The organism is Micromonospora sp. NPDC047521 (assembly GCF_055587305.1).
The window spans coordinates 163,220-208,605 of sequence record NZ_JBVJGN010000011.1; the positions used below are offsets into that span (position 1 = coordinate 163,220).

At 71.2% G+C, this 45,386-nt stretch carries 36 protein-coding genes (1 of these 36 cut by a window edge); 21 read left to right on the forward strand and 15 right to left on the reverse strand.

Annotated elements, in window-relative coordinates:
* The 5 genes from ACZ6N8_RS23565 to ACZ6N8_RS23585 form a co-directional block, all read left to right on the forward strand.
* Positions 1 to 198: the 3' portion of a nucleotidyltransferase family protein gene (locus tag ACZ6N8_RS23565; protein ID WP_466012751.1), read on the forward strand. 495 nt of this gene lie to the left of the window's left edge; 198 of the gene's 693 nt are visible here — the last part of the coding sequence; the start codon falls outside the window, past its left edge; the stop codon is at positions 196 to 198.
* The gene (locus ACZ6N8_RS23570; protein ID WP_466012720.1) at positions 195 to 470 is read left to right on the forward strand and encodes a hypothetical protein; all 276 of its coding nucleotides are present in this window, start codon (positions 195 to 197) and stop codon (positions 468 to 470) included. Before ACZ6N8_RS23565 ends, ACZ6N8_RS23570 begins: the two co-directional genes overlap by 4 nt.
* A 10-nt stretch (positions 471 to 480) precedes the next feature.
* Positions 481 to 1,257, forward strand: coding sequence for a metallophosphoesterase family protein (locus ACZ6N8_RS23575; protein WP_466012721.1), 777 nt, complete (start codon positions 481 to 483; stop codon positions 1,255 to 1,257).
* Positions 1,248 to 1,391: a GPGG-motif small membrane protein gene (locus ACZ6N8_RS23580; protein ID WP_007464364.1), complete on the forward strand. Its 144-nt coding sequence runs from the start codon at positions 1,248 to 1,250 to the stop codon at positions 1,389 to 1,391. The genes ACZ6N8_RS23575 and ACZ6N8_RS23580 overlap by 10 nt, the downstream gene beginning before the upstream one ends.
* A gap of 145 nt (positions 1,392 to 1,536) precedes the next feature.
* Positions 1,537 to 2,031, forward strand: coding sequence for a TspO/MBR family protein (locus ACZ6N8_RS23585; RefSeq protein WP_466012722.1), 495 nt, complete (start codon positions 1,537 to 1,539; stop codon positions 2,029 to 2,031).
* 54 nt (positions 2,032 to 2,085) lie between these two features.
* Here ACZ6N8_RS23585 and ACZ6N8_RS23590 read toward each other — a convergent pair whose 3' ends face one another.
* The gene (locus ACZ6N8_RS23590) at positions 2,086 to 2,859 is read right to left on the reverse strand and encodes a M23 family metallopeptidase (protein WP_387120818.1); all 774 of its coding nucleotides are present in this window, start codon (positions 2,857 to 2,859) and stop codon (positions 2,086 to 2,088) included.
* Between the two features lie 251 nt (positions 2,860 to 3,110).
* On the opposite strand from ACZ6N8_RS23590, the gene ACZ6N8_RS23595 reads away from it, so the two are divergent.
* From ACZ6N8_RS23595 to ACZ6N8_RS23615, 5 genes are all read left to right on the forward strand, one after another.
* Positions 3,111 to 4,457 carry an ABC transporter substrate-binding protein gene (locus tag ACZ6N8_RS23595; RefSeq protein WP_466012723.1) on the forward strand — a complete coding sequence of 449 codons (1,347 nt, stop codon included), beginning with the start codon at positions 3,111 to 3,113 and terminating at the stop codon, positions 4,455 to 4,457.
* 70 nt (positions 4,458 to 4,527) lie between these two features.
* Positions 4,528 to 5,574 (forward strand): carbohydrate ABC transporter permease, encoded by a 1,047-nt coding sequence (locus ACZ6N8_RS23600; RefSeq protein WP_364373718.1) that lies wholly within the window; start codon positions 4,528 to 4,530, stop codon positions 5,572 to 5,574.
* Between the two features lies 1 nt (position 5,575).
* Entirely contained in the window at positions 5,576 to 6,544 is a 969-nt protein-coding gene (locus ACZ6N8_RS23605; RefSeq protein ID WP_466012724.1) for a carbohydrate ABC transporter permease, read from the forward strand.
* Between the two features lie 64 nt (positions 6,545 to 6,608).
* Positions 6,609 to 7,658 carry a LacI family DNA-binding transcriptional regulator gene (locus ACZ6N8_RS23610; protein ID WP_364373724.1) on the forward strand — a complete coding sequence of 350 codons (1,050 nt, stop codon included), beginning with the start codon at positions 6,609 to 6,611 and terminating at the stop codon, positions 7,656 to 7,658.
* A 33-nt stretch (positions 7,659 to 7,691) separates the two neighbouring features.
* A complete protein-coding gene (locus ACZ6N8_RS23615; RefSeq protein ID WP_466012752.1) occupies positions 7,692 to 9,371 on the forward strand; it encodes a glycoside hydrolase family 13 protein in 1,680 nt (559 codons plus the stop codon).
* 126 nt (positions 9,372 to 9,497) lie between these two features.
* On the opposite strand, the gene ACZ6N8_RS23620 is transcribed toward ACZ6N8_RS23615, so the two are convergent.
* The 3 genes from ACZ6N8_RS23620 to xylA form a co-directional block, all read right to left on the reverse strand.
* Complete coding sequence (locus ACZ6N8_RS23620) at positions 9,498 to 10,937, reverse strand: MFS transporter (RefSeq protein ID WP_466012725.1); 1,440 nt, start codon at positions 10,935 to 10,937, stop codon at positions 9,498 to 9,500.
* Positions 10,938 to 11,021: 84 nt separating this feature from the next.
* Entirely contained in the window at positions 11,022 to 12,449 is a 1,428-nt protein-coding gene (gene xylB / locus ACZ6N8_RS23625) for a xylulokinase (RefSeq protein ID WP_466012726.1), read from the reverse strand.
* 9 nt (positions 12,450 to 12,458) lie between these two features.
* Positions 12,459 to 13,646 (reverse strand): xylose isomerase, encoded by a 1,188-nt coding sequence (gene xylA / locus ACZ6N8_RS23630; RefSeq protein ID WP_466012727.1) that lies wholly within the window; start codon positions 13,644 to 13,646, stop codon positions 12,459 to 12,461.
* Positions 13,647 to 13,724: 78 nt separating this feature from the next.
* On the opposite strand from xylA, the gene ACZ6N8_RS23635 reads away from it, so the two are divergent.
* Both ACZ6N8_RS23635 and ACZ6N8_RS23640 read left to right on the forward strand, forming a co-directional pair.
* Positions 13,725 to 14,963, forward strand: a complete 1,239-nt coding sequence (locus ACZ6N8_RS23635) for an ROK family transcriptional regulator (RefSeq protein ID WP_466012728.1) — start codon at positions 13,725 to 13,727, stop codon at positions 14,961 to 14,963.
* A gap of 125 nt (positions 14,964 to 15,088) precedes the next feature.
* On the forward strand, positions 15,089 to 16,750 hold the full coding sequence (locus tag ACZ6N8_RS23640) for a PP2C family protein-serine/threonine phosphatase (protein ID WP_466012729.1): 1,662 nt from the start codon (positions 15,089 to 15,091) through the stop codon (positions 16,748 to 16,750).
* A gap of 13 nt (positions 16,751 to 16,763) precedes the next feature.
* On the opposite strand, the gene ACZ6N8_RS23645 is transcribed toward ACZ6N8_RS23640, so the two are convergent.
* Positions 16,764 to 17,480 (reverse strand): MarR family winged helix-turn-helix transcriptional regulator, encoded by a 717-nt coding sequence (locus tag ACZ6N8_RS23645; RefSeq protein WP_466012730.1) that lies wholly within the window; start codon positions 17,478 to 17,480, stop codon positions 16,764 to 16,766.
* A 57-nt stretch (positions 17,481 to 17,537) separates the two neighbouring features.
* Here ACZ6N8_RS23645 and ACZ6N8_RS23650 point away from each other — a divergent pair, with 57 nt between their 5' ends.
* The gene (locus ACZ6N8_RS23650) at positions 17,538 to 18,668 is read left to right on the forward strand and encodes a PP2C family protein-serine/threonine phosphatase (RefSeq protein ID WP_466012731.1); all 1,131 of its coding nucleotides are present in this window, start codon (positions 17,538 to 17,540) and stop codon (positions 18,666 to 18,668) included.
* Between the two features lie 9 nt (positions 18,669 to 18,677).
* Here the strand turns inward: ACZ6N8_RS23650 and ACZ6N8_RS23655 are convergent, their stop codons facing one another.
* The 8 genes from ACZ6N8_RS23655 to ACZ6N8_RS23690 form a co-directional block, all read right to left on the reverse strand.
* Positions 18,678 to 20,162: a sugar transferase gene (locus ACZ6N8_RS23655; RefSeq protein WP_466012732.1), complete on the reverse strand. Its 1,485-nt coding sequence runs from the start codon at positions 20,160 to 20,162 to the stop codon at positions 18,678 to 18,680.
* A gap of 234 nt (positions 20,163 to 20,396) precedes the next feature.
* Positions 20,397 to 22,154: a substrate-binding domain-containing protein gene (locus ACZ6N8_RS23660; protein ID WP_466012733.1), complete on the reverse strand. Its 1,758-nt coding sequence runs from the start codon at positions 22,152 to 22,154 to the stop codon at positions 20,397 to 20,399.
* A gap of 137 nt (positions 22,155 to 22,291) precedes the next feature.
* Positions 22,292 to 23,329 carry a lactonase family protein gene (locus tag ACZ6N8_RS23665; RefSeq protein ID WP_466012734.1) on the reverse strand — a complete coding sequence of 346 codons (1,038 nt, stop codon included), beginning with the start codon at positions 23,327 to 23,329 and terminating at the stop codon, positions 22,292 to 22,294.
* 133 nt (positions 23,330 to 23,462) lie between these two features.
* The gene (locus tag ACZ6N8_RS23670; RefSeq protein WP_466012735.1) at positions 23,463 to 24,065 is read right to left on the reverse strand and encodes a GTP-binding protein; all 603 of its coding nucleotides are present in this window, start codon (positions 24,063 to 24,065) and stop codon (positions 23,463 to 23,465) included.
* Complete coding sequence (locus tag ACZ6N8_RS23675; RefSeq protein WP_466012753.1) at positions 24,046 to 24,438, reverse strand: DUF742 domain-containing protein; 393 nt, start codon at positions 24,436 to 24,438, stop codon at positions 24,046 to 24,048. The genes ACZ6N8_RS23670 and ACZ6N8_RS23675 overlap by 20 nt, the downstream gene beginning before the upstream one ends.
* Positions 24,425 to 24,847: a roadblock/LC7 domain-containing protein gene (locus ACZ6N8_RS23680; RefSeq protein WP_387120777.1), complete on the reverse strand. Its 423-nt coding sequence runs from the start codon at positions 24,845 to 24,847 to the stop codon at positions 24,425 to 24,427. The genes ACZ6N8_RS23675 and ACZ6N8_RS23680 overlap by 14 nt, the downstream gene beginning before the upstream one ends.
* Positions 24,847 to 27,348 (reverse strand): sensor histidine kinase, encoded by a 2,502-nt coding sequence (locus tag ACZ6N8_RS23685; RefSeq protein WP_466012736.1) that lies wholly within the window; start codon positions 27,346 to 27,348, stop codon positions 24,847 to 24,849. The genes ACZ6N8_RS23680 and ACZ6N8_RS23685 overlap by 1 nt, the downstream gene beginning before the upstream one ends.
* Positions 27,349 to 27,587: 239 nt before the next feature.
* Positions 27,588 to 29,078: a catalase gene (locus ACZ6N8_RS23690; RefSeq protein WP_466012737.1), complete on the reverse strand. Its 1,491-nt coding sequence runs from the start codon at positions 29,076 to 29,078 to the stop codon at positions 27,588 to 27,590.
* 187 nt (positions 29,079 to 29,265) lie between these two features.
* On the opposite strand from ACZ6N8_RS23690, the gene ACZ6N8_RS23695 reads away from it, so the two are divergent.
* The 5 genes from ACZ6N8_RS23695 to ACZ6N8_RS23715 all read left to right on the forward strand — a co-directional run bounded on the left by ACZ6N8_RS23695 (position 29,266) and on the right by ACZ6N8_RS23715 (position 33,563).
* The gene (locus ACZ6N8_RS23695; protein ID WP_364373765.1) at positions 29,266 to 29,862 is read left to right on the forward strand and encodes a hypothetical protein; all 597 of its coding nucleotides are present in this window, start codon (positions 29,266 to 29,268) and stop codon (positions 29,860 to 29,862) included.
* Positions 29,863 to 29,873: 11 nt separating this feature from the next.
* The gene (locus ACZ6N8_RS23700) at positions 29,874 to 30,926 is read left to right on the forward strand and encodes a hypothetical protein (protein ID WP_466012738.1); all 1,053 of its coding nucleotides are present in this window, start codon (positions 29,874 to 29,876) and stop codon (positions 30,924 to 30,926) included.
* Positions 30,927 to 31,110: 184 nt separating this feature from the next.
* On the forward strand, positions 31,111 to 32,769 hold the full coding sequence (locus tag ACZ6N8_RS23705; protein ID WP_364373768.1) for a sodium:solute symporter family protein: 1,659 nt from the start codon (positions 31,111 to 31,113) through the stop codon (positions 32,767 to 32,769).
* A gap of 15 nt (positions 32,770 to 32,784) precedes the next feature.
* On the forward strand, positions 32,785 to 33,093 hold the full coding sequence (locus tag ACZ6N8_RS23710) for a hypothetical protein (protein ID WP_354822689.1): 309 nt from the start codon (positions 32,785 to 32,787) through the stop codon (positions 33,091 to 33,093).
* Between the two features lie 83 nt (positions 33,094 to 33,176).
* Positions 33,177 to 33,563 (forward strand): hypothetical protein, encoded by a 387-nt coding sequence (locus ACZ6N8_RS23715; RefSeq protein ID WP_364373771.1) that lies wholly within the window; start codon positions 33,177 to 33,179, stop codon positions 33,561 to 33,563.
* Between the two features lie 123 nt (positions 33,564 to 33,686).
* Here the strand turns inward: ACZ6N8_RS23715 and ACZ6N8_RS23720 are convergent, their stop codons facing one another.
* On the reverse strand, positions 33,687 to 35,477 hold the full coding sequence (locus ACZ6N8_RS23720; protein ID WP_466012739.1) for a glycoside hydrolase family 6 protein: 1,791 nt from the start codon (positions 35,475 to 35,477) through the stop codon (positions 33,687 to 33,689).
* Positions 35,478 to 36,009: 532 nt separating this feature from the next.
* On the opposite strand from ACZ6N8_RS23720, the gene ACZ6N8_RS23725 reads away from it, so the two are divergent.
* Positions 36,010 to 37,146, forward strand: a complete 1,137-nt coding sequence (locus tag ACZ6N8_RS23725; RefSeq protein WP_466012740.1) for a hypothetical protein — start codon at positions 36,010 to 36,012, stop codon at positions 37,144 to 37,146.
* A 1-nt stretch (position 37,147) separates the two neighbouring features.
* Complete coding sequence (locus ACZ6N8_RS23730; protein WP_466012741.1) at positions 37,148 to 37,852, forward strand: class F sortase; 705 nt, start codon at positions 37,148 to 37,150, stop codon at positions 37,850 to 37,852.
* A gap of 70 nt (positions 37,853 to 37,922) precedes the next feature.
* On the opposite strand, the gene ACZ6N8_RS23735 is transcribed toward ACZ6N8_RS23730, so the two are convergent.
* Positions 37,923 to 43,004: an NAD-glutamate dehydrogenase gene (locus tag ACZ6N8_RS23735; RefSeq protein ID WP_466012742.1), complete on the reverse strand. Its 5,082-nt coding sequence runs from the start codon at positions 43,002 to 43,004 to the stop codon at positions 37,923 to 37,925.
* Between the two features lie 289 nt (positions 43,005 to 43,293).
* Here ACZ6N8_RS23735 and ACZ6N8_RS23740 point away from each other — a divergent pair, with 289 nt between their 5' ends.
* On the forward strand, positions 43,294 to 45,261 hold the full coding sequence (locus ACZ6N8_RS23740; RefSeq protein WP_466012743.1) for a penicillin-binding transpeptidase domain-containing protein: 1,968 nt from the start codon (positions 43,294 to 43,296) through the stop codon (positions 45,259 to 45,261).
* Positions 45,262 to 45,386: the final 125 nt, after the last annotated feature.

Sequence of the window (45,386 nt, forward strand, 5' to 3'; positions counted from 1 at the left end):
CTGCTCAGCTTCTCCCAGCACTACTGCGACTTCGCCCGCGGCCTGCCGCTGGCCCGGTCGCTGCGGGAGCAGATCGACTGGGAACGGGTACGCAAGGAGACGCAGCACTCGCCGTACGCCGAGGCGTTCCTGGTGCTGCTGGACAGGCTGGAGGTGGTGCCGACGGCCGGCACCCAGGCAGGAGAGGGGACATCGTGACCCACCAGAGCGACAGCGGCGCCGGGCCGCCGGACGAGTACGTCGAGGCGGAGATCCAGCGGCTGCTGGCCGAGGACCCCGCCGTCGCCGAACAGGGGATCACCGTGGTCCGGCGGGAACGCGCCCTCGTGCTCTCCGGCGAGGTCGAGAGCCCGCACCGACGCGACGAGATCCTGCGCCGCGTGTCCGAGCGCTTCCCGGACGTGCCGATCACCACCGACATCGGAGTGATCCGCGCCCAGGCGCCCACGGAGATCGAGCAACTGCCCTGAGGGAGGTTCCATGGTGATCCGGATCGCCGCCGTGGGCGACGTGCATCTGGACGAGGACGTGGTCGGCCGGTTCCGCCCGGCGCTGGAGGAGCTGCCGGACTGCGCCGACGTGCTGCTGCTGGCCGGAGACCTGACCCGGCACGGCACCGAGGCCGAGGCGCGCTGCGTGGCGCAGGAGTTCGGCGGGTTGGCCGTGCCGGTGGTGACCGTGCTGGGCAACCACGACCACCAGTGCGACCAGGTGCCGCAGGTGGTCAAGGTGCTCGAGGACGCGGGCATCACGGTGCTGGAGGGCAACGGCGTGGTGCTGGACTGCGCGGGCGGCCGGCTGGGCATCGCCGGCGTCAAGGGCTTCGGCGGCGGGTTCGCCGGCCGCTGCGCCAGCGACTTCGGCGAACCGGAGATGAAGTCGTTCGTCCGGACCACCACCGACAGCGCCGACCGCCTCGGCGCTGCGCTGCGCTCATTGGACTGCGACATGCTGGTCGCGCTCACCCACTACTCACCGGTACCGGACACCCTCGCCGGGGAGCCGCTCGAGATCTACCCGTTCCTCGGGTCGTACCAGCTGGGGCAGGCGATCGACTCCGCGCCCACGGCGCTGGCCCTGCACGGGCACGCGCACGCCGGCAGCGAGCGCGGCACCACCCCCGGTGGCGTACGCGTGCGCAACGTCGCCCACCCTGTGATCAAGCAGGCGTACAGCGTCTTCCACGTCGGCGATCAACTTGATACGGACCAGGTTTCCCCGATCGGCCAGTCGGGTAGTCAGAGGTCATGGAGCTGATTCTCTGGATTCTCGCAGTCGTACTCGTGGTCGCCGGCATCCTCGCGCTGTTCCGCCGGCAGATCCTGTGGGGCATCGTCCTCATCGTTGTCGGGCTGTTGGTCGGCCCGGGTGGTGTCAGCATCTTCAATTGACGTCCGCACGACCTGAAAAAACCGGGACCCGTCGGGGTCGCCGCGACCGGAGCTTCGTCCTCCCGACAGAGGCAACGGCCGCGGCGGCCCCGGCGCTTTTTCGTGCGCCGGGTTTGACCTGACCCCGGGAGGAAATATCTCGACCATGGAGACATCTCAGGACGCGCCTGTCGCCTCCGGCCGACGCTCGTGGTGGGCCCTCGCCGGCTTCGCGGCGGCGGTCTTCGTGGCGGCCGCGATCGGCGGCCTGGGGGTCCAGGGCACCACAGGCGAGTACGCGAGCCTGCGCCAGCCTGGCTGGGCCCCGCCCTCCTGGCTCTTCGGCCCGGTCTGGACGCTGCTCTACGCGCTGATCGCGGTGGCCGGGTGGCTGGTCTGGCGGCGGGTCGGCTTCTCCCCCGCCCTCTGGGCCTGGACGGCCCAGCTGGTGCTCAACGCGATCTGGACACCGCTGTTCTTCGGCGCGGGGCAGTACGGGCTGGCGTTCGCCGAGATCGTGGTGATGTGGCTGGCGATCGCCCTGACCGTCGTGCTGTTCGCCCGGGTCTCCCGCGTGGCGACGGCGCTGCTGCTGCCGTACTGGGCGTGGGTCACCTTCGCGGCCGCGTTGAACTTCTCGATCTGGCGGCTGAACGCCTGAGACCGGGCTGGTCCCCGGCGGGCGGTACCCGCCGGGGACGCTGTCGTTCGCCGGTCAGCAGCGAGGTATGCCGGGGATGTAGCCGTCGTACCCGGTGTAGACGTACGCGTCGGCGATGAAGCGGCCGGCGCCGATGCGGTCCCAGATCGTGCTGGTGCCGTAGGTGCCGGTGACACTGGTGCCGCTGGTCTGGCACGCGATGGTCACCCGGGTGCCGTCGGCCACGGTGCCCACCGAGGCGTACCCGGTGCCGGGGCCGGAGCGGACGGTCAACGGGGTGCCACTGGTGTCGACGGTGGCGTTGCCGGTGCCCGAGGAGCAGCCGTTGTTGCTCGTGTAGCTCTTGGTGCCCCAGTACAGCGCGAGGTTGCCGTTGAACCTCACCTGGATGTCGCTGCCGTTGAGGCGCTGCTCGTAGTGCAGGTGCGGGCCGGTCGACCCGCCGGTGCTGCCCACCCAGCCGAGCACCTTGCCGTAGCCCACCGTCTGCCCGACGGAGACGTTGAAGCCGTTGAGGTGCGCGTAGTAGGTGCTGTAACCACCGCCGTGGTTGATCCGGACGTACTTCCCGTAGCTCGTGTTGCCGAGGTCGGTCACCCGGTCGACCGTGCCGGGGGCGCTGGCGACCACCGGGTCGCCGACGTCGTCGGTGCGGTTGAAGTCGACGGCGTACGCCGGGCTGTGGTCTGACCGGGTCTGCCCGGACCACGACTGACCGCACGGGAACGGCACCTTGAAGGTCGGCGCGGCCAGCGCCGGGCTCGCCGGTGTGAGCACTCCTCCGACGAGCAGACCGGTCACGAGCAGGCTGATCCACCGCTTGCGCATACAGCTCCTCCTATGTCGAAAACCTTCGATGAGGTGGCATCAGCCTGACAGATATCGTCAATCTCCGAAAGAGTCGAAGAGGTGGCCCGGGAGCGCGCCCATCAGGCGGCCCCGAGGTTTCCGGATTGTTACTCGCTCGTGTCTGACAGGGGGTGGACCGGACCGGATGCAAGCGCTTACATGTGTGCACGCCCAATCGGACCGGCGACTGGTCATCGAGCACGACCGCGCCGGCTAGGAAGGAGGACGGCATGGCGGTCTTTGCCAGACCACGCCAGGCCTTCGTGATCGCCGGTGTACTCGGGCTGGCGCTCAGCGCCACCGCTTGCGGTACCGGCGACGACAAGAAGAGTGACAAGGCGGGCTCCGCGGAGTGCGCCGCATACGAGAAGTACCAGGGCCACGACGGCAAGAAGGTCTCCATCTACGCGTCCATCCGTGACGCCGAGGCCGACCTGCTGGAGCGCTCCTGGTCGCAGTTCACCGACTGCACCGGCATCGAGATCGCGTACGAGGGCAGCGGCGAGTTCGAGGCGCAGCTCCCGGTCCGCGTCGACGGCGGCAACGCCCCCGACATCGCCTTCGTGCCCCAGCCGGGCCTCGTGAAGCGCTTCGCGGACGCCGGCAAGCTGAAGTCCCTGGGCGCCGACACCAAGGCCCTGGCCGAGCAGAACATGCCGGCCGACTGGCTGAAGTACGGCACCGTCAACGGGACGCTCTACGGCGTGCCGCTCGGCGCCAACGTGAAGTCCTTCGTCTGGTACTCGCCGAAGACGTTCAAGGAGAAGGGCTGGGAGGTTCCGACCAGCTGGGACCAGCTCATCGCCCTGAGCGACAAGATCGCCGCCAGCGGCATGAAGCCGTGGTGCGTGGGCGTCGAGTCCGGTGACGCGACCGGCTGGCCGGCCACCGACTGGATCGAGGACGTCATCCTGCGTACGCAGGGCCCCGAGGTCTACGACCAGTGGACCACCCACGCCATCCCGTTCAACGACCCGAAGATCGTCGACGCGGTCGACCGCGCCGGCAGCATCCTCAAGAACGAGAAGTACGTCAACGGCGGCTTCGGCGGCGTCAAGAGCATCACCACCACCGCCTTCCAGGAGGCGGGTCTGCCGGTGACCACCGGCAAGTGCGCGATGCACCGCCAGGCGTCGTTCTACGCCAACCAGTTCCCCGAGGGCACCAAGGTGGCCGAGGACGGCGACGCGTTCGCGTTCTACTTCCCGGCCATCGACCCGGCCAAGGGCAAGCCGGTGCTGGGCGCTGGCGAGTTCGTCGTCGCCTACGCCGACCGTCCCGAGGTGCAGGCCGTGCAGACGTACCTCGCCTCCGCCGAGTACGTGAACAGCCGCGCGAAGCTCGGCAACTGGGTCACGGCGAACAACAAGCTGGACATCGCCAACGTGGCCAGCCCGATCGACAAGCTGTCCGTCCAGATCCTCCAGGACAAGACGGGCACCTTCCGCTTCGACGGATCCGACCTGATGCCGGCCGCCGTCGGCGCGGGAACGTTCTGGAAGGGCATGGTCGACTGGCTGAACGGCAAGCAGACCGCCCCGGTGCTCCAGGGCATCGAGAGCAGCTGGCCGAAGTGATCCCGGCGGTGGCCCGGCCCGTGTTCACGGGCCGGGCCACCGGCCGATCCGGACCCGAAAGGGAGGGTTGATGGAGTTCGACTTCGCCGATGAGCAGCCGAAGCTCCTCATGCTGATGTACGGGCTGCTCGCCTTCGTGCTGGTGGTGGGCGGTCTGCTCCTGCTGCTCGACGTCGTGCCGGCCTGGTTCGCCCGGCGGCGGGAGGCGCAGCTCGTCGCCGCCTCCGTGGGAGGCGCTCCGCTGCCCCGCCGGCCCAAACAGCGGGAGGGGCTCTTCGCGCTCTTCTTCCTGCTGCCGACGCTGCTGCTGCTCACCATCGGTCTGGTCGTACCCGCGATCCGCACCATGCTGCTCTCCCTGATGAACGGGAGCAGCACCGAATGGGTGGGGCTACGCAACTACGGCTGGATGTTCTCCGACAACTCGATGATCCGGGTTCTGATCAACACCCTGGTCTGGGTGCTCCTGGTCCCGCTCGTGGCGACCGGCTTCGGCCTCCTGTACGCCGTACTCGTGGACAAGGCCCGCTTCGAGTCGGTGGCCAAGTCCCTGATCTTCCTGCCGATGGCCATCTCGTTCGTCGGCGCGAGCATCATCTGGAAGTTCGTCTACGCCTACCGCGGCGAGGGCGACCAGATCGGCCTGCTCAACCAGATAGTCGTCAGTCTCGGCGGCGAGCCGAAACAGTGGCTGCTGGAATCACCACTGAACACGCTGCTGCTGATCGTCATCATGGTCTGGATCCAGGCCGGTTTCGCCATGGTGGTGCTCTCCGCGGCGATCAAGGCGATCCCCGGTGACATCGTCGAAGCCGCCCGGCTCGACGGGGTCAGCCCGTGGCAGATGTTCTGGCAGATCACCATGCCGAGCATCCGGCCCGCGCTGATCGTCGTGGTCGTGACGCTCACGATCGCCACGCTCAAGGTCTTCGACATCGTCCGGACCTCGACCAACGGCAACTACGACACAAGCGTGATTGCCAGCGAGATGTACAACCAGGCCTTCCGGTACGGCCAGAACGGGCAGGGCTCCGCGCTCGCGGTGTTCCTCTTCATCCTGGTCATCCCGGTCGTGATCTACCAGATCCGCAACCTCCGTCAACAGCGGGAGGGCTGAGATGACGACCGCAACGCCCACCGTCGCCGCCGGCACCCAGAAGACCGACGGCAGCCCGTCCACCACCGCCCGCCGAGTCCGCAAGCGGCTGAACAGCCGTACCGCGACGCTCGTGTCGATCGTCATCGCGGTGGTCTGGACCATCCCGACCTTCGGTCTGTTCATCTCCTCCCTCCGACCCGAGGACGAGATCAAGACGACAGGTTGGTGGACCGCGTTCACCAACCCGCAGTTCACCCTTGAGAACTACGAGCAGGTCCTGTTCGGACGGTCGGCGTCCTCCGGGCAGCTCGCCAGCTACTTCATCAACTCGCTGGCGATCACCATCCCGTCGGTGCTCTTCCCGCTCGCCTTCGCGGCCCTCGCCGCGTACGCGCTGGCGTGGATCAACTTCCGGGGCCGGGACTGGCTCTACATCGCGATCTTCGCGTTGCAGATCGTGCCGTTGCAGATGGCCCTGGTGCCGCTGCTGAAGTTCTTCTCCACAGGCGTCACCCTCGGCGGCGTCACCCTGATGCCGGCCTGGGACCTGGTCGACGAGCAGAAGTTCGCCCAGGTGTGGTTCGCGCACACCTGTTTCGCGCTTCCGTTCGCCGTGTTCCTGCTGCACAACTTCATCTCGCAGCTCCCGGGCGACCTGATGGAGGCGGCACGTGTCGACGGGGCCACCCACCCGAAGATCTTCCGCACCATCGTGCTGCCGCTGATCACCCCGGCGTTGGCCGCGTTCGGCATCTTCCAGTTCCTCTGGGTCTGGAACGACCTGCTGGTGGCGCTGATCTTCGCCGGGGGCGGCAACGAGACCGCCCCGCTGACCGTCCGGCTGGCCGAGATGGCCGGCACCCGGGGCAACGAGTGGCAGCGACTGACCGCCGGAGCGTTCGTCTCGATCGTCGTACCCCTCATCGTGTTCCTGTCCCTGCAGCGCTTCTTCGTGCGAGGTCTGCTCGCCGGCAGCGTCAAGGGCTGACCCCCGCCCGCCGCCGTCCGGCCCCTTGGACGGCGGCGGGCGCCGGGCACCGAGCGGGGGAAACGTGACGAGGATTGATGATGTGGCCCGGCTGGCCGGGGTGTCCACGGCCACCGTCTCGCGGGCACTGCGCGGACTGCCGACCGTCTCGGCCGCCACCCGCCGCAGGGTGCTCGCCGCCGCCGAGCAACTCGACTACGAGGTGTCGCCGAGCGCGTCCCGGCTGGCCGGTGGCCGGACCGGCACGGTGGCGGTGGTGGTACCCCGGATCACCCGCTGGTTCTTCAGCACCGTCGTCGAGGCTGTCGAGGAGTACCTCCACGAGTCCGGCTACGACCTGTTGCTCTACAACCTGGGCGGCCGGGAGCAGGTACGCCAGCGGGTGCTGCGGACGGCCAACCTGCACAAACGGGTCGACGCCATGATGCTCGTGGCCACGCCGCTGCGGCCGGCGGACCTGACCGCGCTGGCCAGCCTGGACCTGCCCGGGGTGACCATCAGCTCGGGCAGCCGCGTCCCCAGGTGGCCGTGCGTACGGATCGACGACGTGGCCGCCTCGCGGACCGCCACCCGGCACCTGCTCGACCTCGGCCACCAGCGGATCGCGCACATCTCCGGCGACCCGGACGACGAGTTGGCCTTCACCACCCACCTCGACCGTCGCCGGGGCTACCAGGCGGAGCTGCGGGCGGCGGGCCTGCGCCCGGACCCGAGCCTGGACGTCGAGTCGACGTTCACCATCGACGGCGGCAACCGGGCCACCGCCGAACTGCTGGCGCGTGGCGGCCCGCCGCCCACCGCGATCGTGGCGGCCTGCGACGAGATGGCGATGGGCGCGTTGACCGCGCTGCGTGACGCCGGGCTGCGGGTGCCGCAGGACGTTAGCGTGATCGGCATCGACGACCACGACCTGGCGGGCGTGCTGGGGCTCAGCACCGTCGCCCAGCCCGCCGCCGAGCAGGGCCGGCTGGCCGCGCGGATCCTGCTCGACCCGCTCGGCGCCCGTACCCTGGGCCCGATCGTCGGCCAACGCGGCGCGGACGGCGACTCACCGGTGATCCTGCCCACTCGGCTGGTCGTCCGGGACTCCACCGCACCACCCCGGGCACACTGACACATCAACCACAGCGCGACACGGGAGACGACCCTGAACACCGATCCGACGCAGCAGCCCTCCTCCGGTCACCCGGTCACCGGCTGGTGGACCGAGGCCGCCATCTACCAGATCTACCCCCGCTCGTTCGCGGACTCCGACGGCGACGGGATCGGTGACCTGCCGGGCATCACCGCCCGCCTCGACCACCTGGTCGAGCTGGGCGTGGACGCGGTGTGGCTCTCCCCCTTCTACCCGTCGCCGCAGGCCGACGCGGGCTACGACGTGGCGGACTACCGCGACGTCGATCCGCTGTTCGGCACCCTCACCGACGCGGACAAGCTGATCGCCGAGGCGCGCTCGCGTGGCCTGCGGGTGATCGTCGACCTCGTGCCGAACCACACGTCCTCGGCGCACCGCTGGTTCCAGGCGGCGCTGCCGGCCGCCCCGGGCAGCCCTGAGCGGTCCCGTTACATCTTCCGGGACGGCCGTGGCCCGGACGGCGACCAGCCGCCGAACGACTGGCAGAGCGTCTTCGGCGGTCCGGCCTGGACGCGCACCGTCGACCCGGACGGGCGTCCCGGCCAGTGGTACCTGCACCTGTTCGACACCGGCCAGCCGGACCTCAACTGGGACAACCCGGAGGTGCACGCGGAGTTCCTCGACGTGCTGCGATTCTGGCTGGACCGTGGGGTGGACGGCTTCCGGGTCGACGTGGCGCACGGCCTGGTCAAGCAAGCCGACCTGGCCGACTGGCAGGAGCCGCAGGAGATCCTCTCCGGCAACGAGGTGGACAAGCCGCGCCCGCCGATGTGGGACCAGGAGGGCGTGCACGAGATCTACCGGCAGTGGCGACAGGTCCTGGACAGCTACCCAGGTGAGCGGGTGCTCGTCGCCGAGGCGTGGGTGGAGCCGGCCGAGCGGCTGGCCCGCTACGTCCGCCCGGACGAGATGCACCAGGCGTTCAACTTCGAGTACCTGCTGGCCGCCTGGACCGCACCGGCCCAGTACGCCGTGATCACCCGCTCGCTGGAGGCCACCGACTCGGTGGGCGCGCCGACCACCTGGGTGCTGTCCAACCACGACGTGGTGCGGCACGCCTCCCGCCTCGGCCTGCCTGTCGTCTTGCCCGGTGGCCGGCCCAACGGCATCGGCATCGGCGACCCGCAGCCGGACGCCGCGCTCGGCCTGCGCCGGGCCCGCGCGGCCACCCTGCTGATGCTCGCCCTGCCCGGCTCCGCGTACCTCTACCAGGGCGAGGAGCTGGGGCTTCCCGAGCACACCACGATGCCCGACGAGGCCCGCCAGGACCCGACCTGGGAACGCAGCGGGCACACCCAGCGTGGCCGGGACGGCTGCCGGGTCCCGATCCCGTGGGAGGCCGACGCCCCGTCGTACGGCTTCGGGCCGACCGACGCGAGCTGGCTGCCGCAACCCGCTTCCTGGGCGGAGTACGCCCTGGACCGGCAGCGCGGCGTACCCGGCTCGACGTACGAGCTGTACCGCACCGCGTTGCGGCTGCGCCGCGCCCACGGGCTCGGCCGGGGCACGCTGGAGTGGCTGTCCTCAGGCGACGAGGTGCTCACCTTCCGCAACGGTGGGCTGACCGTGCTCACCAACTTCGGCGACGCCCCGGTGCCGGTCCCGACCGGCGCCGAGGTGCTGGCCGCCAGCGGGCCGCTCGACGACGACGGCGCGGTCCCGACCGACGTGACAGTCTGGCTCCGCCCCTGACCGACCCACCCCCGCCCGGCCCCGTCCCGCGCCGATCGTGCAGTTCGGCTGGCGGAATGGAATGTATGCCCGTTTGCCGCGACAGAATGCGCAAGATCGCGGTGGGCCGGGGCGGGCGGGGCGGGGTTAGAGGCGGTTGGCGCGGGTGTGTAGGAGGTCGTGCACGTTGTCGATGTCCGCCGGTGAGGTGCGTGAGGCGAGCCAGTACATGATGCCTGTGGGGATGAAGAACAGCTGGAACGCGGCAAGCCCGACGGCGAAGTTCAACGGCGGCGGGAACGCCGAACGCAGGCCCTGGAAGGCTGCCCCGACCAACCCGTTGCCGGCCGCCCGCCCGACCCCGTTGACCAGGTTGCCCATGCTGTAGACGGTGCCCCGGTGCTCCGGCGGGTTCACGTCGGCGATCAACGCGAACCAGTTCGGCGAATTGGCCGAGGTCAGCGCGAGCGCCACAACGGCGGTGAGCAGGCTCAACCCGACAGTCGGTTCGGTGAACACACTCGCCAGCACCGCACCGACCACCGCTCCCCCGCCCGCACCGTCGGGCACGTCGATGGCCACCGGAACGAAGAACAACACCAGGTAGAACGGCAACGCGGCGAGGATGCCGACGGCTGCGACGAGCGCACGGCCCCTCGGGGTACGCCGCTGCACGGCGTCACCGATCAGCCCGCCCACGATGGAGAGCACCCCGCCGAGCTGGAACAACGTGGCGAAGACGCTGCCCACCACCACGGCTGTCGACTCCGAGTACCCCTGGGCCTCGGCCCGTTCGGCGAACAGCACAGGCAGCCAGACCAGCGAGCCGAACGCCGCCTGCGCGGTCAGGCCCTGCAGGATCAGCCACAGATTGGTCCGCCGGGCCAGGATGCGCGGCAGGTCGGCCCGGCTGATCCGGTAGTCGTACTCGGCGCCGGCGTCCAACGCGCCGGCAAGCTCCGGTTCGCTCTGGCCCCGCCGGATGTCGTAGGTGAACAGGTACGCCAGGGTGGCGACCAGGCCCACACCGGTCAGCAGCAGGAACGGCCGCCGCCAGTCGCCGGCCCCGAGCAGCCCTCCGAGGAGAGTTCCCGCGAGGGTCCCGACCCCCTGGGACAGCCCCCAGAAGCTCATCACCAGCCCTCGCCGGGTCGGCGAGATCAGGTCGGTGACCACCGAGTAGCCCACCGAACCGACAGCACCGAGGCCTACCGCCGCGACGAGTTGGGCGGCCAGGAACGTCACGTACCCGCCGGCGAGCGCGCTACCGCCGGTGCCCGCCGCCCACAGCAGCGTGCCCACCATGAGCAACGGCTTGCGGTTGGTCCGGTCCCCGACGTACGCCCAGCCGACCGCCGCCACCGCACTGATCAGGAAGCTGACCGCGGTGACCAGACCCAGCAGTCCCGTCGACACGTCGAACTCGTCGGCGATCGGCCCGTACAGCGGCGGGACCAGCCCGATCGCCACGTTGTCCAGGGAGGCGAGCAGCACGAACACGGCGACGCTGTACAGCCGGTGGGTCCGGCCACCGCCCCGGCCGTGCGGGCGTCGGCCGGGCTGCGTCCCGCCACTGCTCACGGTCATGACGGGCAGCCAACCAGACTCCGGTACGGCGATCGTCACGCGGGTGGGTGCCGGCCGGCCCCCACCCGCGTCGACTCCGACAGGTCAGCGGCGGTCGAGGACCAGTCCGCTCGCTGCCGCGTACCGCTCGCGGACGGCTGGCACAGGCTCGGCCGCGTACTCCTCGGTGCCCTTGAGCTCCCACACCGGAGGCGTCGGACCGCCCAGGGCGACCCAGGCGGCCTGCCGTGCGGCACCGTCGGCGACGTACTCCCCGGCCGGCGGGACGACCACCGGGCAGCCGAAGACCTGCGGTGCGATCCGGCGGACGGCGGCGGACCGGGCGCCGCCGCCGACCAGGATGACCCGGCGGACCGTGGCACCCTGCGCGGTGAGCGCGTCCAGGCCGTCGGCGAGCGCGCAGAGCATGCCCTCCACGGCGGCCCGCGCGAGGTGCGCGGGGGTCGACGTGCGCAGGGTCAGGCCGTGCACCGCGCCGGTGGCGAGTGGACGGTTCGGCGTCCGCTCCCCCTCCAGGTACGGGACCATGACCAGCCCGTCGGCGCCGGCCGGCGCGGAGAGCGCCAGCTCGGCCAGCTCGTCCAGGCCGACGCCGAGCAACGCGGCGGCGGCGTCCAGCACGCGGGCGGCGTTGAGCGTGGCGACCAGGGGCAGGAAGCGACCGGACGCGTCGGCGAAGCCCGCCACCGCACCGCTCTCGTCGGCGGCCGGCACGTCGGCGACACTGAACACGGTGCCGGAGGTGCCGATGGAGACGATCACGTCACCCGGTACGGCGCCGACGCCGAGCGCGGCGGCCGCGTTGTCCCCGGTGCCCGCGCCGAGCAGCGCGCCGCCCGACCCACCCAGCTCGTCGGCGAGTCTGCCCGCCGACTCCGCCGGGCCGAGCACCTGGGGCACCACCAACCGCCTGCCGAAGCCCCGCTCCAGCAGGTCGAACCGGTAGTCGCCGGTGGCCGGCGACCAGTAGCTGGTGCCGCTGGCGTCACCCCTGTCGGTACGCAGCGCGTCCAACCCCGCCGCGCCGGCCAGCCGCCAGGTCAGCCAGTCGTGCGGCAGGCACACCGCCGCCACCCGGGCGGCCAGCTCCGGCTCGTGGTTGGCAAGCCACCGCAGCTTGGTGAGGGTGAAGCTGGCCACCGGCACACTTCCGGTGGCGTCCGCCCAGAACCGACGCCCGGCCGCACCGCCGCCGGCCTCCTCGATGAGGTCGGCGGCGGCGTCGGCGGACCGGGTGTCGTTCCACAGCAGCGCCGGGCGGACCACCCGGCCGTCGTCGTCAAGGCAGACCATGCCGTGCTGCTGGCCGGCGACGGAGACCGCCGCCACGTCGGCCAGCCCACCGGCCTGGTCGGCGGCGCTGCGCAGCGCCTGCCACCAGGCTTCCGGGTCGACCTCCGTGCCGTCCGGGTGCGGTGCCCGGCCCTGCCTGAGCAGGGCGCCGGTCTCCGCGTCCCGGATCACCACCTTGCAGGACTGGGTGGACGAGTCAACGCCCGCGACCAGCGGCATGGCGGGGCCTCAGCGGGCGCCGAGCAGGTGCTCGACGGCGAGCTGGTTGAGCCGGACGAAGGCGAAGCCCTTCGCGGCCACCGCGTCCACGTCGACGTCCTCGAACGCGGACCGGTCGGCCAGGAACTCCTCGTAGCCCTCGCCCTCGCCGAGCGTCGGCGTGCTCAGCTCGCCGACCTTGCTGGCGGCGAGCGCCTCGATCACCTCGGGGTCGGCGCGGAACGCCGCCGCACGCTCCTTGAGCAGCAGGTAGGTGCTCATGTTGGCCGCCGCGGAGGCCCACACGCCGTCCATGTCCTCGGTGCGGGAGGGCTTGTAGTCGAAGTGCCGCGGCCCGTCGTAGGTCGGCCCGCCGTTGGGGCCGCCGTTCTCCAGCAGGTCCACCAGGGCGAACGCGTTCATCAGGTCACCGTGGCCGAAGACCAGGTCCTGGTCGTACTTGATGCCGCGCTGGCCGTTGAGGTCCAGGTGGAACAGCTTGCCCTGCCAGAGCGCCTGGGCGATGCCGTGGGCGTAGTTGAGCCCGGCCATCTGCTCGTGGCCGACCTCCGGGTTGAGGCCGACCAGCTCCGGGTGCTCCAACTGCGAGATGAAGCCGAGCGCGTGCCCGATGGTGGGCAGCAGGATGTCGCCGCGCGGCTCGTTGGGCTTGGGCTCCAGGGCGAACCGCAGGTTGTAGCCCTTGTCGATGGAGTACTGGGTGAGCAGGTTGACGGCCTCGCGGTAGCGGTCCAGGGCGGCCTGGACGTCCTTGGCGAGGTCGTACTCGGAGCCCTCGCGGCCACCCCACATCACGAAGGTGCTCGCGCCCAGCTCGGCGGCCAGGTCGAGCTGGCGCAGGACCTTGCGCAGCGCGTACCGGCGCACGTCGCGGTCGTTGCTGGTGAAGCCGCCGTCCTTGAAGATCGGGTGGGTGAAGAGGTTCGTGGTGACCATGGGCACCACCAGGCCGGTCTCGTCGAGCGCCTTGCGGAACCGCGCGATGTGCTGGTCGCGGGTGGCGGCGTCGGCGCCGAACGGGATCAGGTCGTCGTCATGGAAGGTGATGCCGTACGCGCCCAGCTCGGCGAGCCGGTGCACCGCCTCGACCGCGTCGAGCTCGGGACGCGTCGCGTCACCGAACGGGTCGCGGGCCTGCCAGCCCACGGTCCAGAGCCCGAAGGAGAACTTGTCGGCGGGGGTGGGACGGGGTGCCATGAGCAACCTCCGGGGTGGTGGTGTCCGCTATTTGTTCAACGATTGAATTATTTGCCCGCCCTATGGCACTGTCAAGGGGTGAGCCCCACCCACGCCCCGGCCGGCGCAGTCCGTCAGGGCAGCCTGCGCGAACTCAACCTCGCCCTGGTGCTCGGCCGGATCGCCGCCGCCGACCGCCCCCCGTCCCGGGCCGACCTGGCCACCGCCACAGGCCTGACCCGCGCCACCGTCTCCGCGGTGGTCGAGGACCTGCTCGCCGGCCGGCTCGTCGACGAGGCCGAGCCCGCCCCCCGGGCCGGCGCCGGTCGACCGGCCCGCGGGCTGGTCCTGGCCGACCAGGGCCCGGCCGGGCTGGGTCTGGAGGTCAACGTCGACTACCTGACGGTCTGCGTGGTGGACCTCGCCGGGCAGGTGCGGCACCGCACCGTGCACCGGGCCGACCTGCGCCCGGTCGCGCCCGCAGACGCTCTCGCCCGCCTCGTCGAGCTGGCCGGGCAGGCCCGCGCCGACGCCGCCCGCCAGGGCCTCACCCTGGCCGGGGCGGCGCTCGCGGTGCCAGGTCTGGTGGACGACGCCGGCCTCGTCCGGCTCGCGCCGAACCTGGGCTGGCGCGACGTCGCCGTACCCGCGCTGCTGGCCGAGCACCAGGCGCTGACCGAGCAGGTGCCCGGCGTACCGGCCCTGGTGGTGGACAACGAGGCGAACCTCGCCGCCCTCGGCGAGTTGCACTCCCGGCCTCCCGGCCCGGCCAGCTTCCTGCACATCTCCGGCGAGGTCGGCATCGGCGCCGGCATCGTGCTGGACGGCGCCCTGTTCCGGGGCGTCCGGGGCTGGAGCGGCGAGATCGGACACCTGCCGGTCAACCCGCAGGGGCGTCCGTGCCGCTGCGGAGGACGGGGCTGCCTGGAGCAGTACGCCGGTCAGGAGGCGATCGTGGCCGCCGCCGGGCTGGCCCGCGCCGAGCTTCCCGCGGACACCGCGACGGCCCGGCTGGCCGAACTGGCAGACGCCGGCGACCCGGGCGCGCTGCGGGCGCTGCACGACGCCGGGACGGCGCTCGGTGTCGCGGTGGCCAGCGTGGTCAACCTGCTGGACCTGGACACCGTGGTCCTCGGCGGCGGGTACGCCCCGCTGGCACCCTGGCTGTGCCCGCCGGTGCTCGCCGAGATCGCCGGCCGGGTCCTGACCGCCGCCTGGTCACCTGTCACGGTCCGGCCGTCGACGCTCGGCCCGGAGGCGGCAGCAGTGGGAGCCGCCGGTTCGGTGGTCCGCCACATCGTCGCCCGACCCGCCGGGTGGCTCTCCCGCCCGAGCTGACCGGCGCTGGACGCTGGGCCACGGTCATCGGGCCTCGGTACGCTTGCCGACAGGCAACGAACCGCAGGCGAGGAGTCCAGGAGCAGCATGCGCACAGGTGGTCAGACGCGGGCCGGCGTCGGGCGGTGACCACGACCCGACGGGGCGGCATCACCGGTCCGGTCAGCGGCGGTGGGCGCGTCCCCCGCCGGAGGGTCGAGCAGCCGCTTCCGACCGACTCCCGACTCGCCCGCGAACTGCTCGACGGGCTCGCCGAGGCTGTGCTGACGACCGACGAGGCCGGCCGGGTCACCCTGGTCAACGCGATGGCGGCGGAACTGCTCCCGGAGATCACGGCGGGCACCGAGCTGGGCCGGTGCCCGGTGCCGGCGCTGGCCCGGGCGGTCCGGGACGACGCCGAACACTTCGACGGCGAGCACGGCGGCCGCCGGCTGCGCGGCGCACGGCGACAGCTCGCCGGCCACCGGTACGCCTGGTACATCCGGGACGTCACCGAGGAGCAGACCCGCAACGACGCCCTGCTGGCCGAGCGCGCGCGTACCGCGTTCCTCGCCCAGGCCGGCAGTCGACTCGGATCGTCCCTGCACCGGGACCAGACGCTGCGGGCCGTCACCACCCTCGCCGTCCCCTTTCTGGCCGACGCCGCGGTGGCGCTGCACCGGCCGTCCACGCCCACCGACCCGCACCTGCGCTGTGTCCGGTACGCCGACGGTGAGCCCTCTCCGAGCGCGGGGCTCGCCGGGGTGGAGCTGACCGGCACCGTCCCCGGGCTGGCCGAGGCGCTGGCCGGCCAGCTCACCGAGCCGAGCCCCTGGCTGGACGCCGACCTCGCCGACCTGGCCTCCGTGCTGCCGCCCGGGTTCGGCCGACCCGGCACCGTGCTGGTGAGCCCGATGCGCGCCGCCGGCGGCCCGGCCGGAGCCCTGCTGCTGATCCGCCAGACCGGGCGAGCGGGCTTCGACAGGCGCGACATCGACCTGGCGCGCGAGTTCGCCGCCCGGGCCGGCGCCGCGCTGGCCACCGCCGAGCTGTACGGCGAACAGGCCCACCTGGCCCGGGTGCTGCAGACCAGCCTGCTGCCACCGGAGCTGCCCACGGTGCCCGGGTTGCGCCTGGCCGGCGGTTACCGGGCCGCCGGCGACACCCTGCGCATCGGCGGCGACTTCTACGAGGTCTTCTTGCATCGCGGCGGCGCCCTGTTCGCCCTCGGCGACGTGTCCGGCAAGGGCGTCGGCGCGGCAGTGCTGACGGGCCGGGTCCGCCAGTCGTTGCAGACACTGCGGCTGGTCGAGCAGCGCCCGCTGGAGCTGATCCAGCTGCTCAACCGGGCGTTGTTCGACGCACCCGACGCGGCGCGGCGCAGCCAGCTCACCACCCTGCTGCTCGGCTCCCTGGAACGGGGGCCGGCCGGCGTGGACGTCCGGATCGCCGGTGGGGGGCACCCGGCGCCGCTGGTTGTCACGCCCGCCGGCACGGTCACCCCGGTGCCGGTCGGCGGGATGCCGGTGGGGGCGCTGCCCGCACCCCGGTTCGCCGAGGCCCGGGTCCACCTCGACCCGGGCGACCTGCTGCTGGCGTACACCGACGGGGTGACCGAGGCTCGGGGCGGCCGGGGAGACGCGGAGATGTTCGGTGCCGAGCGGTTGCGTGCCGCACTCGCCTCGGCGGCCGGCCTGCCGCCGACCGCGCTTGTCGACCGGCTGCTCCAGTTGGTGGACGAGTGGTCGGACGGGCGAGCCCACGACGACATCGCGATGCTGGCCGTGTGCGCGGCGGCACCGGCCTGACCGGCGACGCGGCTCAGGCGGTCCGGGCCACCGGTGGCTCGCCGGTGGGCCACTCCCGGTGGCCGTCGACCGTCCGCTCCGGCCCGCCCGTCCACGTTCCGCGGGTCTGCCGGTCCGCATCGCCCGACCGGTCCCCCGCCCGGCCGGTGGGCCGGTCCGGGTCGTCCGGCCAGTCCGCCCGGCCGGTGGGCCGGTCCGGGTCCTCCGGCCAGTCCGCCCCCCGGCCGGTGGGCCGGTCCGGGTCCTCCGGTCCGCCCGGCCCCGGCACGACCTGGGCCTGCTGCCGGCGAGCGGTCTCGTCGAATTCGCTCATCCCGCGTAGGAGCGCGTCGCGACCCTCCGGGCTCATCGCGGCCAGCACGGTGGCGAGCCGCGCCTGACGGTCGGCGCGCAGCTCGGCGAGGAGCCGGCGGGCGTCCCGGGTGAGGTGCAGGGAGATCTCCCGCCTGTCGAAGCGGCCGGGCTCCCGCTCCAGCATGCCGGCGGCGACCAACCGGTCACAGAGCCGGCTGGCGGAGCTGAGCAGCATGTCGAGCCGGTTGGCCAGACGACGCAGGTTGATACCGTCGGACTGCTCGACCACCATCACAGCCCGTAACTGGGCTCCGGAGAGTCGGTTGGTGGTCTCCTCCCGGGCGGATTCCCACACACCCAACAGGGAGGTCGCCACCGCATCCAACGCGGCAGCCATACTCGTCTCGGGGTCCGACGGACCGTTCAGTTCGGCCATGGTGGCCGAGAGTACTCCGAAGCCACAGGTGGTCGAGCTTTGAGCGAGGGAGTGGTGATGAGCGAACCGGTCAATCAGGCACGACGTGCCCTGAACGAGACACCGGCCGACCGGTTGGTCGGTGGTGTCGCGACCGTTCTCGCCCGGTCGTACGGGATCACCGACGTCGAGCTCTACCAGGTCGACTACCGGCTCTCACACCTGCTGCCCCTCACCGAGGGTGACCCCATCACGGGCCCTGGACATCCCGCCTGGCGCTCGTTCGACCACCAGTCGCCGCTGCTCGTCGACGGCACGGGCTGGTTCCCGGTAAGCATGCGCGGTGAGCGACGGGGAGTGCTGCGGCTCGCGCCGGTCCCGGACGACCCGACAGTCCTCGGCGAGCTGGACGAGATCGCCACCGCGCTGGCCCACGAGCTGGCCGCCGTCTCCGCCGGCACCGACGTCTACAGCGCGGCACGGCGCAGCCAGCGACTCACCCTGGCCGCGGAGATGCAGTGGGACCTGCTGCCCGGCCGCAGCCGGATCCGGCCGTCGTTCAGCCTGGCCGGCCAACTCGAACCGGCGTACGCGGTGCGCGGCGACAGCTTCGACTGGTCCGACGACGGGCAGCGGCTGTGGTTGTCGACGGTCAACGGCAGCGGCGAGGGTGTCGCGGCGTCGCTGCTCACCTCACTTGCCACCCACGCCCTGCGCAACGCCCGCCGGGCCGGGCTGAGCCTGGCCGACCAGGCCGCCCTCGCCGACCAGGCGCTCTACGACCTGTACCGGGGCGAGCAGCACCTCTCCGCGCTGCTGATGGAGCTGGACCTGCGCTCCGGGGTGATGACAGTGGTCGACGCCGGCTCCCCCCGACTGGTCCTGCTCCGCAACGGCGAGGTCACCGAGCAGCCGCTGGAGGCGCAGTTCCCGCTTGGCATGTTCGAGGCGACGGACTACCACGAGCAGACGTTCACGCTTGAGCGCGGCGACCGGCTCTTCGTGGTCAGCGACGGGGTCCTGGAGGCCACCGGGCAGGACGTCCGCTACGGCGAGACGGCGCTTGACCGGTTCCTGCGCAGGACCGGCCCGATGGAGCCGCTGGACGCCGTCCGGTCGCTGATCGGCGACCTGCGGGCGTTCGTGGCCGGCGACCTGGTCGACGACGCGGTGGTGGTCTGCCTGGACTGGACCGGGCCGCAGGCCTGACCGACGCCGTCAGTACGCGCCGCGGCTGTTCACCACCGCGCCGAAGGTCTTCCACAGGATGGTCAGGTCGGCGGCGAGGGACCAGTTCTCCACGTAGTAGAGGTCGAGCCGGATGCCGTCCTCCCAGCTCAGGTCGGACCGGCCGCTGACCTGCCACAGGCCTGTCATGCCGGGTTTGACAAGCAACCGTCGCGCCACGTCGCCGTCGTAGCGGGCCACCTCCGAGGGCAGCGGCGGGCGCGGCCCGACCAGGCTCATCTGCCCCAGCAGCACGTTCGCCAGTTGCGGCAGCTCGTCCAGGGACCACTTGCGCAGCAGCCGGCCGACCCGGGTGACGCGAGGGTCGTCGCGCATCTTGAACATCAGACCGTCGGTCTCGTTGCGGGCGGTCAGCTCGGCGAGCAGCGCGTCGGCGTTCACCACCATGGTGCGGAACTTGAGAACCCCGAACTCCTGCCCACCCCGACCGACCCGGACCTGGCGGAACAGCACCGGACCCCGGCTGTCCACCTTGATGGCCAACGCGATGAACACGATCAGCGGCAGCAGCAGCGCGAGCGCCAGTGACGACACCGACCTGTCGACGAAGCCCTTGACCAGCTTGCGCGCGCCCCGGAACTCGGGCGCCTCGACGTGGATCAGCGGCAGCCCGGCGACCGGCCGGGTGTGGATGCGGGGGCCGGCAACGTCGGTGAGCGCGGGCGCCACGACCAGGTCGACGCCCGTCCCCTCCAACTGCCAGCCGAGGCGGCGCAGCCGCGCCGCCGTCAGCTCACCGGAGGCGGTGACCGCAACGGTGTCCGCCCCGATCGCGGTGGCGGCCTCCGGGATGCCCCGGAACGATCCCACCACCGGTACGTCACCGAGACGCTGCGCCACAGGCGCGAGCAGAGCATCGGGGATGCACGCCCCGACCACCTGGTAGCCGGCGTACGGTTCCCGGCGCAGCGTGTGCACCAGCTCCAACACGTGCGCGGTGTCACCGACCACGAGCACCTTGCGGGACCAGCCTGCACCACGGGAACGGGCCCGGTGCAGGCGCTTGCGGGCGGCGAAGCGACTCACCTCGAGCCCTACCGTCCCCACCGCGAAGGAGATGCCGAGGAAGCCTCGGGAGACGCCGACGTCGGCGATGTACCCGGCGATGGCGATCGCCCCGGCCAGCCGCAGGCTGGCGGAACTGACCCGGCGGTACTCGTCCGCGCCGTAGCCGACCACCCGGTCGTCGTAGCAGCCCAACGCCTTCAGCGAGAGCAACCAGGCCAGCACCAGACCCGGGGCCACCAGCACGTACGGGATCTTCGAGCCGCTCGGCTCCTCGTCACCGAAGCGGGCGACGTACCCGACGAGCAGCGCGATGATCAGGATGGTGGTGTCCAGCACCACGAGGACCCGGACGTACGAGCGTTCGTCGGCGCGCGCCACCAGGCCACGCGGGCGGGCCTCCGGCGTCGCCGACGTGCTCGACGGGGTCAACAGTGTCGCCGCGCTCACCGGCCCTCCCACTCTGCTCAGGACGGCCCCGGCCGACAGGGCCGACCGGAGGCGGACCGACGATGCCGGAACACCTCGACATCGTGCCCCGACAACTATGACTGCCGATTGCTTCGGACGTATTGCCGTCACTTTTCTTCACCGCCGGAGCCCCGAATCTTCACCGCCCAGCAGCAAAAAGGGCCCGTCGTACCGAATGGTGGTACGACGGGCCCTTCTGGGCTGTGCGTCGGATCAGCGCGGCGCCGGGGGGCGCCGGGCGATGGCGCTGAGGAAGATGCTGCCGATCTCGCTCGGGTCCTTCGTGACGAAGACGTCGCCACCTGTCACCTTGGTGATCGACTCCAGCTCGGCCTTGCTGACGCCCTCGCCGATACCGATCATGATGACCTGGACCGGCCGCTCCGGATCGGCGATCCGCTTCAGCTCGGCGAGCAGCTGCCCCTGGGAGATGCCGTTGCTGTCCTCGTTCTCGCCGTCGGTGAACAGCACTATCGAGTTGACCCGGCCGGGCTGCCAGTCCTCCTGCACCGCCTTGTACGCCGCCAGGGTGGTGTCGTACAGGCCGGTGTCGCCGCTGGAGGGCTTGATGGTGGCGAGCGCCCCCTCCAGCTGGGCCCGCTGACCGGAGAGCGGACCGATGCCGACCAGCTCCTTGTAGTCCCGGTTGCCTACCAGCTTCGTGGAGAAGGTCCACAGGCCGATCGACCAGGAGTCGTCGAAGAGGCCGAGACCGCGACGCGCCGCGTCCACGGTGACCTCCTCCCGGCTCCGGTTGTTGGCGCTGGGCACCGCTGCCTTCATCGAGCCGGAGACGTCGATGACGGCGAGCATCCGACCGGACTGGGTGGCGATCGACCAACTGGAGACGACACGCTGTATGGCGGCCGGGTCCAGGCCGCCCGCGGCGGTGCCGCCGTTCGCCGGCGCGGTCGGTGCGCCACCTGACGGACTGGGCGCGCCCTGCGGCGCCTTGAAGCCCTTGCCCCAGTTGCCGTCCGGCCCGCGCAGCGACTGCGCCGCCAGCCGGTCGCGGAAGCTGGGGCTGGTGAGCAGCTCGAACAGCACCCGGGCCGCGGAGGCCTTGCTCGGCTCGATGCCGGGCAGCACCGCGTACGGGTAGTCCAGTGGCATCGGCGCCGGCTCCATGTAGAGCGCGGCGAGCGGCACCGGCGGCTTCTTGCTGTTGTACGCGATCACGTCTTCCTCGGAGAGCGCCGCCGCGCCGAGGCCGCTGGCGATCGACGTCGGGTCGTTCGAGGTCGGGAAGCGGGCCAGCAGGTCGTTGCGGAGCGAGGAACGCCCGGTGGCCAGTGCCCGCAACGCGCCGACTGTCTTGCGCTGGGCGTCGCCGCCGGCGGCGCTGGCGGCCGCGGTCAGCGAGAGCAGACCGGACAGGCCGGCCGCGTCGCGGGTCGGCTCGACGATGCCGGTACGCAGCGGAGCGCCCGTGTTGTTGACCTGGTTGAGCAGGTCAGTCCAGTTGAACTTCTTGCTGGGCCAGCCCAGCCGGGTGGCGATCGGCTGCGGCATCGCCACGACGATCGGGCTGCGGGCGATGGACGCGCCGTTCGTCGGCGCGAAGGCGCTCGCCTCCTTCTTCAACCTCAGCAGCCAGGTCGAGGAGTCCGGCACCCAGACGTCCGGGCTGACGGCGGTGCCACTGGCCTGCCCCACGCCGGCGAGTACGGCGCCGTGCTTGGCCGCCACCACCGCTGCCACGTCGACCGGGTCGGACGCGGACACGTCCACCCGGATGCAGGTGGGGCCCACCGCCGCGCCGTCCTTGACCCACTGCGACGCGGCGGCGTCCACAGCTGGCGCGAGTTCGGAGGCGACCGCCACGGCGAGCCTGATCTCGCCCGAGCAGCTGGGCTGGATCAGCTCCCGATAGCCGAACCAGACGCCGGTCGTGACGACGAGCACCGTCGCCGTCGCGGCGGCGGCTGCTAGATGGAGTTTCGAACGCATGCGATGGCGGCCTGCTGACACGGTGACCATCTTGCGTACAACGTGCCGTCCGTGCCACAACCGTTCGGACTAAAGTTACGCAGGAGAGACAGTTGATCGCTGATTAACGACTCAGCGTGATGACGCGGCGTCGGGGTGTTGCCAAACCGGCATAACGTTCACGGCAGAACGCACGTCGGGCTCGGCACCGGCACCGGTTCGCCGACCGGCTCCGGGACACCCGTGTCGGCGTCAAGCCGGAAGATGCGCACCATGTCCGCCCGCTCGTCGGCCACGTACAGATGCTCCCCGATGAGCGCGAAGTGCCGGGGCCACTCGCCGTCGGTGTCCACCTCCGCCACCAACTCGGGCGACTCCCCCGCGAGGGCGAAGACGGCGATCGTGCCCACCCCCCGGTTGGCGACGTAGAGGAAACGCCCGTCCGGGCCGACGGCGACCTCCGACGGCTGCACGTGACCCGAGCGCTCGCTCGCCTCCACCCGCGCCCGCTGGTGCAACGCGCCGTCGTCGCTCAGCTCGTACGCGGTGACCGAGGCGTCCAGCTCACCGACGAGGTAGCACCGCCTGCCGTCCGGGTGCCGGGCCAGGTGCCGGGGGCCGGTGCCGGGCGCCGTGCGTACCCGGGGCGCGCGGGGCACCAACCGCCCGGTCGCGGCGTCCAGGTCGTACCGGTAGACCGAGTCGGTGCCGAGGTCGACCGCGAGCAGCGGCCCCCGGCCCGGGCCCGGCGAGACCATGTGGGTGTGCGCCTGTTCCTGACGTTCCGGGTCCGGGCCGTGCCCCTCGTGCACCACCAGGTCGCTGCGCTCGCCCGGCACGCCCTGCGCGTCGAGCGGGAAGACCGCGATGCTGCCGCCCCCGTAGTTGGCGGCCACCAGGTGACCACCGTCGGGGAGCACCGCCAGGTGACAGGGCTCGGCGCCTCCGGTCGGCCGGCTGCCGAGCGGGTCCAACGCGCCGTCCGCGCCGACCCGCCAGGCGCTGACCTCGCCGTCCTTGAGCTCGTTGACCGCGTAGAGGACGGGCTGGGTGGGGTGCCGCGCCAGGAAGGAGGGGGACGGGGTGACCGCCACCGTGCCGAGCGGGGTCAGCTCCCCGGTGACCGGGTCGCGGCGGGCCGCGACGATGCCGCTGCCCCGTCCGCCACTCTGCGCGGTGTAGCCCCCGATGTGGACGACCTCGTTCTGCGCACTCACGTCTCGCCTCTCCGCCGGCTTCCTGCGTCGATCCAACCAGAGGCTGCCCGCGAATCCCGCGCGTTAACCGCTTTGCGGCACCCGGATCGGCGGCGACGTCCCGTCGACGCCGAGCCGGGTCGACGCGCGCGACTCAGGCGGTCGGCACCGGCTCCCCACGCTGCCGGGCCACGTGCTCCACCAGAGAGATCAACACCATCTTGCCGGACTGCCGGTCCCGGGCGTCGCAGAGCACCATCGGCACGTCCGGGTCCAGGTCGAGCGCCCGGCGTACGGTCTCCAGGTTGAACCGGCGGGCGTCGTCGAAGCAGTTCACGCCCACCACGAAGGGGATGCCCCGCTGCTCGAAGTAGTCGATGGAGGGGAAGCAGTCGGCCAGCCGCCGGGTGTCGGCGAGCACGACCGCGCCGAGCGCTCCGAAGGCCAGCTCGTCCCAGAGGAACCAGAACCGGTCCTGGCCCGGGGTACCGAACAGGTACACCTGAAGGTCATCGTTGATGGTGATCCGGCCGAAGTCCATCGCCACTGTGGTGGTCGACTTCCCCTCCACACCGGAGATGTCGTCAGTGCCGATCCCCGCCCCGGTCAGCACCTCCTCGGTCTGCAACGGGCGGACCTCGCTCAAGGCGCTGACCAGCGTCGTCTTGCCGGCCCCGAAGCCGCCGGCGATGAGGATCTTCAGCGCCAACGGGATGGTGACGTCGGATTCCGCCTGGTCATAGTGCACGCAGTCCACTGACCACCGCCTTGAGAATGTCGTCGTCGGGAAGGTTGCCGGTCGCCGGCGGCTCGTGCACCGCGACCAGGCCCTGGGCGAGGAGGTCACCGAGCAGCACCCGGACGACCCCGACCGCGAGATCCAGCTCGACCGCCAATTCGGCCACCGACACCGGCTGGCGGGCCAGCGCGACAAGCCGCCGATGCTCCGGGAGCAGCAGGGGGTGGACCGTCGGGTCGAGGTCCGCGCCGGCCAGCACGAACGCGACAAGGTCGAATCCGTCGGCCGCGGACCGCACCCGGCCGCCGGTGATGATGTACGGACGCGCCACCGGCCCGGCGTCGCCATCCAGCCACTCGTGCTGGGGCCCGGGCGGCTCAGCCCACGTCACCGTCACCCGCCGACGGTCGGGCCGGCGCGGTGAGGTTCTCTCCCACCCGGATGACGAGCATCGCCATCTCGTAGGCGACCAGGCCGATGTCCGCGTCTGCGTCACTCACCACGGCCAGGCAGGTGCCCTGCCCGGCGGCGGTGACGAAGAGGTACGCCGACTCCATCTCCACGACGGTCTGCCGGACCGGACCACCGTCGACGTGCCGGCTGGCACCCCTTGCCAGGCTGGAGAACCCGGCGGCGAGGGCGCAGAGGTGTTCGGCGTCGGAGCGTTCCAGCTCGGCCGAGGAGCCGAGCAGCAGCCCGTCCGCCGAGAGCACCACGGCCTCCCGGGCGGCCGGGACCCGTTCCACCAACTCGTCGAGCAGCCAGTCGAGGCTGGCGCTCTGCTTCGTCGAATGCGGCACTAGGCGTCCCTCTCAGTCGCGGTAGGGGATTCGGGGGCGGGCGTCGGGGAGGCCACGGGTGCGGCGGCCTCCTGCCCGGCGGCCGTCCCCGGGGTCGGATCGGCGCTGACCCGGCTGATCGGATCTGCGCTGACCCGTTCGGTGGGGTTCACCCGGTCGGCCGGGGCCGCCGGGGCGGTGGGGTTCGTCGCGACGGTGGGCGTGTCCACACCCGACGTCGTCGGCGCGGGAGCCGGGGTGACGACCGTGGCGCGCCCCCGGGCCGTGCCGGCCTGGAGGGCCGCCATCACCTGGCGTACCTCCTCGGGCGAGCGGGGCGACGGGGTGTCGGTGACTGTCGAGCGCGGTCGGGTCGCGGGGGTCTGCCGGCGGACCCGCCGGGGCAGGCCGTCCAGCTCGTCACCGGCCGGCGGGGACGCCTCCCCGTCGCGCGGCCCGCGCGCCGGGCGAGCGGGTACGGCGGCGGGCGCGGGACCGGCCGCCGGGGCGTCGGCGGTGACCGTCCGGCCACGGGCGGCCCGGGGGCGCGGAACGCCACCGCGACGGGCGCTGCGGGCCAGCCGTCGGTCCGCGCCGGCCGGCTCGGCGCCCAGCGTGGCCGGGTCGGGACCGGCAGGCGGCTCGCTGGTGATCAGGTCGGCGGGGAGCAGCACCACAGCCGTCACCCCGCCGTCCCCGCACGGGCGCAGGCTCACCCGGACCCCGTGCCGGGCAGCCAGTCGGGCCACCACGAAGAGGCCGAGTCGGGCGCTCTGCGCCGGGTCGAACTCGGGCGAGCTGGCCAGCCGGGTGTTGGCGCTCTCCAGCGCCGCGGCGGACATCCCCAGCCCCCGGTCGGTGATCTCCAGGGCGTACCCGTTGGACACCTGCTCCCCCGCGACGGTGACCCGGGTGTCCGGCGGAGAGAACGCGGTCGCGTTCTCGATCAGCTCGGCGAGCAGGTGGATGACGTCGCCGACGGCCCGGCCCAGCACACCGGCCGGCTGTACGGCGGTGATGTCCACCCGGTCGTACGCCTCGACCTCGGAGGTGGCGCCCCGGATCAGGTCGACCATCGCGACCGGGTTGCGCCACCCCCGACCGGGCGCGGAGCCGGCGAGGATCACCAGGTCCTCGGCGTGCCGCCGGAGTCGGGTCGCCAGGTGGTCCACCTGGAAGAGCTGGGCCAGCTCGTCCGGGTCCTCGGCGCGGCGCTCCATCCGGTCCAGCAGGTGCAGCTGTCGGTGCACCAGGCTCTGGCTGCGGCGGGCGATGTTGAGGAAGACCTCGTTGAGCCCGCGCCGCAGAGCGACCTCGTCCACCGCGGCCTGCACCGCCGTTCGCTGCACCTCGGTGAAGGCCCGCCCGACCTCGCCGATCTCGTCGTTGCCGTACTCCAGTGGGGGCGCCTCCCGGGCCACGTCCACCTGCTCGCCGCGGCGCAGCCGGGCCACGACGTCCGGCAACCGGTGCTCGGCCAGCTCCAGCGCGGCGGTGCGGACCCCGCTGAGGCGGCGGACCAGCGTGCGACCGACCCGTACGGCCACCAGCACCGAGACCACCACCGCGGCGAGTCCGAGCACACCGGCGGCGGCCAGCCGGACCAGGATCCGGACCGCCATCGGCACCGAGCGGTCGGTGAGGCGGTCCGCCTCGGACAGCTCGAAGTCCCGTAGCTGCTGCTGTACGGCGTCGTGGCTCTCCTGCCACGATGCCGCGTCGACAGGTGGCCGGCCGGTCCGGTTGGCCGCGATCAACGCCTCCTGCATGGCGCGCAGGCTGGTGAACGCCCGGCTCTCGGTCAGCCGCTGGTACGCGACGCGCCCGGCCTCGGGCAGGTCGGCCACCGCGCTCTCGGTGAGCCACCGCTGGTTGCCGATGGCCTGCACGAGCTGGGCGTGCTCGCCCTGGGCGAACCGGCCGGCGGTCAGCACGCCGGCCAGCATGGCGTCGGTCTGGCCGAGCAGTTCCCGGGACCGGCCCAGCGCGGTGAGCGCCAGTGCCTGCCGGTTGATGTCGGGGTCGGTCAGGTTGGCCATCGCGGCGAACGCCTGGAAGGCCGCCGAGACCATGCCGCTGTAGAGGCCGATCGCGCCGGGCCGGTCCATCATCCGGTCGTCGATGAAGTCCCGGCCGCTCGGCAGTGCCGCCAGGGCGGTGAGCAGCCGGTCGACGCGGTCCTCCAGCAGGTCGTCGGCGGCGTCGCGCAGTGCCTCCCCGTCGACCCGGCGACGCAGCTCGGCGACCGCCCGGTCGGTGCGCTGACGCTGCTCGACCAGGGCCGGCAGGTCGGTGGTGCCGGCGAGCTGCACCACCGAGAGTCGGCGTTCACGCTGCAGTTCGGTGACCACTGCCTCGCCGGGTCGGCCGAGGTCGTACAGCAGGGTGCGGGCGGAGAGCAGATTCAGGGCGGGGCCGAAGGTCAACGTCGTCGCGAAGATCCACAGGGCCAGCAGCGCGGTCACCGGCGCGACCACGAGTGCGGTCAGCTTCGAGCGGATCGGCCAGTCGCGGGTTCTCATCAGACCTCGCCCGTAAGGGGTGGCAGGAGGGGCGCCGGCACCGCCGGGCAACGCACCGGCCGGCTGCGCCCGGCGGCGACGCCGGACACCGGCGCGGGCGCCTTGGGCAGGATACGTAATGACAGCCCTTTGCACTACCGCCCGTCGCGCCGAGATCGACGCTCCGACATTCGGTGGGTCGAGAATGGCCGAACGCCCCGCCGGTGGCCGGCGGGGCGCTCGTCGTGGTGCGGGACGGGTCAGGCGTCGTCGGCGATGCCGAGCCCCTCGGCGACCCGGCGGCCGTAGCTCTCGTCGCACTGGCTCAAGTGCCAGACCATCTTCTCCTGGATGTGCTTGTCGCACTGGCCCAGCAGGTTGGTCATGTTCTTCACCAGGTCGTCGCGCTCCCACTCGGGCATGGTGCGGAACCGCTCGCCGGCCTGGCCGTAGTTGTTCTGCCGCTCGATCGGCGCCCGCATGACCTGACCCGAGACGAACGGGCGGTACTCCCGGTACGAGTCGTCGGCCTCCTGGAGACCGGCCACAGAGGACGGCTCGAAGTTGATGTGCGGGTTACCGCCCCGGTTGTCCACCCCGTACGACATCTGACCGCCGTCCTGGTTGGTGTTCACCTGGACGTCGGAGCGCGGCGCGTTGATCGGCAGCTGGAGGTAGTTCGGACCGACCCGGTAGCGCTGCGTGTCGGAGTAGGAGAACGTGCGCCCGACGAGCATCTTGTCGTCGGAGAAGTCCAGGCCGTCGACGAGCACACCGGTGCCGAAGGCGATCTGCTCGTTCTCGTTGTGGAAGTTGGTGACGTTGCGGTTGAGCGTCATCATGCCGACCGGGCGCAGCGCGAAGACGTCCTCCGGCCAGGTCTTGGTGTCGTCGAGGGGGTCGAAGTCCAGCTCGGGGTGCTCGTCGTCGCTCATGATCTGGACGTTGAGCTCCCACTGCGGGTACTCGCCGCGCTCGATGGCCTCGTACAGGTCCTTGGAGGCGTGGCCCAGCTCGCCCGCCTGGATGGCGGCGGCCTGCTCCTCGGTCAGCGACTCGATGCCCTGCTGCGACTTCCAGTGGTACTTGACAAGCACACCCTCGCCTGCCGCGTTGACCATGCGGTAGGTGTTCACCCCGAAACCGTCCTGGGTCCGGTAGTTGGCCGGGATGCCGCGCGGGCTGAACAGCCAGGTCAGCATGTGCATCGACTCGGGCGTGTTGGACATGAAGTCGAAGATCCGGTTGGGCTCCTGGCGGAACGTGACCGGGTCCGGCTTCAGCGAGTGGATCACGTCGGGGAACTTGATCGCGTCCCTGATGAAGAAGACCGGCAGGTTGTTGCCGACCAGGTCCCAGTTGCCGTCCTCGGTGCGGAACTTCACCGCGAAGCCGCGCGGGTCGCGGGTCGCCTCGGAGGAGTCCCGACCGCCGATGACCGTGGAGAACCGCAGGCTCACAGGCGTCTTCTTGCCCCGGGTCTGGAAGAGCTTGGCGCGGGTGTACGTCGAGGCCGGCTCGTCGCCGATCGTCCCGTACGCCTCGAACTCGCCGTGCGCGACGAATCCGCGCGCGTGCACCACCCGCTCCGGGATGCGCTCCCGGTCGAAGTGGCTGATCTTCTCGAGGAAGTGGTAGTTCTCCAGCGTCGCGGGACCGCGTGACCCCACCGTCCGCTGCTGCTGGTTGTTGTGCACGGGGTGACCCTGCCGGGTGGTGAGGGTCGGCTTGCCGGCCGTTGACTCGCTCATCGCCCCACCCAAGCGCGCTTTCTGGAATGAGTCAAGTTTTTGCCCGCCGCAGGGACGTGGGCCACGTCGGCAAGGGGACGGCACGGGCGTTATCCGGACAGCGGACACAGCGCGGCAAGGAAAGTGTCCCGGATCGGGATTGGCGATCAGTGCGCCGAGGGAATACCAGGTGACGAAGGAGGAGCCCATGTCGTCCACGCAGATAATCGTCATCGTGCTCGTCGTGCTGGTGGTCGTCGCGGCGCTGGCCGTGGCCGTCCGGTCGCTTGGTCGCCGCCGCGCGCTGCGCGACCGTTTCGGACCGGAGTACGACCGGGTGGTGGCCGAGCAGGACAGCCGGTCCGCCGCGGAGCGCGAACTGCGCGACCGGGAACGCCGGCACGCCGAGCTCACGCTCACCCCACTCACCCCCGAGTCCCGGGCCCGGTACGCCGAGGCCTGGGAGGAACTCCAGGTCCGCTTCATCGACTCCCCGGGCGAGACCGTTGGCGACGCCGATGAGCTGGTCACCCGACTCATCGAGGAGCAGGGCTACCCCACCGGGGACTTCTCCGACCAGATCGCCCACCTCTCCGTCGAGCACGCCCGCACCCTCACCAACTACCGGGACGCGCACGAGATCCACCTGCGCAACTCACGGGGTGAGGCGAGCACCGAGGAGCTGCGCCAGGCGGTGGTGCACTACCGGGCGCTCTTCACCGACCTGCTCGGTACGGAGCCGGCAGGTCACCACACGCCCGAACAGCGCCACCCGGACACCCCGCACGACGCCACGAGCCGTTGAGGAGGCCACCGATGCGCCAGGAAGAGCAGCAGGTGAGCAACGACCACCCGGAGGCCGTGCGGTCCGCGCCGGTTCCGGTACCACCATCAGGTGACCGTGCCAGCCACGCCGATCTGCCCGAGGACGCTCTGGACGAGCGGGGCACCTTCGACGAGTCGGCCGGCGGTCACGAGCGGGCCGACGACATCGAACGGGACACCCTGAACGACCACGAGCGGGCCGACGGCACCGAGCGGGACACCCTGGACGACCGCGACGACGAGCGGGCCGACGACACCGACCTGCGCGACCGGCGGGACGACCGGGCCAACGACGAGGGCGGCTTCCACGAGCCGGGGCCGCTGCCCACCGCTTTCGGCGCCACCACTGTGGCTGACGCGGTGGCCGCGTCCGCGCTGGCCAGCCCTCGTCCGCAGGACCAGCCGGACCCGCGGGCCGAGCGGACCGCCGAGCCGGGCGACGGCGCCGAGGACGGCGAGCGTGAGGGCCTGCGGGCCGACCCGACCGCCGAGCTGCACCGCCGCGACGTCGACGTGGACGACACCGATGTCGACCGCACCGACCACGACGTCGACCGGACCGACGTGGACGACACCGACGTCGACCGCACCGACGCCTACCGCGCCGATGTCGACCGGGTCGACGCGGCCACGGCGGGCGCGGCCGGCTACGGCAGCGCGGCGCCGGAGATGGTCGACCCGGACGCCGACGCCGAGCCGGTCACCACCGACGACACCAGCACCTCGCTGGAGTCGGCCGGGACGTCGCGGCCCGTCGGTTCGACGGTCGCGGCCGAGCCGGCGACCCTCCTCGACGCGGACTCCGCGCAGGGCTTCCGGGACCGCTGGCGCGACGTGCAGCTGCGTTTCGTCGACGATCCGCACGCGGCGGCCGGCGAGGCGCAGGCGCTTGTGGAGGAGGCCATCCAGGCTCTCTCCTCGGCGCTGGCGGCGCAGAAGACCACGCTGGGAGGCTGGCAGGACGCCGGCTCGGCGGACACCGAGCAGCTGCGGATGGCGGTCCGCAACTACCGCGACTTCCTGGACCGGGTCCTGGGTCGCTGAGTCACGGACGACAACCGAGCGCCCCCGCCGCAACGGCGGGGGCGCTCCTTGCTGTTGACCCGACGTGAACGCCCGAGACGGACCGGAACACACCAGAGAGGGCGTGCAGGCGTGAGACAGCGCGAACTGGGTAATAGGGCGCGCGCGCTAAACCGGTGACATCGTCGGGACGAGGGGTGACGGGATGGACGGCGGCGGTCTTCGGCTCAACATGAACGGGTTGGACTACCTGATCCTGGCGCTGTACTTCGTCACCGTCCTCGGAGTGGGCTTCGCGGCCCGCCGGGCGATCCGGACGAGCGTCGACTTCTTCCTCTCCGGCCGGTCCCTGCCGGCCTGGGTGACAGGTCTCGCCTTCGTCTCGGCGAACCTGGGCGCGCTGGAGATCATCGGCATGGCCGCGAACGGCGCCCAGTACGGCGTGATGACCGTCCACTACTACTGGATCGGCGCGGTGCCGGCCATGGTGTTCCTGGGCATCGTGATGATGCCCTTCTACTACGGCTCCAAGGTCCGCAGCGTCCCGGAGTACCTGCGGCTGCGGTTCAACCGCCCCACGCACCTGCTCAACGCGCTCAGCTTCGCCGTCGCCCAGGTCCTGATCGCCGGTGTGAACCTGTACGCGCTGGCGCTGGTGATGCAGGCGCTGCTCGGCTGGCCGCTCTGGACGGCGATCGTGGTCGGCGCGGCGATCGTGCTGGCGTACATCACCATCGGTGGCCTGTCCGGGGCGATCTACAACGAGGTGCTCCAGTTCTTCGTCATCCTGGCCGGCCTCATCCCGGTCACCGTGATCGGCCTGGTCAAGGTCGGCGGGGTGAGCGGCCTCATGGACGCCGTACGCGACTCCAAGCTCGGCGAGGCGGGCCTGCACGCCTGGCAGGACACCGGCAGCACCGCCAACCCGCTTGGCGCGCAGTGGATCGGCATCGTCTTCGGCCTCGGCTTCGTGCTGTCGTTCGGCTACTGGACGACGAACTTCGCCGAGGTGCAGCGGGCGCTGTCGGCGAAGAACATGAGCGCCGCCCGGCGTACGCCGATCATCGCCGCGTACCCGAAGCTGTTCATCCCGCTGGTCACGGTGATCCCCGGCCTGGTGGCCCTGGTGACGGTCAAGGGTCTGGGCGCGGAGAGCGGCGACCTGCAGTACAACAACGCGATCCCGCTGCTGATGCGCGACCTGCTCCCCAACGGTGTGCTCGGGGTGGCGGTCACCGGTCTGCTCGCCTCGTTCATGGCCGGCATGGCCGCCAACGTGAGCGGCTTCAACACGGTCTTCACCTACGACATCTGGCAGGCGTACATCCGTCGTGACCGGTCGGACGAGTACTACCTGCGGATCGGCCGGTGGGCGACGGTCGCGGCCGTGGTGATCGGCATCGGCACCGCGTTCATCGCGGCCGGATTCAGCAACATCATGAACTACATCCAGGCGCTCTTCTCCGTCTTCAACGCGCCGCTGTTCGCCACGTTCATCATCGGCATGTTCTGGAAGCGGATGACCGCCCTGGCCGGCTTCTGGTCGCTGCTGCTGGGCACCCTCGTGTCGCTGAGCCTCTACCTGCTCTACAAGGGCGGCGTCGTCGACTTCAACTCCGACCTGGAGGAGAGCTTCTGGGGCGCCGGTCTCGCGTTCGTCACGGCGGTGGTGGTCGCCGCGATCATCACCCCGCTCACCGCCCCCAAGCGCGACGAGGAACTGCGCGGGCTGGTGTACGGCATGGGAGGCATCGACCTGAAGGGCGACGTGCTCGCCGGGGACGCCGCCTGGTACCGCTCCCCCGTTCTGCTCGGCCTGGTCGCTGTCGCGCTGGCCGCCCTCTTCTACATCCCGGTCTTCTAGGAAAGGAGTCGGCAGATGAGCAACGACGGCCAGCCGGCGCAGGACCCGCTTATCGACGAGACGCAGGCGGAGCAGCGCCGCTCCGCCGCCGCCCGGCTGTTCGACATCCGCCGGGTGATCGGTGGGCTCTTCGTGGCGTACGGGGTCATCGTGACGTTGATCGGCGTCTTCGACAGCCGGGCCGAGATCGACAAGGCCCAGGGGGTACGGATCAACCTGTGGGCGGGGTTGACGATGCTCGCCTTCGGGCTGCTCATGCTGCTCTGGCAGTGGCTGCGCCCGGCGGAGCCGCCGGCCCCCAACGAGCGGGAACCGGGCAGCTGACCGTCCGCCTCGCGCGCATGGCCGTGGCCGCACCGGGTAGCCGAGGGGGATAACGCACCGCGCCGGACACAGGAGGCGACACCATGACCGATCGCGACGGCCGACGGCCGCTGGAGGAGAGCCCGGAGATGGCCGCGGCGGTGGACGACGACAGCACCGTCCCGCAGTTGAGCGGTGGCGGCGGGCCGGACCGGGACACACCGTCCTTCGCCGAGCCCCGCAACCGGCCGGAGGATCTCGCACCGGACACCGACGACCTGATCGGCGACCCGTACGCCGCCGGGACCGGTGCGACCGGAACGGGCACCGGGGCCGGTGGCGACAACATCCGTACCGGCGCCGAGCAGCAGTGGGAGCCGGAGGACCTGGTGATGGCCCGCGGGCAGGACCTCACCCCGGAGAACCTGGACAAGGCCCGCCGCGACCTGGCCGAGCAGGGCCGGGCGGCGATCGAACGCACGGTGCCCTGACCGGGACGTGACAAGGGGGGTCCCCGACCCGACCTGTGACGGTCGGACCGGGGACCCCGGGGAACCTGCCGCCGGCAGTGCCTCACCTACTGCCGGCGGCGGGTTGGTGTGAAGGCGATCCGGTCAGAGGGCCGGGTACGCGTTGCGCATGAGCTCCTGGAACTGGGCCGAGAACCACGCACCGGAGATCGGCGCGTTCGGCAGAGCACCGGTCGGGTTGTTGCCGTTGCGGGCGTTGCCGCCGTACGTCGGGTCGCACATCCGGTCGAAGCCCTTGCCCTCGTTGTTCGGGATCTCCGAGCTGGAGCCGTCCGACTCACCCGGGGGCTTCACCCAGACGTAGGCGTCGATGCCCGTCGCCGGGTTGGCCCGGGGCCGCTCACCGAGACCGGCACCAGCCTGGTTGCACCAGTTGCCGGCGTGGGCCCGGCGGTCGATCCGGCCACCGTTGACGTAGGTGTCCACGCTCGTCGTCGCACCCGGGCCGGTGGGCCGGGCGGAGCCGCCCCAGCCGTTGCGGGAGGTGTCGATCAGCATGCCGATGTTGGAGTTGAAGCCGACCGAGACCAGCTTGTCGCGGAACGCCTGGGCGAAGGACAGCTCGTCGACGTAGAAGTTCCAGTCGACCCACTTGGACTGCCGCACCGTCTGGCCGTTCACGCTGTCGGTGACCTTGAAGTACGGCTCCGTGAGCGCCGAGTAGTTGGCGGTGTTGGTGATGAAGCCGTGCACGTTGTTGACGGTGCTGCCGGAGGCGACCGCGGCGGTCTTCAGGATGTCGGCGGTCGGGCCGAAGTTGCTGTCCCAACCGAGCCAGCCGTGGTGCCCGGCGTCGATGTAGTTGTAGACGTTGCCGATCGCGCCCAGCTTGGCGAGGGCGTAGCCGACGCCGTTCACGTACGCGCCGTTGGCCTTGACCGTGTCACACATGACAGTGCCGCCGGCCTGACCGGACGTGTTGGTCACCAGGTTGGGCAGCGAGTCGATCTCGATGACGTTGATGATCCGGATGTTCCGGTACTTCGAGTCGCTCTGGATCGCGGCGATCGGGTCGATGTATTCGGCCTTGTAGCGGGGCAGCTCGTCCGGGCCCAGCTCGCCGTTGGAGGCGAGAGCCGAGCAGTCCCGGCCGGGCAGGTTGTAGATCACGAACTGGATGTATCCGGCACCCTGACGCAGCGCCTCGTCGAGGTGGTCACGCACCCCGAACGCGCCGTTGGAGCTGCTGTTCGGCGTGCCGTTGATGGCGGCGATCCGGTCCAGCCAGACGGCTGTGGGGTTGTTGGAGACCCGGCTTCCGCCCGGCTCGGCGTCCGCCTTGGCCTTCCACTCCGGGTTCACGTAGCCGCGCACTCCGGCGTACGGGTTGTCCACCTTCGTGCCGGGGGGCGGGGTGGTGGGCGGCGGAGTGGTGGGCGGCGGGGTGGTCGGGGGTGGGGTGGTCGGCGGGGGCGTCGTCGGCGGCGGGGTGGTCGGCGGCGTGGTGCCACCGTTGCAGGCCACGCCGTTCAGGGTGAACGAGGTGGGCTTGGGGTTGCTGCCGCTCCACGCGCCGTTGAAGCCGATGCTCGTCGACGCGCCGGTGGCGAGGCTGCCGTTGTAGGACAGGCTCCGCGCGGTGACCTGGCTGCCGGACTGGGTGAACTCGGCCGACCAGCCCTGCTGCACCCGCTGGCTGGAGTTGGGGAACGTCCAACCGAGCGACCAGCCGTTGAGCGGGTCGCCGAGGTTCTTGATTGTGATGTTCGCGGTGAAGCCGCCTTGCCAGTCGTTCGACGAGTAGGCGATGTCGCACTGCGTGGCGGCCTGCGCCGCCGTGACGGGAATCGTCACCAGCCCGCCGGCGACCAGGGCACCCGCGCCGGCGAGCGCGAGGGCCCGGCGTGGGCCGGACAGCCTTCTCCACACATTCATGCCACTGATCTCCTTGGGCGAGACCGGGCCCGCGTACGGCCCGGCGGGACGGCACGGTGGGCGTCCTGCACGGACGGCCGCCGACGCCAACGGGATTTTTCGGGGGTGCCCGACCCGGACGGGCGTTTGGTGGTGGGTGATCGAACGGCACGCGGCCGGACGGTCGGCGGCAGAGCGTCGTCCGGCGGACCGGATGCCCTCGACGGTGACTGCCTGTGCGGTGTGGCTCCCCGAACCGCGTGCGCCGATTCTTGCATGGGAGCGCTTCCATGGCAATGGCTCGATGCGTCGAGGCGGGGGAACTGGACGATACCTCCGAGCGGCCCCGTGTGGCACGAGCAGGCCGGGGTCGGCGCTACCGGGCCGCAGCGGTACGGCGAGCCGTGAAAGCCGCGTACCACCCCTTCACCTCTTACCAGCAGTAAAGGTCAAAACGCGAATCTTTCCCTTCATAGGTCATGAAACGGTCTAACGTCGGTCTTAGCTCGGTTGTCGCCGGGCTCAGGACAACAGGGATGGAGTGACGCAGGTCATGGCTAAGAAGATGCTCGGGAAGGTCGTTGCGGGCGCCGCGCTCGGCGGCGCCTCGCTCCTGGTGTTCACGCCGGGAATCGCGTTCGCGGACGGGCACCACGACGGTGGCAAGGACCGTGACGGCAAGGTCTACGCCAAGCCGCACGTCGTCAAGGCTGGCGAAGAGGTCAAGCTCCTCGAGATCTGCCCGGATCGGCAGGAGCACGCGTACGTGTGGTCCAAGGTCACCGGCAAGGTCAAGCTCAAGCCGGCGCGCGACGACCGGGGTGAGGACCGCGGCGAGTGGCGCGAGGAGGAGAACTCCTCGGGCCACGACGACAAGGGCAAGGACGAACACGGCAAGGACGACAAGGGCAAGGACGAGCACGGCAAGGACGACAAGGGCAAGGACCACGAGGGCAAGGACGACAAGGGCAAGGACGAGAACGGCAAGGGCGAGAACGGCGAGGACAAGCCGCAGCCGCCCGCCGACGGCGCCCAGCCTGGTGGTCAGGGCGGCGGCGCTGCCGCCGACGCCTACGGCGACGAGGACAGCAAGGACTGGAAGGGCGAGGAGCACGGCCAGGACGCCGAGGACAGCCGCGGCGACAAGGGCCACGAGGACAAGAAGGACTGGGACTCGAAGGGCTCCGACAAGTACGGCTCGGACGAGCGCGACTCGGACAAGGGCGGCTCGGACAAGGGCTGGGAGAACAAGGGCCACGACGAGTACGGCTCGGACGAGCGCGGCTCCGACGAGTACGGCTCGGACAAGGGCTGGGAGAACAAGGGCCACGACGAGTACGGCTCGGACGAGTACGGCTCCGACAAGGGCTGGGAGAACAAGGGCCACGACGAGTACGGCTCGGACGAGCGCGACTCCGACAAGGGCTGGGAGCGCGAGCGGGAGTTCGTCTACTACGGCGAGGCCAAGGTCGACCGTGACGCGAAGCCGGGTCGCTACGAGCTCAAGGGCTCGTGCGGCGAGGGCGAGCTGGTCGTGCTGCCGCACGGCGGGGTCGACGGCGGTGACGGCGGCGTCAGCACCGGCACCGACCGTGGCCTGGCCACCGGTGGGGCGAGCCTGCTCGGCGCTGCCGCGCTGGGCGGGATCGTGCTGATGCGTCGTCGGCGGACCGATGGTTCGCTCGTCTGACGTGACGACGACACGGGCCGGCGGCCGTCACGGGAGACCGTGGCGTGCCGCCGGCGCGGCCGTCGTCGTCACCGCCGCCATGATCGGGGCCGGCATGATCGGCGCGGCCCTGAAGAACACTCCCGCTCCCCGCCCACCACAGCCGCAGTCCCAGGTCGGCCCCGAGGTCACCGGACCGGCGGCCACCGACACCGACGTACCGCCGTTCGACGATGCGCCCGCCGGCCAGGGGGACGCCATCCCCGCACTGGCGCGTTCCGCCCCGACGAGCATCGAGATCCCCCGGATCGGCGTCAACGCGACGATCATGTCGCTGGGCACCAACCCGGACGGCACCGTCCAGGTCCCCCCGTTGGAGCAGGCCGACCAGGCCGGCTGGTACGAGCCGGGGGCGAGCCCAGGCGAGACAGGCAACGCGGTGATCGTCGGGCACGTGGACTCGGCGAAGCTCGGCCCGGCCGTCTTCTTCGACCTGGGCGCCCTCACCCCCGGCGACACGATCACCGTTCGGCGGGCCGACGGCCAGCCGGCCACCTTCCAGGTCGACTCGGTGAAGTCGTACCCGAAGACGGCCTTCCCCACCGAGCTGGTGTACGGGCCGAACGACAGGCCCGGCCTGCGGGTGGTCACCTGCGGCGGCCAGTTCGACGAGGCCGTCCGGAGCTACCCGGACAACGTGGTCGTCTTCGCCACCCTGGTGGCGTGAGCCGCCGCAACGAACGCGGTCCGGCCGGTCGGGGTGACCCGACCGGCCGGACCGTGTGCGGCGTACCGGATCAGGCCGCGGCGGAGGTCCGCACCAGGGTGCGGATCTGGCGCAGCAGCACGGACAGTGCGGCGAGGTCGGCCCGCGACTCGTCGAACTCCCCCATCGCCCGTTGGGCGCGGTGGATCGAGGTGGCGTTCGACTGCTCCCACTGCTGCACCCGCTCGTGCGGCGGCAGATCCTCCGGGGTCGAGTCGAGCACCTCGGCGGTGAGCGCGGCAAGCGCGGCGTACAGGTCGTAGCGCAGCGCCATCCGGGCCAGGGTCTGCCAGCGGTCCTCCCGCGGCAGCAGGGAGATCTTCGACAGCAGCGAGTCCACCCGGAACAGGTCGGAGAGCACGAAGTAGACCGAGGCCACCTCGCCGACGTCCCGACCGCTGCGGGTGGCCGTCTCCACCACGTCGAGCAGGCCGAAGCTGTACATCAGCCGGGTCGCGCGTTCGGCCAGCTCGCGGGGCAGCCCACGCTCGCTCATCGAGTCGATGTGCGCCGCGATGGCCTGCCGCTCGCCGCCGTAGAACAGCTCCTCCAGCCCCGGCAGCAACCGGGCCACCCCGTCGCGCAGGCGAGCGATCTCGGCCGGCACGTCGATGGGTGAACGCCTGTTGGTGACCAGCCACCGCACCGCACGGTCCAGCAGTCGACGGGTGTCCAGATAGACGCTTGTCTGCAGCTCCGGCGAGACCTTGTTGTCCAGGGCCTCGACGGCGTCCCAGACGTCCCGCAGCCCGAACACCTCGCGGACCACCACGTACGCCCGGATCACGTCTGCCGCGCTTGCCGCGGTCTCCTCGACGACCCGGAACACGAACGAGATGCCGCCCCTGTTGATCGCCTCGTTGACCAGCACCGTGGTGACGATGTCCCGGCGCAGCCGGTGCCGGCCCATCCGGTCGGCGAACCGTTCGCGCATCGGCGTCGGGAAGTAGTTGACCAGCACCTCGGTCGTCCACTCCTCGTCGGCCAACCCGTCGGTGAGGATCTCCCGTTCCAGGACGATCTTCACGTACGCGAGCAGCACCGCGAACTCCGGCGCGGTCAGGCCGGACTCACTACGGACCGCCAGCTCCTCGTCCGGCGGCAGCGCCTCCAGCGAGCGGTCCAACGCGCCGGAACGTTCCAGCTCGTTGATCATGCGGCGGTGCACCGGCAGCAGCGAGGCGGCCTGGGCCTGGGCGTTGTTGATCGCCCGCGCCTGGTCGTAGTTGTCCCGCAACACCAACTCGGCGACCTCGTCGGTCATCTGCGCGAGCAACTCGTCCCGCTCGGCGGTGGTCAACTCACCGTCGGCCACCGCGGTGTTCAGCAGGATCTTGATGTTCACCTCGTGGTCGGAGGTGTCCACACCCGCTGCGTTGTCGATGAAGTCGGTGTAGATCCGGCCACCTGTCAACGCGTACTCGATCCGGCCGAGCTGGGTCCAGCCCAGGTTGCCGCCCTCGCCCGCCACCCGGCAGCGCAGGCTGCGCCCGTCCACCCGGATCGCGTCGTTGGACTTGTCGCCCACCTCGGCGTTTGTCTGGCTGGACGCCTTGACGTAGGTGCCGATGCCGCCGTTCCAGAACAGGTCGACAGGGGCGGTGACGATCGCCTTCATCAGCTCCTGCGGCGAGAGCTGCGTGACGTCGTCGTCCAGGCCGATCGCCGCCCGGACCTGCGGCGTGATCGGGATGGACTTCGCGGTACGCGGGAAGATGCCGCCCCCGGCCGAGATCAGCTCCGGGTTGTAGTCCTCCCAGGAGGAACGGGGCATGTCGAACAGCCGCCGCCGCTCCGCGTACGAGGTGGCCGCGTCCGGCTCCGGGTCGAGGAAGATGTGCCGGTGGTCGAACGCGGCCACCAGGCGGATGTGCTCGGACAGCAGCATCCCGTTACCGAACACGTCACCTGACATGTCACCGACGCCGACCACAGTGAAGTCCTCGGTCTGGGTGTCCAGACCCAGCTCCCGGAAGTGCCGCTTCACCGACTCCCAGGCGCCCCGGGCGGTGATGCCCATCTTCTTGTGGTCGTACCCGGCCGAACCGCCGGAGGCGAACGCGTCGCCCATCCAGAAGTTGTGGTTCTTGGAGATCTCGTTGGCGATGTCGGAGAACGTCGCGGTGCCCTTGTCCGCCGCCACCACCAGGTACGGATCGTCGCCGTCGTGCCGCACCACGTCCTCGGGCGGCACGATCTGCCCGCTGACGATGTTGTCGGTGACGTCGAGCATCGCGCCGACGAACTCCTGGTAGCAGGCGACGGCCTCGTCCCGGTCGCCCGGCTTCTGCTTCAACACGAAGCCGCCCTTGGCACCCACCGGCACGATCACCGTGTTCTTCACCATCTGCGCCTTGACCAGGCCCAGCACCTCGGTCCGGAAGTCCTCCCGACGGTCGGACCAGCGCAACCCGCCCCGGGCCACCGGCCCGAACCGCAGGTGCACACCCTCGAACCGGGGCGAGTACACGAAGATCTCGAACTTCGGTCGCGGCGCCGGCAGGTCCGGAATGGCCTGCGGGTCGAGCTTGAACGCCACGTACGCCTTCGGTCGCCCGTCGGAGCGCCGCTGGTAGAAGCTGGTCCGCAGGGTCGCCTCGATCAGCGTCAGGTACGAGCGCAGGATCCGGTCCTGGTCGAGGCTTGCCACGTCGTCCAGCGCGGTCCGGATCGTCTCCACCAGCTCGCCGCTGCGCTGCTGACGCTCCTCGGCGCTCATCTCGCCCGGCGCGAACCGGGTCTCGAACAGCTCCACCAGCAGACCGGCGACCTTCGGGTACGCGATGAAGGTCTGTTCCATGTAGTCCTGCGAGAAGACGGTGCCGGCCTGCCGCAGGTACTTCGCGTACGCCCGCAGCACCACCACCTGCCGCCAGGTCAGGCCGCCGCGCAGCACCAGCTCGTTGAACCGGTCCACCTCGGCCTCGCCACGCCACGCCGCCGCGAACGCGTTCTCCACGTGCGGGCGCACCTCGGACAGCTCCTGGTGACCCTCGGGCAGCATCAGGCCGAAGTCGTACAGGTAGACCCGGCCGTCGATGCGGTCCACCTCGTACGGGTGCTCGTCGACCACCCGGACACCCAGCGAGTGCAGCACCGGCAGCACGGCGGACAGCATCATCGGCTCGCCGTACCGGTAGACCTTGAACCGGACGTTCATCGTCTCGGCCAGGTCCGTGCCGGGCGTCCGCGTGCCCGGCCGGGGCGCGAGCTGCTTGCGGAACAGGTGCATCTCCAGCTGGCCGGGCTCCTCCAGCAGCTCCAGCTTCGCCAGGTCCTTCATCGCCTCGTACGGCGTGTGCCCGTCCTTGTAGCCCTCCGGGAACGCGTCGGCATACCTGGCGAACAGGTGTTTGGCCTGCTCGTCGCCGAGCTTGCGCTCCAACACCAGCCGGTAGTCGTCGTCCCAGAGCCGGGTGGCGTCGGCCAACTCCTCGGCCAGCAGGTCGGCGTCGATGTCGCCGGGCGGCCGGGTGGGGTCGGTACGGACGATGAAGTGGATCCGGGCGAGCATCGACTCGGTGACCCGGGTCGTGTAGTCCACCCCGACGCCGTTCAGCTCGCGCAGCAGGATGTCCTGCATGCGCAGCCGGTTCTGCGTGGTGAACCGGTCCCGGGGCAGGTAGATGAGGCAGGAGATGAACCGCCCGTACGCGTCGCGGCGCAGGAACACCCGCAGCTGCCGGCGGCCCGCCATGCGCAGCACGCCGATCACCGCGTGGTACAGGTCGTCGGTCTTGATCTGGAACAGCTCGTCGCGCGGGTACGTCTCCAGGATCTGGATCAGATCCTTGCCGGAGTGGCTGCGCTGGCTGAGGCCGGAGCGGTCCAGCACCTCGGCCACCTTGCGGCGCACCACCGGAAGCTCGCGGACGCTGGTGCGGTACGCGGCGGTGGAGAACAGGCCCAGGAAGCGCCGTTCGCCGATCACCTCGCCGACCTCGTTGAAGATCTTGAAGCCGATGTAGTCCAGGTACGCCGAGCGGTGCACGGTGGCCCGCGAGTTGGCCTTGGTGATGATGAGCAGGCGCTTCTCCAGCACCTTCTCGTGCGCCTCCGGCGTCATCGAGGACAGCGACCGGGCCTCCGGCGAGTCGGAGCGCAGGATGCCCAGACCGGTGCCGAGCACCGCCTCCAGCGCCTTGCCGTCGACCGGGTCCGCGGCGTTCCCGCCCGGAGCGTCCACCAGCCGGTACTCGCGGTAGCCGAGGAAGGTGAAGTGGTCGTGGGCGAGCCACCGCAGCAGCTCAACCGAGTCCGTGATGTCCTTCTCCGGCACCGGTGGGCGGTTCTCCGAGGTGCGGGCCGAGGCCAGCTCGTCGGCGAGGGCGAGGGCGCGCTGGCGCATCTTCGGCCAGTCCTCCACCGCCTCGCGCACGTCGGTGAGCACCCGTTGCAACTCACGGCGCAGCCGGTCCCGCTCGGCCGCGTCGCGGACCGGGTCGATCTCGATCCGCATCCAGCTCTCGATGATGTCGCCGGCGATCGCGTCGTCCGGCTCCACGTCGGCGGAGACCTCGGTGAGCCGGCCCAGCGGCTCGCGGCGGACCACCACCAGCGGGTGCACCAGCAGGTGCACGTCCAGGTGGTACGAGTTGAGCAGCGCGGTCACGGAGTCGACCAGGAACGGCATGTCGTCAGTGACGATCTCGACGACCGTGTGGTGCTGGTCCGCGTGCGGCTCGTGGATCCGCAGCTTCAGCTCGCCGGGCACCCGCTGCTGGGCGAGGTCCCGGTGCGCCCGGGCCGCGTCGAGCATCTCCTCCGCCGTGAAGCCGACCAGCTCCTCGTCCGGGGCGAACCGCCAGAAACGACCCACCAGGGTCGCCGCGTCGTGGTCGTCCCCGGCGAGCGCGACAGCCTGGGCCACCAGGCGCTCCGCGTTCGGTACCGGCTCGTCGAGTTCGGCGTCCTCCACGTCGTCGGCCAACGCCTCGGTCGGCAGGCCCAGATCGTAGATGGTGTCGATGCTCGACCCGGTGAGGCCGGTGACGCCCGTGTCGAGTCGGCCGTAGCCGTCCCCGTCGGTCGCGGAATCAAAGCTGTCGTCGTCCCGGCCGGAGTCATCCTGCCGGAGGTCGGGTTCCGGTTTGATCGCCGGACGCCGGTCCATCGGTGCCACTCCCCTCGACCCACCGCGTTGTGGGTCACTCTGCCGCCCAGCCTAGGCCTGCCGGATTGCGCGTTCGTCGGCGGACCACTGGCCGGACGTCCGGATCGGGACTTTGTCCTTTCACCCGTTGCGGGTCCGAGGTTGGCCGGTTGGCGGATACCCCGCCACGCGATGTTCATCACAGCGGCGCGGTCCGTCTTTCCGCACGTAGGCCCACTTCAGGGGACGTTGGGGACAGCGTTCTCGTACTACCGTGCAGGGCAGCCCGAGATCGGAAGGACCTCGCGTCATGCTCCTGTCGTACCCCCGAGCCCACCCACCGAACCCCGCCCGCAGGCGGGTGGCCGCCGCCACGGCGGCGCTGCTCACCGCCGGCGTCCTGGTCGCCTGCTCCGGCGACGACGGGCCGCAGCGCACCGTCGACGCCTTCCTCGCCGGCTGGCGCAGCGGCGACCTCCAGGCGGTCGGACTGGTCGACCCCACCGGCAACAAGGTTCCGGCGGGCGACGTGAGCCGCGAGATCAAGGAACTCTCCGGTGAACTGGCGGGCACCCCTCCCAAACTGACCCGCCGCGGCGACCCGAAGATCACCAAGGACATCGCGACCGCGACGGTGCAGGTGGAGTGGACCCTGCCCGGTCAGACCCGCTGGGCGTACGACCGGGAGGTGCGGCTCGCCCAGGGCGACGACGACCAGTGGCAGGTGATCTGGGAGCCCCGTGTCGTCCACGAGCGGCTCACCACAGGTGACCGGCTGGGGTTGCGCCGGGAGGCCAGCCCTCGGGCCGGCGTGCTGGACGCCGCCGGGCAGCCGATCGTCGCCCCCCGCCCGGTGGTCCGGGTGGGTGTGCAGCCCGACGGGGTCGCCGACATCAAGAAACTGGTCAAGGACCTCGACGGCGCCTTCAAGGCGATCCGTCCGGCGCTGGTCCCGGCTGTCGACCTGGCCGACCTGCCGGAGCGGGTGGCCAAGGCCGAGCCGGGCGACTTCGTCGAGGTGGTGACCCTCCGCGAGGAGGCGTACCGCCAGATCAAGCCCCGGATCTACGACCTGCCCGGCACCAAGTTCGTCTCCGACAAGCTCGACCTGGCGCCGACCCGGGAGTTCGCCCGCGCGCTGCTCGGCTCGGTCGACCCGGCGCAGGCCGACGACCTGGCCGCGCACCCCGACCGGTACGTGGTCGGTGACCTGGTCGGACATGGCGGGTTGCAGGGCCGGTACGACGAGCGGCTGCGCGGCAACCCCGGGCTGACAGTGGTGGTCGAGCGTCCCGCCGAGGGCGGCAAGCTGGAGCCCACCGGCACCGAGTTGTTCCGCCGCGAACCCCAGGTCGGGCAGGCGCTCAAGACGACACTGGACGTGGCCGCCCAGAACGCCGCCGACTCGGCGCTGCGTCCCGAGGCGCGCCGGGCCTCGCTGGTGGCGGTACGGATCAGCGACGGCTCCGTGCTCGCCGTGGCGAACGGACCTGGGCCGGCCGGCGAGAACCTGGCCTTCAACGCCCAGGTGCCGCCCGGTTCCACATTCAAGATGGTCAGCGCGCTCGGCCTGCTGGACCGGGGCGCGGTCACCCTCGACGGGCCGGTGGACTGCAAGAAGACAGTCACCGTCGACGGCCGGTCCTTCAAGAACTCGGACAACTTCGAGTTGGGCTCGGTGCCGTTCCGCACCGATTTCGCCAAGTCCTGCAACACCGCGTTCGCCACGCTGGCCCCGAAGTTGGGCGGCGACGGGCTCGCCGCCGCCGGCCGTACGCTGGGCCTGGAGGGTCAGTGGGACATCGGCGTCGACGCCTTCACCGGAAAGGTGTCGACGGGTGGGAGCCCCGCCGAGCAGGCCGCCGCCTCGTTCGGGCAGGGCACCACACTCGTCAGTCCGCTGGCCATGGCCGGTGCCACCGCGGCCGTCGCGCGCGGCCGGTTCGAGCAGCCGCAACTTCTTGTGGACCCCGCGCCGGCCAAGCCGGCCCCGGCCGGCGAACAGCTCAAGCCGGAGTCCGTCTCGGCGCTGCGCACCATGATGCGCGAGGTGGTGACCACCGGCACCGGCACCGCGCTCAGGGACGTGCCGGGCGGCGAGGTGTACGGCAAGACCGGCACCGCCGAGTACGACAACAACCCGGCCCACACGCACGCCTGGTTCGTGGGCTGGCGGGGTGATGTCGCGTTCGCCGTCTTCGTGGAGAAGGGCGGCGCCAGCACCGCCTCAGCCGTCCCGATCGCCGAGCGCTTCCTCCGCGCCCTCCCCACCCCCTGACCACCCGTCCCACCCCGCCCCAGCCCGCCCCGCCCTTCCCCGCCTTTGCATCGGTGATCAAGAGGTTCGCGTCAGGATCTGGCCCGAATCTGACGCGAACCTCTTGATCACCCCGGGCTCGGGGG

Coding starts and splice junctions, on each gene's coding strand:
- ACZ6N8_RS23575 (WP_466012721.1), top strand. CDS start 481: ATGGTGATCCGGATCGCCGCCGTGGGCGACGTGCATCTGGACGAGGAC.
- ACZ6N8_RS23580 (WP_007464364.1), top strand. CDS start 1,248: ATGGAGCTGATTCTCTGGATTCTCGCAGTCGTACTCGTGGTCGCCGGC.
- ACZ6N8_RS23585 (WP_466012722.1), top strand. CDS start 1,537: ATGGAGACATCTCAGGACGCGCCTGTCGCCTCCGGCCGACGCTCGTGG.
- ACZ6N8_RS23590 (WP_387120818.1), bottom strand. CDS start 2,859: ATGCGCAAGCGGTGGATCAGCCTGCTCGTGACCGGTCTGCTCGTCGGA.
- ACZ6N8_RS23595 (WP_466012723.1), top strand. CDS start 3,111: ATGGCGGTCTTTGCCAGACCACGCCAGGCCTTCGTGATCGCCGGTGTA.
- ACZ6N8_RS23600 (WP_364373718.1), top strand. CDS start 4,528: ATGGAGTTCGACTTCGCCGATGAGCAGCCGAAGCTCCTCATGCTGATG.
- ACZ6N8_RS23605 (WP_466012724.1), top strand. CDS start 5,576: ATGACGACCGCAACGCCCACCGTCGCCGCCGGCACCCAGAAGACCGAC.
- ACZ6N8_RS23620 (WP_466012725.1), bottom strand. CDS start 10,937: ATGACCGTGAGCAGTGGCGGGACGCAGCCCGGCCGACGCCCGCACGGC.
- xylB (WP_466012726.1), bottom strand. CDS start 12,449: ATGCCGCTGGTCGCGGGCGTTGACTCGTCCACCCAGTCCTGCAAGGTG.
- xylA (WP_466012727.1), bottom strand. CDS start 13,646: ATGGCACCCCGTCCCACCCCCGCCGACAAGTTCTCCTTCGGGCTCTGG.
- ACZ6N8_RS23645 (WP_466012730.1), bottom strand. CDS start 17,480: ATGGCCGAACTGAACGGTCCGTCGGACCCCGAGACGAGTATGGCTGCC.
- ACZ6N8_RS23650 (WP_466012731.1), top strand. CDS start 17,538: ATGAGCGAACCGGTCAATCAGGCACGACGTGCCCTGAACGAGACACCG.
- ACZ6N8_RS23685 (WP_466012736.1), bottom strand. CDS start 27,348: ATGAGAACCCGCGACTGGCCGATCCGCTCGAAGCTGACCGCACTCGTG.
- ACZ6N8_RS23690 (WP_466012737.1), bottom strand. CDS start 29,078: ATGAGCGAGTCAACGGCCGGCAAGCCGACCCTCACCACCCGGCAGGGT.
- ACZ6N8_RS23695 (WP_364373765.1), top strand. CDS start 29,266: ATGTCGTCCACGCAGATAATCGTCATCGTGCTCGTCGTGCTGGTGGTC.
- ACZ6N8_RS23700 (WP_466012738.1), top strand. CDS start 29,874: ATGCGCCAGGAAGAGCAGCAGGTGAGCAACGACCACCCGGAGGCCGTG.
- ACZ6N8_RS23705 (WP_364373768.1), top strand. CDS start 31,111: ATGGACGGCGGCGGTCTTCGGCTCAACATGAACGGGTTGGACTACCTG.
- ACZ6N8_RS23710 (WP_354822689.1), top strand. CDS start 32,785: ATGAGCAACGACGGCCAGCCGGCGCAGGACCCGCTTATCGACGAGACG.
- ACZ6N8_RS23715 (WP_364373771.1), top strand. CDS start 33,177: ATGACCGATCGCGACGGCCGACGGCCGCTGGAGGAGAGCCCGGAGATG.
- ACZ6N8_RS23720 (WP_466012739.1), bottom strand. CDS start 35,477: ATGAATGTGTGGAGAAGGCTGTCCGGCCCACGCCGGGCCCTCGCGCTC.
- ACZ6N8_RS23725 (WP_466012740.1), top strand. CDS start 36,010: ATGGCTAAGAAGATGCTCGGGAAGGTCGTTGCGGGCGCCGCGCTCGGC.
- ACZ6N8_RS23735 (WP_466012742.1), bottom strand. CDS start 43,004: ATGGACCGGCGTCCGGCGATCAAACCGGAACCCGACCTCCGGCAGGAT.
- ACZ6N8_RS23740 (WP_466012743.1), top strand. CDS start 43,294: ATGCTCCTGTCGTACCCCCGAGCCCACCCACCGAACCCCGCCCGCAGG.